General features: G+C 44.5%; 71 protein-coding genes (1 of these 71 only partly in view). 32 read left to right on the plus strand and 39 right to left on the minus strand.

Features of this window, described 5'->3' with window-relative positions; translation table 11 throughout:
• Positions 1-258: 258 nt before the first annotated feature.
• On the minus strand, positions 259-1,428 hold the full coding sequence (locus PHE37_RS08235) for a diguanylate cyclase (protein ID WP_299996758.1): 1,170 nt from the start codon (positions 1,426-1,428) through the stop codon (positions 259-261).
• A gap of 148 nt (positions 1,429-1,576) precedes the next feature.
• Here PHE37_RS08235 and PHE37_RS08240 point away from each other — a divergent pair, with 148 nt between their 5' ends.
• The 3 genes from PHE37_RS08240 to PHE37_RS08250 are packed head-to-tail and all read left to right on the plus strand — an operon-like array spanning position 1,577 to position 4,321.
• Positions 1,577-2,401, plus strand: coding sequence for a thiamine-phosphate kinase (locus tag PHE37_RS08240; RefSeq protein WP_299996755.1), 825 nt, complete (start codon positions 1,577-1,579; stop codon positions 2,399-2,401).
• Positions 2,402-2,408: 7 nt separating this feature from the next.
• On the plus strand, positions 2,409-3,500 hold the full coding sequence (truD, locus tag PHE37_RS08245; RefSeq protein ID WP_299996752.1) for a tRNA pseudouridine(13) synthase TruD: 1,092 nt from the start codon (positions 2,409-2,411) through the stop codon (positions 3,498-3,500).
• A 2-nt stretch (positions 3,501-3,502) separates the two neighbouring features.
• Entirely contained in the window at positions 3,503-4,321 is an 819-nt protein-coding gene (locus PHE37_RS08250; RefSeq protein WP_299996749.1) for a phosphatidylserine decarboxylase, read from the plus strand.
• Here PHE37_RS08250 and PHE37_RS08255 read toward each other — a convergent pair.
• Both PHE37_RS08255 and ychF read right to left on the minus strand, forming a co-directional pair.
• A complete protein-coding gene (locus PHE37_RS08255; RefSeq protein WP_299996746.1) occupies positions 4,311-4,913 on the minus strand; it encodes a hypothetical protein in 603 nt (200 codons plus the stop codon). The genes PHE37_RS08250 and PHE37_RS08255 overlap by 11 nt on opposite strands.
• A gap of 55 nt (positions 4,914-4,968) precedes the next feature.
• Positions 4,969-6,069 carry a redox-regulated ATPase YchF gene (gene ychF / locus PHE37_RS08260; protein WP_299996743.1) on the minus strand — a complete coding sequence of 367 codons (1,101 nt, stop codon included), beginning with the start codon at positions 6,067-6,069 and terminating at the stop codon, positions 4,969-4,971.
• A 189-nt stretch (positions 6,070-6,258) separates the two neighbouring features.
• On the opposite strand from ychF, the gene PHE37_RS08265 reads away from it, so the two are divergent.
• Positions 6,259-6,483 (plus strand): hypothetical protein, encoded by a 225-nt coding sequence (locus PHE37_RS08265; RefSeq protein WP_299996740.1) that lies wholly within the window; start codon positions 6,259-6,261, stop codon positions 6,481-6,483.
• Positions 6,470-6,733, plus strand: a complete 264-nt coding sequence (locus PHE37_RS08270) for a type II toxin-antitoxin system RelE/ParE family toxin (protein ID WP_299996737.1) — start codon at positions 6,470-6,472, stop codon at positions 6,731-6,733. The genes PHE37_RS08265 and PHE37_RS08270 overlap by 14 nt, the downstream gene beginning before the upstream one ends.
• 33 nt (positions 6,734-6,766) lie before the next feature.
• Here the strand turns inward: PHE37_RS08270 and PHE37_RS08275 are convergent, their stop codons facing one another.
• From PHE37_RS08275 to folD, 9 genes are read right to left on the minus strand one after another with little or no spacing between them, the layout of a single operon-like run.
• Positions 6,767-8,203 carry a leucyl aminopeptidase gene (locus PHE37_RS08275; RefSeq protein ID WP_299996734.1) on the minus strand — a complete coding sequence of 479 codons (1,437 nt, stop codon included), beginning with the start codon at positions 8,201-8,203 and terminating at the stop codon, positions 6,767-6,769.
• The gene (locus PHE37_RS08280; RefSeq protein WP_299996731.1) at positions 8,184-8,777 is read right to left on the minus strand and encodes a DedA family protein; all 594 of its coding nucleotides are present in this window, start codon (positions 8,775-8,777) and stop codon (positions 8,184-8,186) included. Before PHE37_RS08280 ends, PHE37_RS08275 begins: the two co-directional genes overlap by 20 nt.
• A gap of 8 nt (positions 8,778-8,785) precedes the next feature.
• A complete protein-coding gene (gene trpB, locus PHE37_RS08285; protein WP_300008422.1) occupies positions 8,786-9,985 on the minus strand; it encodes a tryptophan synthase subunit beta in 1,200 nt (399 codons plus the stop codon).
• The gene (locus tag PHE37_RS08290; protein ID WP_299996977.1) at positions 9,985-10,533 is read right to left on the minus strand and encodes an adenine phosphoribosyltransferase; all 549 of its coding nucleotides are present in this window, start codon (positions 10,531-10,533) and stop codon (positions 9,985-9,987) included. Before PHE37_RS08290 ends, trpB begins: the two co-directional genes overlap by 1 nt.
• Before the next feature lie 52 nt (positions 10,534-10,585).
• Positions 10,586-10,918, minus strand: coding sequence for a hypothetical protein (locus PHE37_RS08295; RefSeq protein WP_299932763.1), 333 nt, complete (start codon positions 10,916-10,918; stop codon positions 10,586-10,588).
• Between the two features lie 3 nt (positions 10,919-10,921).
• Entirely contained in the window at positions 10,922-11,359 is a 438-nt protein-coding gene (gene rpiB / locus PHE37_RS08300; protein ID WP_299925141.1) for a ribose 5-phosphate isomerase B, read from the minus strand.
• Positions 11,360-11,367: 8 nt separating this feature from the next.
• Positions 11,368-12,045: a site-2 protease family protein gene (locus PHE37_RS08305; protein WP_299996981.1), complete on the minus strand. Its 678-nt coding sequence runs from the start codon at positions 12,043-12,045 to the stop codon at positions 11,368-11,370.
• Complete coding sequence (gene lepB / locus PHE37_RS08310; protein ID WP_299996984.1) at positions 12,032-12,868, minus strand: signal peptidase I; 837 nt, start codon at positions 12,866-12,868, stop codon at positions 12,032-12,034. Before lepB ends, PHE37_RS08305 begins: the two co-directional genes overlap by 14 nt.
• An 8-nt stretch (positions 12,869-12,876) precedes the next feature.
• Positions 12,877-13,737 carry a bifunctional methylenetetrahydrofolate dehydrogenase/methenyltetrahydrofolate cyclohydrolase FolD gene (folD, locus tag PHE37_RS08315; protein ID WP_299996986.1) on the minus strand — a complete coding sequence of 287 codons (861 nt, stop codon included), beginning with the start codon at positions 13,735-13,737 and terminating at the stop codon, positions 12,877-12,879.
• Positions 13,738-13,805: 68 nt separating this feature from the next.
• Here folD and PHE37_RS08320 point away from each other — a divergent pair, with 68 nt between their 5' ends.
• Both PHE37_RS08320 and PHE37_RS08325 read left to right on the plus strand, forming a co-directional pair.
• Entirely contained in the window at positions 13,806-14,168 is a 363-nt protein-coding gene (locus PHE37_RS08320; protein ID WP_299996989.1) for a cytochrome c, read from the plus strand.
• Positions 14,137-15,069, plus strand: a complete 933-nt coding sequence (locus PHE37_RS08325) for an aldolase/citrate lyase family protein (RefSeq protein WP_299996992.1) — start codon at positions 14,137-14,139, stop codon at positions 15,067-15,069. Before PHE37_RS08320 ends, PHE37_RS08325 begins: the two co-directional genes overlap by 32 nt.
• A 1-nt stretch (position 15,070) precedes the next feature.
• On the opposite strand, the gene PHE37_RS08330 is transcribed toward PHE37_RS08325, so the two are convergent.
• The 7 genes from PHE37_RS08330 to PHE37_RS08360 all read right to left on the minus strand — a co-directional run bounded on the left by PHE37_RS08330 (position 15,071) and on the right by PHE37_RS08360 (position 18,686).
• Positions 15,071-15,763 carry a hypothetical protein gene (locus PHE37_RS08330; protein ID WP_299996995.1) on the minus strand — a complete coding sequence of 231 codons (693 nt, stop codon included), beginning with the start codon at positions 15,761-15,763 and terminating at the stop codon, positions 15,071-15,073.
• Between the two features lie 39 nt (positions 15,764-15,802).
• Entirely contained in the window at positions 15,803-16,663 is an 861-nt protein-coding gene (locus PHE37_RS08335) for a hypothetical protein (RefSeq protein ID WP_299996997.1), read from the minus strand.
• A gap of 83 nt (positions 16,664-16,746) precedes the next feature.
• Positions 16,747-16,977: a hypothetical protein gene (locus PHE37_RS08340; protein WP_299997000.1), complete on the minus strand. Its 231-nt coding sequence runs from the start codon at positions 16,975-16,977 to the stop codon at positions 16,747-16,749.
• Positions 16,974-17,459, minus strand: a complete 486-nt coding sequence (locus PHE37_RS08345) for a hypothetical protein (RefSeq protein ID WP_299997003.1) — start codon at positions 17,457-17,459, stop codon at positions 16,974-16,976. The genes PHE37_RS08340 and PHE37_RS08345 overlap by 4 nt, the downstream gene beginning before the upstream one ends.
• A gap of 15 nt (positions 17,460-17,474) precedes the next feature.
• Positions 17,475-18,074, minus strand: coding sequence for a hypothetical protein (locus tag PHE37_RS08350; protein ID WP_299997005.1), 600 nt, complete (start codon positions 18,072-18,074; stop codon positions 17,475-17,477).
• Positions 18,071-18,298 carry a hypothetical protein gene (locus PHE37_RS08355; protein ID WP_299997008.1) on the minus strand — a complete coding sequence of 76 codons (228 nt, stop codon included), beginning with the start codon at positions 18,296-18,298 and terminating at the stop codon, positions 18,071-18,073. Before PHE37_RS08355 ends, PHE37_RS08350 begins: the two co-directional genes overlap by 4 nt.
• A complete protein-coding gene (locus tag PHE37_RS08360) occupies positions 18,291-18,686 on the minus strand; it encodes a NifB/NifX family molybdenum-iron cluster-binding protein (RefSeq protein WP_299997010.1) in 396 nt (131 codons plus the stop codon). Before PHE37_RS08360 ends, PHE37_RS08355 begins: the two co-directional genes overlap by 8 nt.
• Before the next feature lie 66 nt (positions 18,687-18,752).
• Between PHE37_RS08360 and PHE37_RS08365 the strand changes: the two genes are divergently transcribed.
• The 6 genes from PHE37_RS08365 to PHE37_RS08390 all read left to right on the plus strand — a co-directional run bounded on the left by PHE37_RS08365 (position 18,753) and on the right by PHE37_RS08390 (position 21,822).
• Positions 18,753-19,772: a NifU family protein gene (locus tag PHE37_RS08365; RefSeq protein WP_300008424.1), complete on the plus strand. Its 1,020-nt coding sequence runs from the start codon at positions 18,753-18,755 to the stop codon at positions 19,770-19,772.
• 9 nt (positions 19,773-19,781) lie between these two features.
• Positions 19,782-20,234, plus strand: coding sequence for a TOBE domain-containing protein (locus PHE37_RS08370; RefSeq protein WP_299995045.1), 453 nt, complete (start codon positions 19,782-19,784; stop codon positions 20,232-20,234).
• A gap of 3 nt (positions 20,235-20,237) precedes the next feature.
• Entirely contained in the window at positions 20,238-20,612 is a 375-nt protein-coding gene (locus tag PHE37_RS08375) for a 4Fe-4S dicluster domain-containing protein (RefSeq protein ID WP_299995044.1), read from the plus strand.
• Positions 20,613-20,622: 10 nt separating this feature from the next.
• Positions 20,623-21,006 (plus strand): NifB/NifX family molybdenum-iron cluster-binding protein, encoded by a 384-nt coding sequence (locus PHE37_RS08380; protein ID WP_299925098.1) that lies wholly within the window; start codon positions 20,623-20,625, stop codon positions 21,004-21,006.
• Between the two features lie 76 nt (positions 21,007-21,082).
• A complete protein-coding gene (locus PHE37_RS08385; protein WP_299995042.1) occupies positions 21,083-21,478 on the plus strand; it encodes a 4Fe-4S dicluster domain-containing protein in 396 nt (131 codons plus the stop codon).
• A 2-nt stretch (positions 21,479-21,480) separates the two neighbouring features.
• Positions 21,481-21,822, plus strand: a complete 342-nt coding sequence (locus PHE37_RS08390; RefSeq protein ID WP_299995041.1) for a hypothetical protein — start codon at positions 21,481-21,483, stop codon at positions 21,820-21,822.
• A 7-nt stretch (positions 21,823-21,829) separates the two neighbouring features.
• On the opposite strand, the gene PHE37_RS08395 is transcribed toward PHE37_RS08390, so the two are convergent.
• The 6 genes from PHE37_RS08395 to PHE37_RS08420 all read right to left on the minus strand — a co-directional run bounded on the left by PHE37_RS08395 (position 21,830) and on the right by PHE37_RS08420 (position 27,337).
• Positions 21,830-22,138, minus strand: coding sequence for a hypothetical protein (locus tag PHE37_RS08395; RefSeq protein ID WP_299995039.1), 309 nt, complete (start codon positions 22,136-22,138; stop codon positions 21,830-21,832).
• A 76-nt stretch (positions 22,139-22,214) separates the two neighbouring features.
• Positions 22,215-23,117, minus strand: a complete 903-nt coding sequence (locus PHE37_RS08400; RefSeq protein ID WP_299995037.1) for an HlyD family secretion protein — start codon at positions 23,115-23,117, stop codon at positions 22,215-22,217.
• Positions 23,118-23,126: 9 nt separating this feature from the next.
• Complete coding sequence (locus PHE37_RS08405; RefSeq protein ID WP_299995035.1) at positions 23,127-23,327, minus strand: DUF1656 domain-containing protein; 201 nt, start codon at positions 23,325-23,327, stop codon at positions 23,127-23,129.
• Positions 23,318-25,480: an FUSC family protein gene (locus tag PHE37_RS08410; protein ID WP_299995033.1), complete on the minus strand. Its 2,163-nt coding sequence runs from the start codon at positions 25,478-25,480 to the stop codon at positions 23,318-23,320. The genes PHE37_RS08405 and PHE37_RS08410 overlap by 10 nt, the downstream gene beginning before the upstream one ends.
• Positions 25,467-26,903: an efflux transporter outer membrane subunit gene (locus PHE37_RS08415; protein WP_299995031.1), complete on the minus strand. Its 1,437-nt coding sequence runs from the start codon at positions 26,901-26,903 to the stop codon at positions 25,467-25,469. Before PHE37_RS08415 ends, PHE37_RS08410 begins: the two co-directional genes overlap by 14 nt.
• Positions 26,900-27,337, minus strand: coding sequence for a MarR family transcriptional regulator (locus PHE37_RS08420; protein WP_299995029.1), 438 nt, complete (start codon positions 27,335-27,337; stop codon positions 26,900-26,902). Before PHE37_RS08420 ends, PHE37_RS08415 begins: the two co-directional genes overlap by 4 nt.
• 201 nt (positions 27,338-27,538) lie before the next feature.
• Between PHE37_RS08420 and PHE37_RS08425 the strand changes: the two genes are divergently transcribed.
• Positions 27,539-27,841: a hypothetical protein gene (locus PHE37_RS08425; protein ID WP_299995027.1), complete on the plus strand. Its 303-nt coding sequence runs from the start codon at positions 27,539-27,541 to the stop codon at positions 27,839-27,841.
• A 4-nt stretch (positions 27,842-27,845) separates the two neighbouring features.
• On the opposite strand, the gene PHE37_RS08430 is transcribed toward PHE37_RS08425, so the two are convergent.
• Positions 27,846-28,727: a DMT family transporter gene (locus PHE37_RS08430; protein ID WP_299995026.1), complete on the minus strand. Its 882-nt coding sequence runs from the start codon at positions 28,725-28,727 to the stop codon at positions 27,846-27,848.
• Between the two features lie 79 nt (positions 28,728-28,806).
• Here PHE37_RS08430 and PHE37_RS08435 point away from each other — a divergent pair, with 79 nt between their 5' ends.
• On the plus strand, positions 28,807-31,005 hold the full coding sequence (locus PHE37_RS08435; RefSeq protein WP_299995024.1) for a SulP family inorganic anion transporter: 2,199 nt from the start codon (positions 28,807-28,809) through the stop codon (positions 31,003-31,005).
• A 12-nt stretch (positions 31,006-31,017) separates the two neighbouring features.
• Here PHE37_RS08435 and PHE37_RS08440 read toward each other — a convergent pair whose 3' ends face one another.
• Positions 31,018-31,560, minus strand: coding sequence for a YbhB/YbcL family Raf kinase inhibitor-like protein (locus PHE37_RS08440; RefSeq protein ID WP_299995022.1), 543 nt, complete (start codon positions 31,558-31,560; stop codon positions 31,018-31,020).
• A gap of 167 nt (positions 31,561-31,727) precedes the next feature.
• Here PHE37_RS08440 and PHE37_RS08445 point away from each other — a divergent pair, with 167 nt between their 5' ends.
• Positions 31,728-32,444 carry a pirin family protein gene (locus PHE37_RS08445; RefSeq protein WP_299995020.1) on the plus strand — a complete coding sequence of 239 codons (717 nt, stop codon included), beginning with the start codon at positions 31,728-31,730 and terminating at the stop codon, positions 32,442-32,444.
• A gap of 14 nt (positions 32,445-32,458) precedes the next feature.
• Here PHE37_RS08445 and PHE37_RS08450 read toward each other — a convergent pair whose 3' ends face one another.
• On the minus strand, positions 32,459-33,409 hold the full coding sequence (locus tag PHE37_RS08450) for a 5'-nucleotidase (RefSeq protein WP_300008427.1): 951 nt from the start codon (positions 33,407-33,409) through the stop codon (positions 32,459-32,461).
• A gap of 148 nt (positions 33,410-33,557) precedes the next feature.
• On the opposite strand from PHE37_RS08450, the gene PHE37_RS08455 reads away from it, so the two are divergent.
• Positions 33,558-34,475 (plus strand): DUF2167 domain-containing protein, encoded by a 918-nt coding sequence (locus tag PHE37_RS08455; protein WP_299995017.1) that lies wholly within the window; start codon positions 33,558-33,560, stop codon positions 34,473-34,475.
• 3 nt (positions 34,476-34,478) lie between these two features.
• Positions 34,479-35,192 carry a site-2 protease family protein gene (locus PHE37_RS08460; protein WP_299995015.1) on the plus strand — a complete coding sequence of 238 codons (714 nt, stop codon included), beginning with the start codon at positions 34,479-34,481 and terminating at the stop codon, positions 35,190-35,192.
• A 14-nt stretch (positions 35,193-35,206) separates the two neighbouring features.
• On the opposite strand, the gene PHE37_RS08465 is transcribed toward PHE37_RS08460, so the two are convergent.
• From PHE37_RS08465 to PHE37_RS08475, 3 genes are read right to left on the minus strand one after another with little or no spacing between them, the layout of a single operon-like run.
• A complete protein-coding gene (locus PHE37_RS08465; protein WP_299995014.1) occupies positions 35,207-35,728 on the minus strand; it encodes a GNAT family N-acetyltransferase in 522 nt (173 codons plus the stop codon).
• Positions 35,729-35,761: 33 nt separating this feature from the next.
• A complete protein-coding gene (locus PHE37_RS08470) occupies positions 35,762-36,226 on the minus strand; it encodes a hypothetical protein (RefSeq protein WP_299995013.1) in 465 nt (154 codons plus the stop codon).
• A 40-nt stretch (positions 36,227-36,266) separates the two neighbouring features.
• On the minus strand, positions 36,267-36,806 hold the full coding sequence (locus PHE37_RS08475) for a hypothetical protein (RefSeq protein ID WP_299995011.1): 540 nt from the start codon (positions 36,804-36,806) through the stop codon (positions 36,267-36,269).
• 196 nt (positions 36,807-37,002) lie between these two features.
• On the opposite strand from PHE37_RS08475, the gene PHE37_RS08480 reads away from it, so the two are divergent.
• Genes PHE37_RS08480 through ybaK form a run of 3 tightly spaced genes read left to right on the plus strand, consistent with a single transcriptional unit; the run spans position 37,003 to position 38,941 of the window.
• Complete coding sequence (locus tag PHE37_RS08480; protein ID WP_299995010.1) at positions 37,003-37,578, plus strand: TetR/AcrR family transcriptional regulator; 576 nt, start codon at positions 37,003-37,005, stop codon at positions 37,576-37,578.
• Positions 37,571-38,467 (plus strand): DMT family transporter, encoded by an 897-nt coding sequence (locus PHE37_RS08485; protein ID WP_299995008.1) that lies wholly within the window; start codon positions 37,571-37,573, stop codon positions 38,465-38,467. Before PHE37_RS08480 ends, PHE37_RS08485 begins: the two co-directional genes overlap by 8 nt.
• Positions 38,468-38,473: 6 nt before the next feature.
• A complete protein-coding gene (gene ybaK / locus PHE37_RS08490) occupies positions 38,474-38,941 on the plus strand; it encodes a Cys-tRNA(Pro) deacylase (RefSeq protein WP_299995007.1) in 468 nt (155 codons plus the stop codon).
• 5 nt (positions 38,942-38,946) lie between these two features.
• Here ybaK and PHE37_RS08495 read toward each other — a convergent pair whose 3' ends face one another.
• The 5 genes from PHE37_RS08495 to PHE37_RS08515 form a co-directional block, all read right to left on the minus strand.
• Positions 38,947-40,137, minus strand: coding sequence for a HAMP domain-containing sensor histidine kinase (locus PHE37_RS08495; RefSeq protein WP_299995005.1), 1,191 nt, complete (start codon positions 40,135-40,137; stop codon positions 38,947-38,949).
• Entirely contained in the window at positions 40,124-40,786 is a 663-nt protein-coding gene (locus tag PHE37_RS08500) for a response regulator transcription factor (protein WP_299995004.1), read from the minus strand. Before PHE37_RS08500 ends, PHE37_RS08495 begins: the two co-directional genes overlap by 14 nt.
• Complete coding sequence (locus PHE37_RS08505) at positions 40,783-41,874, minus strand: cache domain-containing protein (RefSeq protein ID WP_299995002.1); 1,092 nt, start codon at positions 41,872-41,874, stop codon at positions 40,783-40,785. Before PHE37_RS08505 ends, PHE37_RS08500 begins: the two co-directional genes overlap by 4 nt.
• A gap of 62 nt (positions 41,875-41,936) precedes the next feature.
• On the minus strand, positions 41,937-42,431 hold the full coding sequence (locus PHE37_RS08510) for a DsrE family protein (RefSeq protein WP_299995000.1): 495 nt from the start codon (positions 42,429-42,431) through the stop codon (positions 41,937-41,939).
• Between the two features lie 13 nt (positions 42,432-42,444).
• On the minus strand, positions 42,445-43,812 hold the full coding sequence (locus tag PHE37_RS08515; RefSeq protein ID WP_300008429.1) for a hypothetical protein: 1,368 nt from the start codon (positions 43,810-43,812) through the stop codon (positions 42,445-42,447).
• Positions 43,813-43,981: 169 nt separating this feature from the next.
• Here PHE37_RS08515 and PHE37_RS08520 point away from each other — a divergent pair, with 169 nt between their 5' ends.
• From PHE37_RS08520 to PHE37_RS08545, 6 genes are all read left to right on the plus strand, one after another.
• Positions 43,982-44,245, plus strand: coding sequence for a YciI family protein (locus PHE37_RS08520; protein WP_299994994.1), 264 nt, complete (start codon positions 43,982-43,984; stop codon positions 44,243-44,245).
• Positions 44,246-44,262: 17 nt separating this feature from the next.
• Entirely contained in the window at positions 44,263-45,015 is a 753-nt protein-coding gene (locus PHE37_RS08525) for an arylamine N-acetyltransferase (protein ID WP_300008431.1), read from the plus strand.
• A gap of 9 nt (positions 45,016-45,024) precedes the next feature.
• Entirely contained in the window at positions 45,025-45,744 is a 720-nt protein-coding gene (locus PHE37_RS08530) for a penicillin-binding transpeptidase domain-containing protein (protein ID WP_299996094.1), read from the plus strand.
• A gap of 11 nt (positions 45,745-45,755) precedes the next feature.
• Positions 45,756-46,373, plus strand: a complete 618-nt coding sequence (locus PHE37_RS08535) for a hypothetical protein (RefSeq protein ID WP_299996096.1) — start codon at positions 45,756-45,758, stop codon at positions 46,371-46,373.
• 172 nt (positions 46,374-46,545) lie between these two features.
• Positions 46,546-48,216 (plus strand): sensor domain-containing diguanylate cyclase, encoded by a 1,671-nt coding sequence (locus tag PHE37_RS08540; protein ID WP_299996098.1) that lies wholly within the window; start codon positions 46,546-46,548, stop codon positions 48,214-48,216.
• A gap of 133 nt (positions 48,217-48,349) precedes the next feature.
• Positions 48,350-48,859 carry a cytochrome P460 family protein gene (locus PHE37_RS08545; protein WP_299996100.1) on the plus strand — a complete coding sequence of 170 codons (510 nt, stop codon included), beginning with the start codon at positions 48,350-48,352 and terminating at the stop codon, positions 48,857-48,859.
• A 6-nt stretch (positions 48,860-48,865) separates the two neighbouring features.
• Here PHE37_RS08545 and PHE37_RS08550 read toward each other — a convergent pair whose 3' ends face one another.
• Positions 48,866-49,552, minus strand: a complete 687-nt coding sequence (locus tag PHE37_RS08550) for a MerR family transcriptional regulator (protein WP_299996102.1) — start codon at positions 49,550-49,552, stop codon at positions 48,866-48,868.
• A gap of 102 nt (positions 49,553-49,654) precedes the next feature.
• On the opposite strand from PHE37_RS08550, the gene PHE37_RS08555 reads away from it, so the two are divergent.
• On the plus strand, positions 49,655-50,461 hold the full coding sequence (locus PHE37_RS08555; RefSeq protein ID WP_299996103.1) for a peptide deformylase: 807 nt from the start codon (positions 49,655-49,657) through the stop codon (positions 50,459-50,461).
• A 35-nt stretch (positions 50,462-50,496) separates the two neighbouring features.
• Positions 50,497-51,027, plus strand: coding sequence for a carboxymuconolactone decarboxylase family protein (locus PHE37_RS08560; protein ID WP_299996105.1), 531 nt, complete (start codon positions 50,497-50,499; stop codon positions 51,025-51,027).
• Between the two features lie 8 nt (positions 51,028-51,035).
• Here the strand turns inward: PHE37_RS08560 and PHE37_RS08565 are convergent, their stop codons facing one another.
• Positions 51,036-51,500, minus strand: a complete 465-nt coding sequence (locus PHE37_RS08565; protein WP_299996107.1) for a methylated-DNA--[protein]-cysteine S-methyltransferase — start codon at positions 51,498-51,500, stop codon at positions 51,036-51,038.
• Positions 51,501-51,615: 115 nt separating this feature from the next.
• On the opposite strand from PHE37_RS08565, the gene PHE37_RS08570 reads away from it, so the two are divergent.
• From PHE37_RS08570 to PHE37_RS08580, 3 genes are read left to right on the plus strand one after another with little or no spacing between them, the layout of a single operon-like run.
• Positions 51,616-52,185 (plus strand): DNA-3-methyladenine glycosylase I, encoded by a 570-nt coding sequence (locus PHE37_RS08570; RefSeq protein WP_299996108.1) that lies wholly within the window; start codon positions 51,616-51,618, stop codon positions 52,183-52,185.
• Positions 52,186-52,191: 6 nt separating this feature from the next.
• Entirely contained in the window at positions 52,192-52,989 is a 798-nt protein-coding gene (locus tag PHE37_RS08575) for an ATP-binding cassette domain-containing protein (protein WP_299996109.1), read from the plus strand.
• 11 nt (positions 52,990-53,000) lie between these two features.
• Positions 53,001-53,300 carry a helix-hairpin-helix domain-containing protein gene (locus PHE37_RS08580; protein ID WP_299996111.1) on the plus strand — a complete coding sequence of 100 codons (300 nt, stop codon included), beginning with the start codon at positions 53,001-53,003 and terminating at the stop codon, positions 53,298-53,300.
• On the opposite strand, the gene PHE37_RS08585 is transcribed toward PHE37_RS08580, so the two are convergent.
• A protein-coding gene (locus PHE37_RS08585; protein ID WP_299996112.1) for an iron-containing alcohol dehydrogenase crosses the window boundary here: on the minus strand, positions 53,301-54,135 show its 3' portion. It continues 311 nt past the right edge of the window; 835 of the gene's 1,146 nt are visible here — the last part of the coding sequence; the start codon falls outside the window, past its right edge — the gene reads right to left on this strand; it ends in the stop codon at positions 53,301-53,303.

Here is a 54,135-nt window from a genome sequence, read left to right on the forward strand (position 1 = left end):
CATCCGGCTAAACCAGCTCCGACAATCACCGCATCATAAGTATAAATGGGAATACTCATACGCCTTCCTTGTTGATAAAATCTGTGGATGATTATAGCGCGCCACTCCTTGTCCAAGATTAAAAAGGGTTATAGAACTCTCTTAGGACGTAAAGTGTGATTTGTTGTCCAAAATAGTAACAATATTGGGATTGATTCCACCCACAATGGGTGAAAAAGTTACATTTTAGGGAATGAAGAATCGTACTGTTTTGGAAGGTTATCGTAGTTGAGCGACGCGATTTCCTCCGCCTTCTTTGGCTTTTTCGATCAATTTACTTGCATCTTCTATGGTTTCTTCGATGGATTTTGCAGGAGTTTTAAGAATGAAACCGGCACTTAACGTAATTTTGATCGGTCCAAGCTGAGCGTTAAAACTGGATTCTTCGACAGATTGGACGATGGTTTCACACTCTTGTAATGCAGTTTGCTTACTGCTTCGTGACATGATGAATACAAGACGGTCATCTTCCAAATGGCCGATCAGATCCAACGGCTGTTCATAGAGGGAAATAATTTCTCCTAATTTTATGAAAAGATTTCCAATATCTTCTTTGGATAAGGTGCTGTTAATCAATTCGTATTGATCAATTTCAAAGAGTGCGAGAAATACGGTATTTCCGGATTTACCCGTTTTTTTAGTATTAAAAAGACTGGAAAGTCCTTTTAGATTATTAAGCCCACTTAATGGATGTATAAGTGTTGGATTGAGCATATTTTGGGGTGATTGGCGTAAGATCTTTTTTAGTATGAAATCAACCTCTTTTGTACTTGCTTCTTTTTTGCTTCCGTCAATGTCTATTGAAGATATTTTATTAAGATCATGATAAATTTGATTTAAACGATAGCGATAGAAAATAAGTAGAAACACACAGGTGAAAAATAATAGTATTGCAGTTATTCTAGCGGTTATGATGGATTGGTTAATAATATGAATCTGATAGTCTATCATTCGGTCAATGTCGGCTAAAAAAGCTGAACGTGCAGTCATCATCCTGCTATTTTGGGAAGAACGTGACATGGCGAGAGATTCACTCCAGATTAAAGCGCTGTCACTAAACGCTTCTGAAGAGAGTTCTAAAGAACGGAGCAAAGAAGCCTGTTCTTCATTGGACGAGACAAATATATCTAATAATGCTTCCTGACCGGAGAGTTTGACCGAAAGAGCAATCTCAGATACGGCACCGTTGATTAAGATGGAAGCCATTTTTGGATCGCTCAAATCAGTATTGATGATTTTTTCAATCAGTAGATGCTGATTTTTTAAAGCACTTAAGCGTTCACCGTATTGCGATATATGAAAGAGTTGCACACTTAATACGGTTATCCCAATACCGAGAAGAAGTAAGGCCATTTTTAGGTTGAAAAAGACTTTTCGAATTGAAATCATGATGATAGGTACTCCCGTTAAATTGGGTTTTTATAAATGAATTGAATATATTCTATCATAGAAATAACTATAAAATTCAATATTAACGGTTTCATAATCTAATTTTGTTTATAATAAGATCATTTTATTTAACAGACGGATACTTGGCGTGAATGTTGAAAACTATTTTATCTCCACTTTCCGTTCTTCTCAAAAGTATATTGGTGATGATGGTGCATGCATCGGAAAATGGGTCTATAGCAAGGATCTTTTTTTTGAAAATGTCCATTTTAAACGGAAGTGGCTGACCCCGTATCAGATCGGGTATAAGGCGATGATCATCAATATATCCGATGCAGTTGCTATGAATGCAACTCCAAAATACGCATTACTTGGTGTTGCGATGCCAAAATCCATGAGTCTTCATGAGATGGATGAACTCTCGCGAGGAATGCAAGAGGCTACTTCACAATACGGTGTTGAGATTATCGGCGGAGATACGATCGGTAACAGCAAACTCGATTTATCGATTACGATTGTCTCGCATGCAAGCCATCCTCTTTTGCGCCGAGGGATAAAAAAGGGGGATGTGATCGCATACACCGGGACGATAGGACAATCGGCAAAAGAGCTGAATTATCTGCTCTCCGGAGGAAAAACGCATTCGAAAAGCCGTTTTGTTGCACCTCGTCTGCGTCAAGGGTTCGTCCGTCGATCTCGCCGTTATTTACGTGCCGGAATGGATATTTCCGATGGACTTTTCAGTGATGTCGAGAAGTTGTGCAGTGTAAACCGGATGAGAATCCGTTTTGAGAAAAAAATTGCCAAAAAAATTGGATGCAGCGGAGAAGAGTATGAGATGCTGATTGCATTTTCTCCTAAGCGTCTATCAACAATTCGGCGTATAGCCGCAGTATCTCGAACACCTGTTACCGTTGTCGGCAAAGTGCAACGGGGAAGATTCACCAATCGCTGTAAGCGTCATCATTTTTAGGAGTTTCATGGAACGTCAATATTATTTACCGCATAGCCCTATCGAATTTCATTTTCGTCAATCTGCCCGGGATTTTGTGGTAGATGAGATCCCTTTATATCCTTTTAGCGGGGATGGAGAGCACTTGGTACTGCATGTCCGCAAAAAAAATCTTTCAACATGGCAAATGATTGATATTTTCAGCAATCATTTGGGAATCAAAGGGCGTGATATCGGTTACGCAGGTCTAAAAGATAAAAATGCTCAGACCAAACAGTATATCTCTCTTCCGCGAAAGTTTGAATCGGTATTGGAAAACTTCGAACATGAGGGGATCAAAATCCTCGAAAAAACGTACCATAACAATAAAATAAGAGTCGGACATCTCAAAGGGAACCGATTTTTTATCCGTTTGAAAAAAGTCAATCCGACAGCGGCGAAGAAAATTCAAGAAGCCCTTAAAATGATCAAGCAAAACGGGATGCCGAATTATTTTGGATTCCAGCGATTCGGATTGGACGGTGAGAACTATAAAAAAGGGCAGGCCATTTTAGCCGGTACGTTAAAAGAACGTAACAAAAAATTAGCTCAATTTTATGTGAACTCGTATCAGAGCTATCTGTTTAACGATTGGTTAAGTCGTCGAATCCAGATATCCAAGTTGGTTGAAGGATTCGGTATTGACGAATTGTGCAGTGTTTTGCCTTTGCCAAAAGACGAACTAGAAGCGATGAAAGCCCAAAAACATCCGTTTAAATTAATACACGGGGATGTGATGATGCATTATCCGTACGGAAAACTGTTTCATTACGAGAGCAGTGAAGAAGTTGAGCGGTTTAACAAACGGGATATCTCAGTCAGCGGGCTTCTCAGCGGTAAACGTGCGACTCGTGCCGTCGGATTGGCGGAGAGCGTTGAAAAAGAGTACGATACCATTACCAGCGGGATTGACGGGGCACGTCGATACGGATGGATTTTCCCTGAAGAGATCGAAGGGGAATACAAAGAGAATGATGCATGGTTTGAACTTCATTTTACCCTTCCAAAAGGGTGTTATGCCACCGTTTTGATCGAAGAGATCGCTAAACGCCCAATTCAAACCGACGAAACTCAGGAGTAAGTATGAAGCAACATTTTACCTCGGCATTGTCCCAAACTTTTGGACGTTTTGCGTCTAAAGAGCATGGGAGAACTTTTCAAAATATGATTAATCGCACCTACGTACGGGCGATGGGATTGGATATGTCTGATTTTGAATCACCCGAATCGTATCCGAGTCTTAATGCTCTCTTTACCCGAAAGTTTCGTCATAAACGATCATTTTCTAACGATCCTCTTGATATGATCAGCCCGTGCGATTCATTGATTACGGAATGCGGAGCGATCAAAGAAGATTTGGCATTACAGATCAAAGGGATGAGCTACAGTGTCGACGGTGTGTTGGGTGAGGGAATTTCAAGTGATTCGAAAAAAAGCATCCGTAACGGAACATTTGTTAATTTTTATCTCTCTCCGCGCGATTACCACCGTTACCATGCCCCGATCGATATGCAGGTACTTCATGCAGTGCATATTCCCGGAAAACTGTATCCCGTTAATATCCCTTCACTCAAAAAACAGGTGAATCTTTTTATCGAAAACGAACGGGTTGTTTTGGAATGTTTAAGTGCTCAGGGAAAACGCTTTTTTTTGATCCTTGTAGGTGCGCTTAATGTCGGTGAAATGGAAGTGAGTTTTGAGCCGCGTATACAAACAAATACCGTATCAACACCGAGTCAATACAGCTATAGAGACCTTTACCTGAGTAAAGGCGATGATTTCGGGTGTTTTCGAATGGGCTCGACTATTGTTATGCTGTGCGAAAAAGAGATGCTGGAACTCGGAGTCTCGACTGGGCACAATGTCCGTTTTGCTCAGACGATTGCACGGATTAACGCTTAGCAATAATATCCAAACGTAATTGCAGATGTCCATCTTCTTCATGGATATCGATGCTGCTGTCGATCGGTGGATGCAGTTTGTTTAGTGCACCTTGGACAGAATGAAAAACGTGCATAAATTTTTGGAACATCGGAGCCTTGATATAATCAATGTGTCCTTGTTTGATTTCATTCGCTATGACATTGATTCCGGCATAGTAGACTGCTTTATTGACGGAGCGGCTGATTTGATAATTACGCATTAACTCAATATTACGTATCAGGACATCACGTTCTTCATCTCCCAAAACTTTGTTCTCATGTGCACGTTTTAATTCATTCGCTATCTCATTTTCTGCAATTTTACGGCGTTCTTCGATCTGATCAACAAGGGTTGCATCTTTGCTTTTGATAAGATTGAAGATGATATCGGCATTCAGCGGCTCGGCTTTTGCAAGATAGGTATACCGTTCATTGGCCTGATAGTTGTGATCGAGTGCTTGAATCAGCTCTGCAACGATACTGATATAAGCGAATTTGTCTTCTTTATTTAGATCAAATGTAATTCCGTGAGCTGAGATTAGAGGTTTTGGTCCGGCGTACTGAAGAGGCATGTAAATCACTCCTTGACAATGTATGCCCCACTATCTGAGGCAATAATTTTAATTATTATACATTAAATCTAAAGTGCATGATATCACCGTCTTGCACAATATACTCTTTACCTTCTAAACGCATTTTCCCAGCTTCTTTCGATTTGGCTTCGCCGCCGCAGGCAACGAAGTCTTCATATCCGATTACTTCGGCGCGGATAAATCCTTTTTCAAAGTCGTTATGGATAACGGCCGCCGCTTTTGGTGCAGTCGTATTTTTGTGAATAGTCCAAGCACGCACCTCTTTGACTCCGGCGGTGAAGTAGCTCATGAGACCGAGTTTATCGAATCCTTTGCGGATGATTTGCTCTAGTCCTGATTCTTCGACACCCATGTCACGTAGGAACTCATCACGCTCGTCATCTTCCATACCGACGAGTTCTTCTTCGATTTTTGCGCAGAGTTTGATCACTTCACAGCCGTGTTTAGCAGCGTGTTCGCGAAGACGTACAACATATTCATTATCTTCGGTGAGACCGTCTTCATCAACGTTGGCACCGTACATGATCTCTTTAGCACTCAAAAGTCGAGTTTCACTCATCAGTTTTTCATACATTTCCGAATCGGCTTTCGGGAAATTGCGCGCAAGGTTCCCTTCCGCCAAAAACTCTGCCAACTCTTCGGCAAACGCCATCATCGCTGCGGCATCTTTTTCGTTTTTCGCCTGTTTTTTGAGACGCTCGATACGGTTGGTCAACACTTCGATATCGGCGAAAATCAGCTCGTTTTCGATGATCTCAACGTCAAGCAACGGATCGATACGCCCTTCGGTATGGACGATATTGTCATCTTCGAAACAACGGACGATTTGCAGGATTACTTCGGTTTCACGGATGTTTGAGAGAAATTTGTTCCCCAAACCTTCACCTTTGCTCGCACCCTTAACGAGTCCTGCGATATCGACGAAATCAAGAGTCGAGTATTGGATACGTTCAGGGTTGACGATTTTGGCAAGTTCATTCAAACGGACATCTGGTACCGGAACGGTCGCTTTGTTCGGCTCGATCGTACAGAACGGATAGTTCGCCGCTTCGGCGTTTTGTGCTTTGGTAAGTGCGTTAAAGGTGGTCGATTTTCCGACGTTTGGTAATCCTACGAGTCCGATTGATAAGCCCATTTAGTGTGTCCTTGATAGTGTTTCGATATGTCAATAATTGGCGCAATTATAATACAGTGTTGTTGATAAGGGACTGAGGGGGAAAATGAGAAAGGGATTTCCCGATCGAGTCGGGAATGACGAAAAAAATAAATGATGCAATATCATCATGATGCAATTATGCTATAATGCTAATAAAAAGGAGATGCTATGAGTGTACGTACCACCATTACCCTCGATGAGGATATCCTCAAACTCCTCAAACTAAAAGCGTTGGAGACCTCCGAATCGCTTTCCTCACTCGTCAATAATATCGTTATCGACGCATTTCGAGAAGACGCAAGCGACTTAAAGGTATTTGATGAACGTAAAAATGAAGAGACGTTATCGTTCGAGTCATTTTTAAAACAGCTGGAAGCAAATGGTAAGCTATAAAATCGAGATCAAAAAATCGGCGGCGAAAGAGATAGAAAATCTCCCCTCAGTTGTTTTGAAAAGGGTTGTTTCTCATATCCAAGAACTCGCTAATGAACCAAGACCGCTCGGGTGTAAAAAACTGAGCGGTGATGAAAAATATCGGCTTAGAGTAGGGGATTATCGGATTTTATACGAGATCGAAGATGAAATCGTGACGGTATATGTCGTTAAAGTGGCGCACCGAAAAGAAGTTTATCGGATGTTATAGAGCCGAATTCCCGCTGGTGCGGGAAGAAAAAAGTTATTTGCAGTGCTCCATGAGCCAGTTGAGCGTCATACGGACACCTGCACCCGTACCGCCGTAGGTATGGACATCCCATGCGCTTTCGGTATAGGCAGAACCCGCGATATCGAAATGAACCCATTTCTCTTTCATATCCTCATCGATGAAGTTATCGAGGAACAGCGCGGCCGTGATCGCTCCGCCGTAAGGTTTGCTAGAGACGTTGCACACATCGGCAAGGTCGCTTTTGATCAGTTTTTTGAGGTGGCGGTTGAACGGCAGCATACCGCAGTATTCGCCTGCAGAAGCACCCGCTTCGATAAACGAATGTTTAAGCGCTTCGTTATGCCCCATAACTCCTGTCGTGTACGGCCCAAGAGCAACCATACAAGCACCTGTGAGGGTCGCGAAATCGAAGAGATAGTCCGCTTTAACATTTTCCTGCGCATAGCCGAGAACGTCTGCTAGGACAAGGCGGCCTTCTGCATCGGTATTGCGTACTTCGATCGTTTTTCCGTTTTTGGCACGGAGGACGTCATCGGGTTTGTAGGCGTTACCGCTGATCATGTTTTCAACGGCACCGACAAACGCGTGTACTTCGATATCGAGTTCCAGCTCACTGATCGCTTTGATCATCCCCATGACGGCACAGCCGCCGGCTTTGTCCATTTTCATCGTGACCATCGAGGTCGCAGCTTTGAGGCTGAGCCCGCCGCTGTCGTATGTGAGACCTTTACCGACGAGGGTAATGACCTTTTTTGGGTTCTCAGGTTTGTAGGCGAGATGAATCAGGCGGGGAGGGTGGGCAGAACCTCGTCCGACAGAGAGCATCGCAAACATTTTTTCGTCTTCAAGTCCGTTGACATCTAAAATGGTACATTCGAGGTTGTTGCTTGTCGCGAGAGCATCCGCCGTTACGGCCATCTGCTGAGGCGTCATATCATCGGGAGTTTGGTTGACCAGATTACGGACAAAATTGGTCGCTTTGGAAATGATGAGAGTTCGGTTTAAAACGGCTTCCAATGCGTCGAAATCGTTCGATGATCCGTCATTGTTTTCATGCGAAAAGATGACTTCGGAAAGTTGTGAAGGTTTCGGCTCGGATTTATAGCTTTCAAATTTGTAACTGCCCAGCACTACCCCTTCGATCAACGCACAGAAGCGTTCAGCGGAATATTGGGCACATTTGAGTGATGTGTAAGCGTAGTTCATGGCGGCTTTGACGGCGACTGCCATTGCGGAGCGATAGAGCTCGTCGCTTTCTTCTTTGTCTATACCGCAGATGAGAAGACGGTGTTCATGCAGGGCACAGAGTTGTTCCTGTTCCGCTTTGAATCCTGCCTGCGATAATAGTGCATGGTGGGGATGAAATTCGAGTGTTTTGGAACTTACAAATTCCAGTGTAAGTTCGGCCCCGATTTGTTCAAGTGGTTGATTATACAGTTTGACGTTCACGGCGTTTCTCCAAAAGATTTTTTTCAAGTCGATTCATACTGCTAACGATTCCCCAAACCGCTAAAGCGATCAGAGGAATGGCAAAAAACCAGTGTCCTTTTATCCATTTGAGGATATTTAGAATAGCATCACCGTAGTAATAGGCAGGGATGATCGTGATACTTGCCCAAAATATAGCACTAATAAAGTTAATAAAAGCAAACTGCCGGCTGGAATATTGGGTCAGGCCGATCGCCATAGGGATGACGGTACGCATTCCGTACATATAACGTTGGACAAAGATGACCGGCCAGCCGTATTTTTTGAGTAATAGGTGGGCAATGGCAAATTTGCGGCGCTGTGAACGGAGTTTGTTGTGGATGTAGCGTTTGTTAAATCGACCGATATAGAAATAAATCTGATCTCCGATAAATCCGCCGAATCCGCCGACTGCAATCGAGACAGGCAGAGACATGTCCCCCATATGGGAAAAGATACCGGCCATAATAAGACCCATTTCCCCTTCTAAGATACTCCAAAAAAAGAGGACGATGTAGCCGTATTCTCTAAGCCACCCAATTAACAGATCTTCCACGGATAGCCTTAATTATCGAAATTTAAAATTTGTTTTGCCTGCATCATATCTTTGTCACCTCGACCTGAGAGGTTGACAATGATGAGTTTGTCTTTGATATCACCCATTTTTTTCAGGTATGCAACGGCATGAGCCGTTTCAAATGCCGGGATGATTCCCTCGGCCCGACTAAGCCATACAAAGGCATCGAGCGCTTCTTGGTCGGTGATGTTGTCATAAGTGACATTATCATTGTCTTTGTGGAACGCATGTTCCGGCCCGATACCCGGATAATCGAGTCCGGCAGAAATGGAGTGGGCTTCAAGAATCTGACCGTCTTCGTCTTGGAGAAGGTAACTCATTTGTCCGTGCAATACACCGGGACGCCCTTTGAGAAGAGAACAGCCGTGTTTGTCGGTATCGACTCCCAATCCTCCCGCTTCGATCCCGATACAGCGAACCTCTTTGTCTTCGAGGAAATGTTGGAACGTCCCAATGGCATTGGAGCCTCCGCCGATACAGGCGATGACGTAATCGGGAAGACGTTTCTCTTTTTCAAGGATCTGGGCGCGTGCTTCGCATCCGATGATTGCCTGAAAGTCACGTACCATCATCGGATACGGGTGTGGGCCGGCAACGGTACCGATAATGTAGAATGTATCGCGCGCATGGGTGACCCAGTGGCGGATCGCATCGTTCATGGCATCTTTGAGTGTTTTACTTCCGCTTTCAACGGCGTGGACTTTCGCTCCGAGGAGTTTCATCCGAAAGACATTGAGTTCTTGTCGGGCTACGTCTTTCGCTCCCATGAAAATTTCACATTCCAATCCGAGCAAGGCAGCAATGGTCGCAGTAGCGACACCGTGTTGTCCGGCACCCGTTTCAGCTATGACTTTCTTTTTGCCTAAACGTTTAGCCATAAGCCCTTGTGCAATAACGTTGTTGACTTTGTGCGCACCGGTATGGTTTAGATCTTCACGTTTGAGATAGATTTTAGCACCGAGTTCCTCTGAAAGGTTGGTCGCGTAGTACAAGGGGCTCGGACGGCCGACGTAATCGGTGAGATATCCGTCTACCTCGCTCCAAAATGTTTCGTCAAAACGGATCTCTTTGTAAGCCTCTTCGAGCTCCAACAGAGCCGGCATCAATGTTTCCGGAACATAGCGTCCGCCGAAAATTCCGAAATGCCCGTCAACAGGGTCGAATTTAGAGGGTTTAGGGATGTACATTAATCAACTCCAATAACAGTATAGACTTCAACTAGATCACGCAGTTTGGATTGTCCGCTCAAGAAATCGAGTCCCATGACAAAACACGCTTCGATACACTCCGCACCTACTTTGTTGATAAGGTTGGCTGCGGCATACGCTGTTCCGCCGGTAGCAATCAAATCATCGATGAGGAGGACACGCGGTTTTTCAACTCCTGAAAAGGCATCGATATGGATTTCGACTTCATCCACACCGTATTCGAGAGCGTATTTTTCTGAAACAGTCGTGTAGGGAAGTTTCCCTTTTTTTCGAATAGGGACAAAGCCGACACCCAACATCTGTGCCAAAGCCGCACCGAAGATAAAACCGCGTGCATCGATTCCGGCAACGTGGGTGAGGTCATAGGACGCATAACGGTCGTGCAGATGCTGCATTAAAACACCGAATGCTTTACCGTCTGAGAGGAGGGTTGTGATGTCTTTAAAAATAATGCCCGGTTTTGGAAAATCGGGAATATCGCGAATTGCGTTGATCAAAATAGCTTTGTCACTGATGCTGAGACTCATGGGCCATTCCTTGTTCTAAAATTTTCTGCCTCGAATGAGACAAATGTTTATATTAAATGAGTGCGTCAATACGCCCTTCGAGCTCTTTGATTTTACTTTGGAGTCGGTCGGTTTCGGAACGGTGTTTAGAGTTGCGCTGTTTAAGCGATTTAAGCTCATTACGCAGATTATTGAGTTCTTCACTCAGAATATCAACATTACCAAGTGCTCTTTGGAGCTGAATTTGATATTTCCGGATCAATACTTCAGCCTCTTTGAGGGTCAATTTCATCATTTCACTGGTACGCTGTTCTTTAACGGTAATGCTCCGAAAATAGAACATTTTGACTAAAAAGAAAAGAGCCCCTAATGTGACAACCGTGAGCAATGACCACTCTAAAAACATGCGTTATCCTTGTATAGCTTCGATTTTATCCACTCGGCCGCAGTGACGGCCTCCTTCAAATTTCCCGGCAATCCATGCATCAAGGATGGATTCGGCAACACCTTGCCCTACAATCCGTTCACCATAGCACAGTACATTAGCATCGTTGTGCCCTCGTGCAACAGTTGCGGTATAGGCATCATGACACAGTGCTGCACGGATACCGTGGAAGCGATTAGCTGCCATGCTCATCCCGATTCCTGAACCGCAGATCAAAATCCCTTGCGCAGTTGGATCGGCAAGGACGCTTTCACATACTTTTACCGCGTAATCGGGATAATCGACTCTCTCTTTTGAAAAAGGTCCTAAATCAATGACTTCGTGACCTTTCTGGCGCAGTAGTTCTACACTAAAATCTTTCAGATCAATTCCGGCATGGTCGGTAGCGATATAAAATTTCATACAATTCCTTAGTTTAATAATAAATGTAACAGTGCCTCAATAGGCCACATAACCAGTGGTATTTTGAGCGGAGTAACCAATATGATGATGATAACAATCATTCCATAAGGTTCGGCTTTGGCGAAAAATTCGGCAACGGCACGTATGTTATATTTTAGCGCCAGATAGCTGATGAAATGGGCGCCGTCAAAACTTGGTATCGGGAGGAGATTGAACACTGCCAATATGACGTTAATCAGCATCAGTTTCATAACCAACAGATAGAAGAAAAGGTATCCGATTCCATCGGCTTCCGTCGGCTGTGCAAGTGAAAGCAGGACAATTGACATGAGGGTAGCTAAAAAAAGATTGTATACGATTCCTGCCAGACTCACCTGCATAGCCGCGTTATATCCGCCGTTTCGGATGACGGTCAGAAGATTGACCGGAACAGGCTTCGCCCACCCGAATAAAAAACCGCTTGAAGCACCTAAAAGTAATGGGATGAAATACGTCATTAAAGGAACAAGGATAGATCCGAAAGGGTCAATATGGATGAGGGGGTTGATACTGAGACGTCCGCTGTTTTTTGCAGTCGTGTCTCCGTATTTGTAAGCGACCCAGCCGTGCATGATCTCATGGCCGATGATGGCAATGAGCAATGCGATAATAGCGGCGGGAATTTCGAGCAGATTAATAGAGTTCATGATCGTTGGCGTCTTCGCGTATCCGCTCTGCTATTGCGCGGCTTAACGGTCCTTTTTGCTCCAAATCAGCAGGTGTTTTACCGATTCGGTCCCAACGTACTTTATAATCGGCATCAAGACTGAAATAAACAAACCAAGGTGTTCCTTCGATCAAACCGTACGGAACGGCTCCCCAGAATCGGCTGTCATTAGAGTGATCACGGTTGTCACCCATCATGAAATATTGTTTGTCGGGTACAATCGTAGGGGGAAAATCAAAGATGTAGTCCCCGTTTTGGATAAAGGCGATATTCGGGTCGTCTTTGGTAATACGCTCATCATGATGAATCCCCGGATGTTCTTTGGTATAGGGATCTTTAACCCACAGTTTCCCGTCTTGTTCGATCAATTCATAATTCGGGAATGCTTTTTTTGCATATCCGTCCCCTTCACGAGGGTGAAGGTAGAGAACTTTGTCTTTTAAAAAGAGTTCATCGCCTGCGAGCGCGACACAACGTTTGACGTAATGGAGCTGTTGGTTGTTCGGATAGCGAAAAATGACGATATCTCCGCGTTTAGGTTCATCACCGTTTAAAATATGTCCGTCTGTTCCCGGAATCAGGGGAATTTCCAAAAACGGGAGATGGGGAGTCGATATCCCATAAGCAAATTTTTTAGCGAAAAGGTGATCGCCGACAAGGAGGGAGTCTTTCATTGATCCGCTGGGAATACGAAACGCCTGTGCAACGAAGAAAATAACGAATAGGACAATAATGACCGTTCCTGTCCAGGTATTGGAAAAACGGTAGGCGCGATGAGCGGCATGGAATATTTTTTTCTTCATAAGGGGGGTTATTTACTCTCTTCTTTGGCATGAATTTGGGCGGCTTTGAGGGTATTGCTGAGCAACATAGCGATTGTCATCGGTCCGACACCGCCCGGAACCGGGGTGATGTAAGATGTTTTAGGGGCAACGGCATCGTAATCGACATCCCCGACGAGTCGTCCGTCTGGTGCTCGGTTGATACCGATATCGATAATGATGGCATTTTCTCGCACCATGTCCTCTTTGATCAAGTTGATCACCCCTGCACCGACGAGGATAATGTCGGCGGCAAGAGTGTGTTTTTTGAGATCATCTGTAAAAATATGGCAGATTTCGACGGTAGCATTCGCGTTGAGTAAAAGTGCGGCCATCGGTTTTCCGACGATGTTCGAAGCACCGATGACACAGCAGTTTTTTCCTTTCGGATCGATATTATATTCGGCCAAAAGCTCCATAACACCCAGCGGAGTGCACGGAACAAACCCGTCTAACCCCGTAGCAAGACGACCGACGTTATAGGGATGGAATCCATCGACATCTTTCGTAGGGGCTACGACTTCGAGGATTTTTGTGGTGTCAATATGTGCAGGGAGAGGCAATTGGATCAAAATACCGTCGATATTAGGGTTTAGGTTCATCATTTCGATGGTTTTTATGATGGCTTCCTGGGAAATATCTTCGGGCATTTCGTGAGTAACTGAGTAAAATCCGGCACGGTCACATGCCTTTTTTTTCATTCCGACATACGCTTGACTTGCTGGATCGTGTCCGACCAAAACCACTGCTAAACCGGGAACTCTCCCTGTGAGGGATTTGAGTTCTTTGGCTCCTTCGGAGACTTTTCCTTCGATTTTTTGTCCGAGCGCTTTACCGTCAAGTATTTGCATTTAATCACCGTCAAATTGTTTTTGGGTATGATACCGAGTAAAGACTAATAATTGGTTAAAGGGATCAAGTGCGCGGGGTTTTTGTTCTGTTTTTAGCCTTCATGATATCGCATGCCGATTCGTTTATTACGAAAGAGGAATATGCGAGCGGGTTGTACCATAATCCCCGTGGAGTGGGATGTCATTTATGTCATGGCGAAGCGGGAGAAGGGAAACTGATCGCCCGCTATAAGGAGGAGGGAGAGGTGAAAGTTTTTGCGGGTAAACCGATCAATAAACTTTCATTCAAAGAGTTTGACGAAAAAGTTAACAGTCGGATTGTAGGGATGCCTCGCTACTATTTGACCGACAGCGAGATACAAATTCTCTATTATTATCTTCATCGTGAGGAATTTCAACGTGCTGCTCAAAAACATCCAAAAACTCACTGATCTCTTAGAATCCGGCAATTTGCAAGGACTAAAGGAACTGGTCGTTCCTCAATTTCGGCAGATAAACCGCTCGCAGTCATTTCGCTCTGCAATGATGCTCTCCACTCATAACCTCAAACATCTCTCCAAAATCCCCTCGCTCAGCAGCGAATGTTTAATGCTCAATCTCGAAGACGGAGTAAGTCCTGAGCAAAAGCCGTATGCGTTGGTTTTGTGCGCGATGGTTTTAGCCTCTAATCCGGTATCCGAAAAAAAACTGGTAGTGCGGGTCAATCCGCTCGATGAGGGGGGAGTCGAAGAGATTCTATATCTCAATCCCTTTATGCCTGATGCGATCCGTGTACCAAAAATCCGTTCGCTAGAGGATGTACATCGCATCCTTACTTTAGTGGATGACGGGATTGAAATTCATCTCTCTATCGAAACAAAAGAGGCGTGGCTGGCCCTCTCGAAACTATCCTTTGATCCGAGAATCAAGGCATTCTATTTGGGAATACTTGATCTATTTGCCGATCTAGGGTTTTCGCAAACACTTTTGCTCCCTGAAAATCCGACGGTCCAATATCTCCTCTCCCATTTTTTAATCACGACGCGCGCATGCGGTGTGAAAGCGGTCTCGTTTGTCTATCAGGATTATAAAAATAGTGAAGGGCTGCGTAACTGGCTGGAATTGGAAAAAATGATGGGATTTGATGCCAAAGGGTGTATCGCACCGGCTCAAGTAGAACTGATACATGAAGTCTTTGGGTATAGCGAACACGAGATTGCCCGTTGTCATGAGATCGTAATGTTATTTGAAGAACACGCTGCACGCGGTATTACCGGATTTACGGATGTGCAGTACGGATTTATCGATGAACCGATTTATAAGGGTGCGTTGGCAGTTTTGGCATCACGATAGTTTATTTCGTGAGTATCCATACCCGTATGCGAATCAATGTCGTCTGTTTCGGTCGCGGATATTGTGTGTGTGCCAATTCGATCGTCTCCAGCGTTAACTCATCCAATAACGATCCTTCTCTCTCTTTGGAGAGTGTCAAATCTGATATGGAACCGTCAGGATGGAGATAAAATTCGACGATATTGTTCTCTTTTGTATCGATTTCTTCATCGGATTTACTCTGCAACAATCGATTTCCAACTATATCATTGATTCGACGGATTTTTTGGAGATTATCGAGCAGGTAATGCTGTTCAGGTGCCGATAACTCAAAAAAATCATTTCCGTAATGGTGGAGAATTGACTTTGGCAACAGATTAATATCATTTCGGGTTAATTTGCGATTGTCATTGTCGGGCGGCACCGTTACTGAGGTATTGGCTTCGTCCTTTTTTTCAGAAAATAAAAAAGATTTAGTTTGTTTGTCGGGTATAGGCACCACCTGCGGTTTTCGAGGATGTAACAATGTGGTGATCGCCGGTTGTGAAAGATGTGGGTGAGACAATGTAAGAGCCATCCGTTTTTCATAGATCGGATGTATAGGTTTACTCGGCGGAGTCTGCCGAAATGCAAAGAAAAACACTATGAGCAAAAGGATATGAATGGCTATAGCAAGAATAAAAGAAGGGAATAAAAAAGGTTTAGACGATTTCATACTCAATTATATCGACAAACGAAATAATAGTGGAGAATTTTAATATCCGAGGTTATACCAAACACGATATCGGATCAGTGTTTTTTGCTGCGGGCGAGGGTATTTAGCGTAAGCTAACTCGATCACCTCTTTGGTTGTATCGTCCAAAATAGAGAGTTGGCTGTTTTTCAAGAACCGAAGATCGGAGATACTTCCGTCAGGATGGAGGTAAAACTCGATCATATTGGTGTCATTTGTACGAATATTGTCAGGAATGCGAGAATGGCCGTAACGATCAAGTACTTCTTGTGTAATACGCCGCATTACCTCTTGATTATCGATAATGTATTTTTGTTCTCCAGCAGAGAGATCGTTGAACTTGTCTCCATAAAGGCGTTGGATACTGTCCGAAATTTTGGTGGTACTCTGAGTTGGTCTCTCCTGCGCTGAGGGATCAGGTTTAGAGAGAATATCATAGAGTCCCTGACTTTTCTTGATTGGAGTTCTGTCGATGGTTGCAACAGTTTTTGCAACGTGCTGTTCAAATGCTTTTCTTGGTTCCGGAGGTACGGGGACCGGTTCGCTGACCGGTTGTTTCACCGGCGGTTTGGGTTGCGCAACAGGTAGAGCTTTTGGCAACGGAGGGATGTTTTTAGGCGGTTTAATGATTTGTTCACCGCGCGGAATCGGGAGTTTGGTAGGAGGTTTCGGGATATCATTTTTGATGATTGCCTCTTTTTTAATACTCGGTTGATTTTTAAGCGAGAGTTTGAATCGTTCTTCTTGCGGTGGGGGAGGATTAACCGGCGGGCGAAGTTTCGGTTTGATCTGATTCAATAAAATAAGCAATAAAATAACGATAATATGAACCAATAAAGCGATTATTAATGCGTAAAGAGAAAAAGATTGGGTTCGCTTCATGGTCTCAAAAAGTATTTAGATAAGGCACATCTGTGCGCAATGAGGGGAATTGTACCTTGAAATTACTAATGGAGGATATGGTTTTACGAAAAATGGTCGGTATAGTCGCAAGAGGAGTCGATTTCGATCATCTCCTGTGCGACACGTTTCAAATCTTCCGCATAATCTTTTAATAATGCGGCATCACAACCGCATGAAGCGGCAATGTCACAAATTTCATCGTGAGTGATCTGTGGATCGCGCAGACGTTTAAACTGATCTGCGGTGATATCAATATGTACGGTATCCGCCAGTGACCGGAGAGTGAGGATCATCCTTCCATACTCTCTAATGCTTCGTTGATTTGTACCAATGCCAATGATTTTGCATTTTCGATCTCTTTGTTGTCCCACCAATATTCGATAATGGCATGTTCAATTTGTTCGATCTGTTCCATTCGGAGATTGGCAAAAACTTCATAGGAACTGACTTCTTCTTTTGAAACACTTTTTGCAGCGGCTACTTTATTCAGAGTCTCGATGATACTCTCTTCAAGCGGTTTAGGGTTGATCTCTAGGCGGGCATGATCGATCCATGCACTGATCTCATCTTCGAGGTAATCGTGCCCCCACACTTGATAGCACAAAATGCGATTTGGGCTGTAAACGATTTTTTCATCTTCGCTTAAAACGTCGCTTGTTTTAACCGCACCGTCATATAGATAGACTTCAATCCGTTCGTTATCGTGTAAGGTACATGCCCGTTCAAAAGCGTTTCGTGCATGTTTTAAGATTTCACTTCGTAGATTTTCATTCATTTCTGACTCCTAGGTTTAATTCATATACGGTATATCAAGATTCGAATCACGATCACTCGCTTCGTAATCATAGGTGAGCACTTCCTGTATCGAAGCGATTTTTTTCTCCAACACAATACGTTGCAGCGGATGGAGAAGCGATTGATTAATTACTTGTTTAATCATACTTCGATAATGCATCGTAATGATCGGATGCCATCGATGTTGATTCTCATTGATCTGATCAATAAATGTTTGTAGCGCATCGCGATCATCACTCTCGATCCGAGGGAGTTTTCGCATGACATTACGGACAAATTGTCGTGTGAAATAGGGCTCGCCCATCTCCAAAAGTTCGGATGCCGCGTCAATATTTGCGCTGTTTTCACTGTAACTGTAAGCATAGCGAAAATGTTCACAGACCGCTTCGATGTATTTGGGATAATGGCGAAGAACCATTACTAGATGGGTTAAATCTTGATCGATCAAAACCTGAAACAGGGTGATCGTATTTTTTCCCATACTCGCCCAATGGGGTTCACCGCTCTTTACGTTGTCTTTGTCTAAAATCCGCCGATATTGGTCGATTTCACCGATATCGGTAAGCAGACGTCCATCGGATGAAAAGGTGCTCATGACGCTCTTGATCGGCCGTTATGATAATCCCATAAACGTTTATAATGGCTATCGAGTTCGCTCAATGTCGAATCCACTGTGATAAGCTCATTGGTTCGGGCAAAACGTTTACTGTGTGCTTCATACCATTGCGCCATTTCGGTTTTAAGAGCATTGCGTTTTGCAACGGTTTCGGCGATAAGACGACGGATTTCCTCCATCTCGGATGTAATAATCTCAGTCATGAGTACACCCGCATTCGCACGCGCCGGCAGCGGTGCCCGGATCAAGATAGAGAGCGGCATTTTCCGTCGTAACATGTACTAACGACTCAGACAGTGCGGTTTCAATGGCTTTGTCCAAAGGCATAGTCTCTTTACCGAGCCAGTAAACATTTATTCCGCCCCGAACCATAACATGAAACGGTCCGTCTCCTAAAAAACCGTATAAAGCAGAAGAAGCACCTTGTTCTAACAAATAGTTAGCCGTTTGGATACCGTTACCGCACCCTTCGTTAGCAATTATGGTGTATTCCTTGCTCTTTGGTTCAACCATAGCAAAAAATTTAGCGTTACCGAAGAGTTTGGTACTCATAGGGGTACCGTTATCGGATTCCACAGGGATGGCGATCATTGCTGTTCCTTTGTGTGTATTTTGAAACGGTTATGCATTTTTTATTCATAGCATTTAGAACGGCAATTGCAAGGTGAAATTAAATTAGAGATAAAAATTCTGCCTCGTTATGAGGCAAGCTTTAGTGCCATAGCGGCTAGCGTAGCAAATCGGGGCTTTGCTCCGATTGTGTTCAAATCAATAAAAGAGTTAGCAATGGAAGAGCTTCGTACCCATTATCACTATTTCAGTAATGAAGAGGGGGACGGTTATGAGATTTATAGCTGTGATTATCCGGATATAAAAGGGTATGGCGATACTTATGAAGAAGCAATGTCGGATTTACGTAAAAATTTAAAACGAAACGAGGAGAAAATAATGGAAGCACAATCATTGATGGAGGAAGCGATAGCCGCCTATGATCGTAAAGATTATATGGTTGCAAAATCGATTTGGGAAGGATTGGTCCATACCAATGCGGATGCAATGGTCAATCTCGGAACCATGTATGTCAAAGGATTAGGTGTTGCTAAAAGTATCACTACCGCATTCACTCTGTTTGAACGTGCGGCATCTATGGGGCATGAAGTGGCATCGTTTTATCTTGGCGGGATGTATGAAAACGGGATCGGCGTTGCTGCGGATAAAGATCAGTCGATCTGTTATTATACGGTTGCGGCAGAAGCGAATATGCCTACTGCACAGCTGAAACTCGGAATTTTGTTACGTAACGACGATATATTGAATTCTATGAAATGGATGATCAGAGCGGCTCATGCCGGAGAAGCTCAAGCACACTCTCTCCTCACCTATGTCAGTAATCAAAATGATGCGTCCGACATAAATGTCGCATTTCGAATGATGGATGAATCCTCTCAACGAGCCAAAGTCGAAATGGTCGTTGCCGAAAATCTCGCTCCGATCCTCGCAAGTGACGGCGGCGGGGTAGAACTTGTGAATTATGTCAGCGGAGATACTCCTGAAATCTGGCTCCGTTATTTGGGTGCGTGTTCGGGATGCCATTTGGGGCCAACCTCGACAGCAGGGATGATTTTAGAGCAATTTGAAAATGTCATTGATAAAAGAATAGTAATCTATCTTTGGTAGGAGAGTATTATGAATGCAATGGTTGCACGGGTGGAAGATATTAAAAGCGATGAGTTTTTCAGTTGCATTACCGTACGGGTCAATAATACGGACTTGAAACTGCTTAAAACTGAAGCCCCGAAATGGCTTCGTGTCGGTGATGAAGTCGAATGCCGTATCCAAGAAGCGGCCATTGCACTTTGTACCGGGAGCAAAGAGGGAAGCGTATCGATCGAAAATCATTTAAGTGGAGAATTGCAACATTTTCGTAAGGGTGTAGTCCTCAGTGAGGTAAGTGTCAATACTCCGTGCGGACAACTTAATTCTCTTATCACAACGGATGCGTTTGAACGGATGGAACTTTGCGAGGGGTGTTCGGTCACTTTGCTGCTTAAAGCCGTCGATATCAAACTTCTTCCGGTATTGGATTCAACCTCGTATGAAAATTGCAAAGATAAATTATATCTAGCCACCAAGGAGTAAATTATGGCTGTATTAATAACTGATTTATGTATCAACTGCGACGCTTGTGTCGAAGTATGTCCTGTAGGAGCAATCGCAAGTGAAGGTGATTCACCGCGTGATGACTGGGAATATACTTATGTAAAACCGGAAAAATGTATCGAGTGTGTCGGTCATGCTGAAACACCTGCTTGTGCTGCTGAGTGTCCTACTGAGGGTTGTATCGTATGGGATATGCCGTATACGGCAGATTACAACGACTACTATGTCAACAGTTCTGAATATGTGATCGGTTCGAGTAAAAAACGGGGTGTTCTTACTCCGGAAGTTTCTCCTCAACCGTTCCGTGATGATATCTCTATCGCAATGCGTGAAGCGCGTGAAGCGGTAGCGGTCTAAAGGATAAGTCATGCTTATCGCGTTTGCTTCATCGGATGGGATCACTGTCAATCAGCATTTTGGATGGTCGAAGAGTTTTGAGCTTTACCGTATCACCGAAGATAGTGCCGAATTTGTCAAAACATTGGACAGTTCCCAAGATGCGATTGAAGACGAACACGAAAAACTGGCTTATAAAATAAGTACGGTCAAAGAAGCAGACATCATGTACTGCTCTCAAATCGGGCCAACCGCTTCCAAAATGGTGTTGGCATCAAAAATATATCCGATGCGCTCTGGAGAAAACGATCGAATCGATGAGACGATCGTAAAACTCCAAGAGCTGTTACTGGGCAATCCGCCGCCGTGGTTACAGCGTATTGTTCACACGTCCAAAGATAATAATGCTATCTGAATACATCCAGATAGCTACGCTTGCCGCTAAGGCACTAAAGCTTGCCCCTATGGGGCAGATTTGCTAAGGAGATAAAATGTCTGTAATTATTGATGATACCTGCATCACATGTGATGCGTGTTTGCAACAATGTCCGGTCAATGCGATCGTGGATGATTTGAACAACCCTACCGGGAATAAACGTTATTACGTCCAACCGGAGAAGTGTATCGAGTGTGTCGGTGTGTATGATGACCCGCAATGTGCGGCGATTTGTCCAAGTATCGGATGTATTACATGGGATATGCCGTTTACTAAAGAGTTTGATGCTCATTTCTTGAATGCAGAAATGTATAAACTCGGAGAGAAAAACGGTGTTCCTAAATCTCCGGCATTCCGAGAGAAAAAATATCGTAAAGATATTCCGAATGAGATGCGCGGTGTCGGACATCTTGTTCAAGAAGAACCTGAGAATCTCGAAGAAGTAGGGTGAGTGTGAAGCCGATCGAGAAGGTAGCTTCTGATCTGGATATCTTTGCACGGGACTGTGCCGTAACGGTCGCTTTAAAGATTACCGATGACTCATGTAAAATGGATGATGAGCAACGAGCCGTATTTATGGCGCTTTACGATGCTCTTGATCCGTATGAGAGTCAAATATTCGATGAAAGTATTCATACTCTGATCCGTGAAGCTCGGAGTACCCCTACGGCCGCTCTGTATGCACAGATCAAAAAAGAGCGTGAAATGGCTATGGCCATCATCACTCAAGAGAAAATGAAATCTTTCAAATCGTTTGTCCGTGCTTCATTACTCATAGCAGAGCTTTCTGCCTGAATTTTTTTCAGGGAGCGTCATAGCTTAGGGCCATATTACTGCATCCCAATGCTTCTCCGCCTCTACAAGCCTGTGCATACAATGTCCCGGCTTCATATTTGTTTTGTGCTACCCCTGTACCGTTTTCATACATTTTCCCTAATTCATAACACCCTTTGAAATTATTTTCACTGCACGCTTTTGTAAATGCTTCGACTGACTTTGAATACATTTTTGCATCGAGAGCTTTTTTCCCGTCTGCATAACTATCGGCATAACACGAGGAAATCACTCCTACTGCCATTAACAATGCAACTATTTTTTGTGCCTTTTTCATGATTCTCTTCCTTTTTATCTGTTGTGTTCTCTGCCTCGAAAGAGGCGACTAAGTGCCATTGCGGTTAGTGTTATTATTACTGTGCAGCACCCCTTTGGTCGGATTTATTCGGGAGGATACTGACCGAACAGGTCATCCCTGCAGAGAGTGTCAAACCCTTTGGAACTTCATCGATATGAATACGCACGGGAATACGTTGAGCAAGACGAATCCAGGTAAAGATCGGATTGACATTTGCCAAGAGTCTTCCGTCCGTCGTATTGTCACGGTCGGATATCCCTCTTGCAATACTTTCAACATGCCCTTTAACCGTGAATTTTGTCCCTAACATATTCATTTTGGCTTTGTCTCCGATATGAATCATCGAGAGTTTATGCTCTTCAAAATATCCGTATACCCAGAAGGATCCGGCGGTAATGATCGCCATATGTTTTTCTCCGGCATTGAGATAATCTCCTCTGCGTAAGAGAAGGTTTGATACCCATCCGTCTGTCGAAGCGCGTACGCTGGAACGTTCCAAATCCAGCTTCGCCGTTTCGACCTGAGCGAGCGCTTCTTGGTATTTGGCATAGGCCATCTGGGCATCAAATGAGGTATCGTCACGGTTCTCTGCTGAGACGACGTCGTCATCGGCGGCGTTACGGCGTGCGGCTTGGTGTTTTTTCATGTCGTATTCGGCTTTGCGTGTGTGCGCAACAGCTTCGGCTGCACGGAGTGCATGGAGGAACCGCTCTTTATCGATCTGAAAGAGGATATCCCCTTTGTGAACGAATTGGTTGTCCACAACGTTTACTTGTGAGACCAACCCGCTGACATCGGGGGCGATCATGACGACATCGGCGCGGACACGGCCGTCACGTGTCCACGGACTGTTCATGTAGTTATGCCAGAGCATAAGACCGAGAAATACGGCCAAAGAGACGACGGAAAACGTAATGACGTAGCGGATAAGCTTCGTATATCGGTTATTTTTATTCATAATATTTCCTTAACGGTAGATCAGTAAACATGGAATGGTGAACAAACAGACGAAAATTCCCGTCCGAAACAGCCCCGGATGCCATACATGCTGATACACGCCGGCATCCGACATCAGTCGATCCAATAAAATCTGCAATATCGCCGTAATGACGAAGATGGGAAGCAACGTCGGCATTTGGATGCCGAACAAAGTGATATCTAACGGCATGAATCCTCCGTTGCGATCGGTAAAGAGAGATCGTTTTGCAAAACGGTATGGATGAGTGCCAGTTCGGTGATCAGATGTTTCATCCGTTTCATTTGTATATTCTCCGTAGGTATGTTCTCTTCTCGGAGCATCCGGATTGTTTCCGAAAGACTCTGCAACAGCGTTTTTCGGAGCTCCAAAGACGGCGCATCGAAAAAGTTTTTGATGCACAGCAGCGATGATTCGATCTTCGGATGGCGGTAATGGCTGTAAAGGCGTTGCTGGCTTCGACGTATGGCCAAAATAGCCCGTCCGATCTCCAGTGTCGAGAGGAGCCATTCGTACACGAGACGACTCGAACGCATATTTAACCGCCCCTGGGTAGAGAACTGTTGAACCAGATCTCGGCCGGTGCTCTCCAGGGCACTCCGTTCCACAGCGATCGATCCGTCGCACAGGTTGACGATCTGGCGGCGCAGAATCTTGGCGACACGCTGTTGCGTCAAAGAACACGACCAGAAGTTGACCAGAAGATAAGCCAAGCCGCCGAACATGATTCCGATGAGCGATGCCAATGACGCTTCCATAAATTTGGTCGGTTCGATCTTATAATACGGATCGAGGGCGCATTGGCTCATAAACATGAAGACAAAACCGAATGCAAAAATCCCCAGTTTCGGTTTGGTCGTCATCCACCCTACGAAAGCTAAAACCGGAGCGATCAAGAGGCTGAGGGTCAGCATGTCCGATGTGTACTGCGGGATCAGATAAAAATCGTACAAAGCCGCCAGCATCAGGGCGAGTACCGCCCCTTTGAAAAAGTTGACGACTCCGTCCAATGGACTCGGCAACGTCCCCAGAAGCAATCCGATAACGACCGCCAGCGTGATGGTCAGCGTCGCGAACGGCCATGCCGTCCATATCCAGAACATCATGGTCACCAGCAATACTCCGCTTCCACGCAATGCAGCCAGAGCGACGAGGACATTATCGGTATGGGTCGAAAACCGCACGGCACGGCTCAGTTCCAAGGATGATTTTCCCGACAAACGGTGTTTGAGAAGCGAGAGATAGGTAACACAATGGCTGTGAAGCTCATCAAGCAAACGGATCATCAGATACCCTGCCGAAGTAAACTGATCTTCCCACTCTTCATCCATCGTTTCACGGATTGCGGCGTATTTGGTCTCAAAATCTTCCTGAATCGTGTTTTTGACTTCCAAAAGCTTTTGAATGACACCTTCGAGTTCCTCAGGCGTCATCGGTGAAGAGGGTAGGGTTTTCAGCGCCGCGGAGATCGGAGCATATAACGCTTCCAAGGTTGATAACGCCTCTTTTCCCCCGCGTATTTTTATCGCCGTCAGAATGCTTTTGAGCGAGTGAAACGTTGTTGAGAGATTCATGTACTGATGATTCAGATGCTGATAATGCTGACGCTCTTTTTGATCGCTTCCGCTCTCAAAACTGCTGTTGATGCGGACGGCATTCAGCCCGACCACCCCGCTTGAGAATCGGGCGACTCCGCCGTTTGCTTCACTGATCGGGGCAAATACCTCTTTGGGATCCGCCAAAGTCGTGAGGACATTGAGAAAACGTTCGCGTTCGCTGGCGATCAATGAATCGAGCAATCGGCGGGGAAAGATGATATCGCTGATCAGCGTTGCACAGATAATACCAACAAGAACTTCCGAAAATCGTGACGTCGCGATATCGAAAATGTCCAATGGTGTTTCGATAACGGGGAGGGCGACGATGCACAGGGTGTATCCTGCCAAAACGAATCCGTACGATTGAAAATTGCGGTATTTGAATCCCGCCGCAGTGGCGATACCGATCCACAGAGCGAAAAACGAGATAAACCATACCGGGTCCTGTGCAAACATCCCCATCAGGATCAGCGACATTCCCACACCCGCAACCGTTCCCAAAACACGGTAATAGCTTTTGGAGAAAACCAAACCGCTTTGGGGCTGCATAACGATAAATACGGTGAAAATCGCCGTTCGCGGATCGGGAAGATTCAGCGTCATCGAAATCCATAATGCCAAAAGTCCCGCAAGCGTTGCTTTTGCCATATAGATGAGTGTCGGAGCGTCATTGGTCCGCCATTCATACAACCCCCGTTGCCATGGAAAACTTTTGATGTTTGTGAGGAGTGCGCTATTTGGTTGCATTGTTCTCCCCTTTATCGGAATACCCGCCACCGAGCGCTTTGATCAGGAAGATTTGAAGCTGCGATTTGGTTTCATCCAGTGTCAATGCCTCCATCTCGCTCTCATATGCCGTTTTATCCGCAGTCAAAAGCGGAAGCTTATTACTCAGTCCCAATGAATACTGTTTGCGGCGGATAGAGACATTGGCGTATTTGGCATTCAAATCATCATGATGGAGGTCGATTTGAGACTCGATCAGTTTGGTTTGTTTGATCAGTACGACGACTTCGTTTGCCGCTTTGATCACCACTTGGTTGTAATCGTACACAGAACTGTTGTAGTCGCCTACATTGCTTTGGAGGTTCGCATTTCTTTCACCCCAATCCAATAACGGCAACGAAAGAGCGACACCTGCCGATGGAGTATATGAGGAGTGATCCAACAGCCTCGCCCAGCTGAACGAGGTAAACCCGATAAGCCCTGAGAGGCTGATATTCGGATAAAACTTGGCTTTGGCATTTTCTATCATATGACTTTTACTCAGCGCCATGTATTTAGCGATAGCAACGTCTGAACGGTGTGCGAGGAGATTGAGCACAATCTCTTTCGGCAAAGGGACATTGAACGTATTACTGATATGAGGGCGCTTCATGGTATCGATATACGATGGCAGAAACCCTCCCAAAACGCAAATACTCTCCTTTTTCCCTTCGATCACACGATGAAGCTCCGCACTGCGTTGAGCTATTTGAGACAGTTCAGCCTTTTTCGTGTTGATTTCCGTAGCGTCGATCAGTCCAAGACGATACTGCTTTGTGATGATGGAAAGTTCTTCCATGGTCGTTTTTTCCAACGTACTCAAAAGAACCAGTTTCTGTTCATCAAAATTCCATGAGAGATACGTTTCGCAAATGGCACTTGATAAAGCGATTTTGGATGCTTCAATCGTTGCTTTTTGGGCGTAAGCACTGTTTGTAGCCGCAAGAATGCGGGAGCTGCGTTCGTTCCAAAAGTCAAAATCATAATCGAGCGTCAAAGAGGGCTGATACTGATTGTTCGTACTTCCTCCCAAAGGTGCCGGAAAGATATGATTTTCGCTGAAGCGTTCTCTGATAAGACTTGCATTTGCAGCGATATGCGGCATGTTACGTGACTCAACGGATTTGATAATGCTGTTGGCCTGAGAGTATCGAGCTTCAACGCTTTTGAGCGACGGGGCGTTGGAGAGTGCCTTATCAATAATGGTATTGAGCTGCGGGTCATTGTAGTCTTTCCACCAATCGGATACGAGTCGTACATCGGCGGTCTCATAGTCGTTGATATTTTTTTCGATATCGCAAGTAATGGTATCTTCCGAAAGCGGTACGGCCTTATCGATTTTTGGTACGCATCCTGTCAGTAACAGAATCGGTAGAAGTGTAAGCAGTTGCCTTTTGTATCTCATTGTTTTGTACTTTTTAGATTCTCATGTACGGATTGCAACAGTTTTGCAAGTTCTTTTTTTTGTGTATCATCGACTCCGCGTAACGCTTTTTCCATTACATTCTCACCCATTTGGACCAATGCATCTTTCAGCTTTTTCCCTTTGGGGGTAATTGTGACGAGATACGCTCTTCGGTCACTCTCTTTTTGAACCCGTTCCACCAGCCCTTTGTGTTCCAACTTATTGAGCATCAGAGTAAGGTTTGACTGCTCGAAATAGGTGTCCTCCGCCAAATCTTTTTGGGTTAAACCGTCTTTTTCGCATAATCGAATGAGAATAATACGGTGAGCATAGGAAAGCGAATAGGGTTTGAGCTCTTTTTCGAATTCATTTTTGAGGACGTTCCGTGCTTTTGCAATGAGAAAGCCTATTGACTTGTCGGATTCGAAACTCATAACAATCCTTGTTAAAATTTTCGGGATTGTAGAATAGGGGAGCTTAAATACTTATTATAATAACTATTATGTATGTAATTATATTATTTCTAAAAGGGACGATAATAGGTGTACAGTTTCTGTTGTGTTTTTTTTGTTTAAAAATATTGGATAAAATACGCCTATCTTTGTTAGATAAGTGTTGCGATAAAAGGAGTTTGGATGCAGCGATTTAAGTATTTACTCATTTTTGCGATTGTGTTGCTGCTGTTTAAAGCATTTTTTTTAGATGAGTATTTGGAAAAGAGAGCAATGGAGAATAATACGTCATCTGAAACATCAGAAGTGGTGGAAGAAGAACCCAATCAATCCATAGTGCTAGTAGAACCTAATCAATCAAATGTGCAAGATATGAATATAACGGGAATGAGCGCAGAAAAAAAATCGATACCGCAAATACCTGAAGATAAAAAAATGCCTTTGGATCAGTTAGGGGATTCATTGACAAAACATATAAAATTATAATATTCTATTTTTGTCTTGAAAGAATCACTCCGCTAAGTACGATTAATAACCCTCCCGCAATGACCATCGGCGTCGGGAGGACATCACCCAACATCATTCCGAACAATGTTGCAAACAGTATGACCGAATAGCTTACCGTACTGACGATTCCCGCTTTTGCATAGAAATAGGCGCGTGTCATATAAATTTGTCCATATGCCGCCGCAACCCCCATCAGTATGATCCAGATCCACTCTACACCATGAGGAACAATAAAGTTCGAGAGGGCAAAGGCAAAGAGCTCGGAAGTCGTATATTCCGAAAGAATCATTAAAAATGCCGGAATCAGTACACCTGAGAGCATAAAAGAGAGGACGACGGTCCGCTCGTCATAATAGGCTTTAAGACTTCGGACACTCGTGTACGCCAATGCAGAGAGCAAACCCGTCAAAATTCCCATAACATGAAGATACCCCATACTCATACCGCTTAGCATCGCGACGCCTGCAAATCCGATGAATACGGAAAAAACGGCAGGTAGTTTTAATTTTTCACCGAGCAAAAAAAAGGCGAGCAACGAGGTAAAGATAGGTTCTGTTTTAGCATAAACGATGGCATTGGAGAGGGTAGAGGTACTGATGGTGTAAAAAAATGTCAAAAGTGCTACGGTTCCTATGACTCCGCGAAAGATGAGGGTAAAGGGTTTGCCACCGACATTTTGGATTGGTTTTCGCAGTACAAACATCCCTATCGCGATCAAACCGATGGCATTACGCCAAAACGTGACCTCTACCGACCCCATCGAGCTTGAAAGGAGTTTTGCAAACAGCATTGTAAGGGCAAACAAAAAAGAGGCAACAAGCATATAGGTTATGCCTCTGCGGGTATCGGTGCGGTCTGTTTTCATGGATGGGATTGTACCATGATATCGGTTTTTGGGTACAATAGATTTCTTTTATAATTTTAGAAATTTTGGGATTGCTTTGATGTTTAAAACAGCTAACTTTGCAGGTGATTTTTGGGGCGGAACAGCGGCTATGTTGGTGGCGATGCCCTCAGCAATCGCTTTTGGGGTGACCATTTATGCGACGATGGGTGAAAGCTACGGAGCTTACGGTGCGATTGCCGGAATTTTAGGAGTTGCGGTCATCGGTATTACGGCATCGCTGGCCGGGGGGACACACCGTTTGATCTCGGCTCCGAGTGCACCGGCAGCAGCGGTTTTATCCGCGTTTGCCCTCAATTACGCTAATCTTGATTTTGGTCCTGATTTGATCATCGTGATGTTGATGGTCGTTGCACTTCTTGCCGGCATTTTTCAGGTACTTTTCGGGGCTATCGGATTGGGACGCTTGATTAAATACATGCCTTTTCCTGTCGTCAGCGGCTATCTTAGCGGAGTCGGTTTATACATCGTTGCATCACAGACGCCCAAATTTTTGGGGATTCCTCAGGGAGGGCATTTTTGGAAGTCTCTCCAATACCCGGCCCTATGGCAATGGCAAAGTATTACGGTAGGGCTTATCACGATAGGTACGATGCTGTATGCGGATCGTTTGTTCCGGGTTATACCTGCGGTAATTATTGCGTTGTGTGTCGGGGTAGTTGCTTATTTCGGTATAGGGATGATTGATCCGGCTTTGCTTCAGCCTAACAACCCGTTTGTTATCGGAGCGCTTGGAAGCAATGCCGGAAGCGGTGATTTTATCCACTCCCTGTTGGTCCATTTTCAAGAGATGGTGCATCTGTCATGGCATGATATCTATCTTCTCTTTTTCCCGGCATTGACCCTTGCAGCCTTGCTATCGATTGATACACTGAAAACCTGTATCGTTTTAGACTCAATGACCCACTCTTTTCACAACTCTAATCGAGAACTTATAGCGCAAGGATCGAGTAATATCCTTACATCATTAGTGGGAGGAATGCCGGGATCGGGGATGATGGGGGCAACGATGGTAAATCTGACCAGCGGTGCGACGACCCGTCTTTCAGGGTTGATCGAGGGGATAACGGCCATTATCGCATTTGCACTGTTAGGCTCGTTCGTGGCGTGGATTCCGGTGGCCGCATTGGCGGGAATTTTGATCGTTGTCGGATTCCGGATGATAGACCGTCATAGTTTCAAACTGCTTCGAACACGTCAAACGGCTTTGGACTTTTTTATTATCGTCGCGGTTGCAATCAGTGCTCTTACCATCAGTCTTATCGCTGCAGCCGGAGTCGGGTTGTTGCTGGCTATTCTTTTGTATATCATCCAGCAGATAGGGGCTTCGGTTGTCTATCGCCATCAAGACGGTACGGATGCTCGAAGCAAAATCGTCCGTAGCAAGGACGAGGAAGCTATATTACGTGAAAAAGGGGATGAGTTTTCGATCTATGAGTTGCACGGAAGCCTCTTTTTCGGAACGGCCAATCAGCTCTATACGATGCTGCGTGAGGATTTACAAAACAAAAAATACATTATTATCGATATGAAAAGGGTTCAGACCGTTGATTTGACGGCAGCCCATATTCTATTACAGATTAAAGACATCCTTCACGATAAAGAGGGGTACCTTCTCTTATGCCGACTGCCTCACAAGTTACCGACTGGGGAAGATGTAGAGAGTTATTTCAATCATGTCGGACTTTTAAAACACTTGAGCCCGATCAAAGTATTTGATGACCTTGACGATGCCATCGAATGGACGGAAGACAAAATTATCCGTGAAACGATAGCTGAAGATACTACCGAAACACCGCTGGAGTTGGAGGAGTTTGACCTTTTCAAAGGGCGTAAAGCAGATACGATTGAGGAAATTCGCAGTTTGGTCGAGTGCCGATCGTACAAAAAAGGGGAAATCATTTACAACCAAGGTGAAGGAAACGGAGAAATATTCCTAATCCGACGCGGATTGGTTCGGATTATGCTCCCGTATCCAGAACGAAAGAGCGTTCACCTCAGTACAGTAGGCAAAAACAATTTTTTTGGAGAGTTTTCATTTTTAGAAGGGGTGCCGCATTACACTAACAGCATTGCCGGAGCGGATACTGATGTCTATTGTATAAAACGTGAAGCGTTTGATCTGTTTTCCGAACATCATAAAAAAGCGTCATTTCATTTTATGTTGTCGCTTTCTGCCGTATTGGCAGAGCGGCTTAGATTGACACGCTCTGAACTCGGCGAAGAGTACGATGTATAAATACCATAGGACTTATCGTCCGTAGTACGATACCATCGTCGCTTTTTCGATCGAATGGGCATTGATCATATACCCTGCCAACGCAGGAGAAACTTTCGAATCCAGATCGAGATGATCGACATTGAGGGCATGGACGGTAAACATATATCGATGAGGTCGGTCGCCTTTAGGCGGGCAGGCTCCTCCGAATCCTGCTTTACCGTAATCGGTGAGTGTCTGAAGAGCCGGTATTTTTTGAGTTTTTGCACTATTGCCAAAATCAGCCGGAAGAGATGTTACCGAAGCGGGGATATTGACAACAACCCAATGCCACCATCCACTCCCTGTCGGCGCATCAGGATCATAGACCGTTACCGCAAAACTTTTTGTCCCCTTCGGGGCATCACTCCAATGGAGTTCGGGAGAGATATTTCGTCCGTCACATCCAAATCCGGAGAACTCCTGAGTCTTGGTCAATTGGCCTGAGAGGTCATTACTGTGGAGGGTAAATTCTCCTGCCATAAGGGAAGTTGTACCCGCGAATAGGATACTTGTAACCAGGGATAAAAGACGCATTCGAAACTCCTATGAAAAAAGTATGCTTATTGTAACATCTTGAAATAAACAGTTTCTTTATATTAAATTATGCAAGGAATAATTTATATAAGTATGTTAAAATCAACAATAAAAGCGACATCTAAATCGGAGTAGGGTGTATAAACTCTTTTCTAAAAGGGGTAGATATGAAAACAGTTCTTCATAAAGCCGATGAACGGGGTTCTGCTGAGCACGGCTGGCTTCACAGTAGATTTAGTTTTAGTTTTGCCGATTACCATAACCGAGATCGGATGGGATTCGGTGCTTTGCGCGTTATCAATGATGACATTATCGAACCGGAGGGCGGCTTTAGAATGCACCCTCATCAAGATATGGAGATCATTACGATTGTGTTGAGAGGCGCTCTCGAACATGAAGATACTGTGGGCAATCGAGGTATCATTTCAGCCGGCCAAATACAGTATATGTCGGCGGGAAGCGGTATTCAGCATTCAGAATTCAACCCGTCTTTTACCGAAAGGGTCGAACTTTTCCAAATATGGATCCATCCGAATGAAAAGGGTCTGATCCCCCGCTACACACAGCGCGATTGCAATGACTTGGACAGTATGAACCGATGGTCACTTATTGCGAGCGGCGACGGACGAAAAAAGTCGATGCAGATTTCACAGGATGTCACGATTAAAACATCACGTCTTTATCCCGGGCATACATTGGTTTCCGATCCAATCAAACCGGGACACGGCAGGCTTCTCTTTGTCGTCGACGGAGAGGTAAACGCCTGCGGACATACTCTAAAACGTCGGGATGAACTTCAGGTGATCGGGGATGATACATTTGAAATCACGGCAGAAAAAGATGCCCATTTGATTTTATTTGACGTTCCCTTGGACAGACCGTAGAAGCATAAAGAATTTTATTTATTAAGCGGTGAATCACTGTGATAGGGTACTTTGCCTGAGGGGACATCGTCTGATGCGCTGTCGAGATGAACATCCTGATCGTCGAAAAAGATATGAGGTTTAAACGCTTTTAACACACGGCTCTTTTCCACCCCGCCGAGAAAAAATGCTTCATCAACGTACACGCCCCATTCACGCAATGTTTTGATCACCCGCATCTCTGCCGGAGAGTTGCGTGCCGTGACGATCGCAATGCGGATAGGGGAATACTCGACACGGATCGGGAGGCGGTCTTGCAGGCGGGAGAGCTTTTTGAGCAGGGTCGCATACGGTCCTTCTCCGAGCGGTGTATTCTGTGCCGCATCTTCGGCGGCATGAAACGCTTCGATGCCGTGTTGTTTGTAGAGGAGCTCGCTGCTCTCATCGAACAGCACCGCATCCCCGTCAAAGGCGATCCGAACCTGTCCCTCTGGGATCGAGTCCATTTGCTTGGGCGGAGCTTTGACGACGGCGGCCGCACAGGTACGGCTGTCGATCACCTGTTGTGCATCGGCTACATCGGTCGTGAGAAAAAGATCGACATCGAACGCGTCCAGATAATCGACGACGGTTTCTCCCGCGGTAAATGCCGAGCGTGAGATCGGCAGGTTCATCTGCCGTACCGTATGGAGTACCCGCAGTCCTGTTTCGGGGCTGTTTCGCGACATAATTACCACTTCGACGAGCGGAGTATCTCCCGATTTTTGATAACGGTTGAGTTCGAGGAGCGCTTTGACGAGCGGAAATCCCGTCCCTGCGTTTAGAGGCTCGTTTTCCCGTTCCGACATGTACTGACGGTAGACTTCGATTGCGGTGTCGGGGTCATTGCGGTACTGTTCTTTAAAGACACGATCTTCTTCCGAGAGATCGAACAATGCCGTTGCGGTGATGCCGACGACGAGAGTATCGGAGAGATCGAGTGCCATAGAAAGTTCCTCTAAGTGTTTGAAGAGATTGTATCCAATCTTATGCTCAAAATGAATTTTAGAATAAATTTATTTTAAAATCGATATAGTAATTCAAAATATTAAAAAAAGTTAATCATTGGTTTTGATTGGCAAAAAAAGTGAAATAATGAAGTGGCATGTTGGAAAAATAGTAACGATTTTTTTGTTATTACTATTACCTTTGTTTGGTGATGAAGCGTATGAACAGGAGATAAAAACGGCATTTGCAGCAGCGGAAAAGGTGATGGAAAAAGGACCGCAACAAATCAAAGTGTTCGACCAAGCTACACTTGACTTACCAGAAAAGTTCATCTTCATACCGAACCCTGAAGCCACTAATATTATGCGTGCCATGGGAAATCCCGTATCCGAGGGGTTCGCAGGAATGATTCTGCCTGAAAAAATGGATACATGGTGGTTTATTACAGTCAATTACGATAATGCGGGTTATATCAAAGATGATGATGCAAAAAACTGGAAGAGCGATGAGATGCTTCAGCAAATGAAAGAGAATGCCGTTCAAATCAATGAAGAACGGGTAAAAAGACACATGCCGGAAGTCGATGTGGCAGGATGGGTGCAGACTCCGATGTATTATGGAGATAATCATGAGGTTATTTGGTCGGTAGCTACTAAGGCAAAAGGGGTTGAAGACGATCAGGCTCAGGGTGTCAATTACAATACGTTGGTGTTAGGACGCCAAGGATATATAGGACTCAATCTGATTACGTCTCTTGCATCGGTCGAGTCGTTGAAACCGACGAGTAAAATGTTGATCGATCAACTCCATTTTGTCGATGGAAAACGATACAGTGATGTCAATTTTGATACGGATAAAATCGCCGAATACGGTTTGGCGGCATTGATTACGGGAGCCGCGGCAAAGAAACTGGGATTGATAGCGCTTGCTGCCGCATTCTTAGCGAAATTTGCGAAGGTAATTGCATTGACGCTTTTCGGAGGGACTCTTTGGTATAAAAAATGGGCGGCTAAAAAGAAGCAAAAGGAGACTGCTTCCACAATCGATACAACGAATAAATTCTAATCTATGAAGACGCTATTGGCTCTTCTTGCCGCCGGAAAACTTGGGAAAGTTGCATTAACCGGCGGCAGTATGCTTATTTCGATTGTCGCATATTCGTTTATTTTCGGGTGGTGGTATGCAATCGGATTCGTGCTGCTGATTTTTGTCCATGAGATGGGACATTTTATTGCGGCAAGACAACGTGGACTGGATGTCGGTGCTCCAACGTTTATCCCTTTTGTCGGAGCATGGATCGCATTAAAAGAACAACCTCTTGATGTCGAGAACGAAGCCTATATCGGTTTTGCAGGTCCGTTTGCCGGAACACTGGCGGCGTTGGTCGTCTATTATCTGTCGAGAACGTATGATAGTAATCTTTTGCTTGCACTGGCGTATTCAGGATTCTTTATCAATCTGTTTAATCTAATTCCCGTCTCTCCGCTTGACGGTGGCCGGATCAGTGCCGTTTTAACTCCGAGGATTTGGTTCTTAGGTGTACCGATGCTTTTAGGTTTCTTTTTCTATTTTCCTAGCCCGATGTTACTTGTTTTGGCAATATTGGCATTTCCGCAATTAAAGCTTGCATGGAATTATGACCCGGAAGATGAGAACAACAAAGGCTATTATGCAATCAGTGCCGAAGACAGACTGACCTATAGCCTGTATTACATCGGTCTTGTTGTTTTCTTATCGGTAATGACCTATAACATTCATCAGGTATTGGGTAGAGGATACTAAAAGATATGCTTTTTTTAAGTGTTTGCAACTAACTTTTTGCTCAGAACCGCCAATTCCAGAGCATCGATCTGTCTATCCCATAAATTCGATTCGGGAAACGGGATCATCTCACCCGTCCTGACATAGCCTCTGCGTTCATAATACTCGATCAGCTCACTGCGGTGGGTGATGACTTCCATGATTGCGGTATTAATTCCCCATCGTTTATGCGCTTCGGATTCTGCGTAGGCTAAAAGAGCTTTTCCGATCCCATGTGCTTGCATAGTCGGCTCGACGGCAAACAGTCCGAAATGGACGGTATCCGCTTCACGGTGGGCATGGATGGTGGCGAGGATTGTTTCGTTTGAACGGGCGATCAGGATGAGGGAATCAGGATCATTGAGCAGTTGGGTAAGCCCTGCCTCATCGATCCGTTTACCGCTGAGTAGATCGGCTTCAGTCGTCCATCCCGCGCGGGAACTATCCCCGCGATAGGAGCGGTTTAGGAGGGAGGTGAGGGCAGGGATGTCGTTTGGTTCAGCGTGAGTGAATTTCATGATGAGATTGTAGCAAAGTTTGTATATAGTGTATTAAAATATCCGTAAATACGGTCTGCTGACCAACGGTGAAAACTCCCACGGAATTGCGGCAAGTATGAGCAAAAGGGCGATACTAAACCAAATAGCGATGGTTTTAAACTTTTCTCTGTCGATAGATTTTCGTTTTGCGAGTGCCGAACCTATGGTGATGAGGAGAATCGCGATCAGCATGGTGGAACTGTGCTCGATCCCGAAGAAGCGAATCTCCCGAACATGGACGGCATCTGCGAAATGGTGGAAAAAAAACGTCGTGATAGGGCTGATGAGGTAGAGCCATATACCGGCGATGAGCTGGATATGGGCTATCGTCGTGGTGTTGTGGCGCACGCGATCCTCAAAAATGCCAAATTCACTTCCCTTTAACCACCCTTTATAGGCACGATAGAGGGCATAGATCAGACTGATGAGTACCAACCATCGAAGCCATGAGTGGAGCGTTAACAGTATCAGTTCCACAGGAACTCATTGCAGACTTTATTGGATGATACAGCCATAGTTAGAGAATATTATTATTTTCGATTTTGAATGTATTAAAGATGATATCGGTCGCGAGCATCCGCGTCGCATGGTTGACCGCATCGAAAATATCTCCATCACTCCATCCCATCTCACGCAGAGTATCGAGATCGTCCGCATTAACCGAGTGTGCGATTCGGATCGCTTTGATCGCCAGTAAGAGCATCGCTATCTCACGTTCAGGGAGATTCGCTGATTTCGGATCTTTTCGCATGGCTGTGACCTGATCAAACGTCCACCCCGCCATATTTATCAACATCCCCGTATTGTAATCGATACAGAATTGACACTCTTCACCGCTGGAGACCATGATGCGGATAGCGGCGAGTAGCGGCATCGAGAGGGTTGGATGGTTCATATAATATTTGATGAAATCCATCTGCTGACGCAGTAACTCGGGACTGATGCTAAAAAGCTGTGCGTTGTTGCCGACACTTCCGCGCATTGTTTCGATAACCTTGTAGATTTTCGCTAACTCGCCCGTCGCATTTTCGGGTGCTATGGTCTGAATGAGTGGCATGAGGAATCCTTTTTGGATGATGTTGACTGTTTGGTCAAGTGGCATTATAAAACGATTTGACCAATTAGTCAAGAGGTGTGATACAATTGCGTTTATATATCTTCCGCATCAATGCGGAAAGCTTTAGGGGGATGTAAGGGACATGATTGTCCCTGCCACCTAAGCGGGCTTTGCTCGTTTAGGTGATAGCAATAAAATGAAAGAAAATACTAGACAGAGATTAATCGACGCCACGTATGAAGAAGTATATTCACACGGCTATCAAGGTGCTGCACTTGCGGATATCCTCGCCAATGCCGGAGTACATAAAGGCTCGATGTACCACTTTTTCCCGAACAAAAAAGAGATGGCATTAATGGCGATCAAAGAAAAAATAGCAGAGCGGTTCGGAACACGTTATTTGGCAATAGCCAAAGGTGACGGTGATTATTTAGCGCAATTTTTTGATGGTTTGCGAGATCTCAACCAACGAGATTTCCGTCGTGGATGTCCGGTTGCGAATATCGTGCAGGAGATGTCAAATATCGATGAAGATTTTAATATAGCGATGAAAGAAATATACGCAAAATTTCGTCAAAGTGTCAAAATCATTTTTGATAAAGCGGTTAGCGTCGGTGAACTGCGTCCCTGTGATACAGATAAACTTGCCCTTTTTACGACATCGACATTAGAGGGGGCAATCCTCTCAGCGAAAGCATCGGGCAATTCTCAAGACTATTTGGATTGCGTTGAATGTTTGATTACTTACATCGAGAGTTACAAACATGGATAACACGAAAAATACGAACAAATATATTATTTTGATGATTATCGCGATGCTCTTTTGGGGGTTTGCTTGGACGGCGGGCAAGGTTGCGGCGGAACACTCCAATGCTCAGGTCGCCGCTTTTTGGCGCTATGCGATCTCATTTATTACGATACTTCCGGTGATCTGGTATCTCAAAACGCCGCTGAAAACAGATCGGGTCGGTTATATGTACATGGTTGCGGCGGGTGTGTTGACATCTTTGTTTAACTATCTTTTTTTTGCCGGACTTTCACACGGTCAGGCGGGATACGGTGGTACAATGGTCACGTCGCTCGCTCCGATCATTACCTATATCCTTTCTATCTTGTTTTTAGGGATAACCGTTTCGTTTCGACAGTTAGGGGCTCTGTTCATCGGGATTTTGGGAGCGCTGATTTTATTGCGTGTCCCTCTGGACGGATTTGCATTTTTAAATGTCGAGAGCTCGTATTTCCTCGGATGTGCCATAGTGTGGGCATTGGTCACGGTGATCGCCCAAAAAGCGTCTAAACGGGCTCATCTGATGTTTCATACGGTGGTCGTATTCGGTATTACCGCATTTATCAATATGCTTTTTGCCCTGCCGCACCATCCGTTCGATTTTGAGGCCTATGATGAGACGTTCTGGATCACGATTTTCTTGATAGGGCTGATCCCCGGGACGTTCAGTACTGCCCTTTATTTTGTCTCAGCGGGTAAAGTCGGAGCCCATCGGACGGGCGTGTACATGTTTATCGTCCCAGTTGGGGCAATCGTTTCGAGCTGGGTTGTGTATGGCGAGGCATTAGAGCTTTCGACGCTCATCGGGTGTTTGTTGGCGTTTGCGGCAGTCATTTTGTTTAATATGAAGAATTCCTCAAAAGCTTTGGAATAAGAGAAAATGACCCCGGCTATAAATATCGCAAAAAAAGCGGGTATCGCTTATCAAATCCACTCCTATACCCATGATCCCTTATGTGAGTCCTACGGTACGGAAGCCTCGGAAAAATTGGGGATTCCCGCTGAGCGGGTCTTTAAAACTCTGGTCGTTCTCATCGATTCCAAAGTGATGGCGGTTGCAGTGATCCCCGTTTCATCCATGCTCTCGATGAAGCAGATCGCCAAAGCTGCTGGGGGTAAAAAAGCGGAAATGGCTGCGGGAGCCGATGTCGAACGCTCTACGGGCTATATTTTAGGCGGAGTCAGCCCGTTGGGGCAAAAAAAGCGGCTCAAAACGTTTATCGATGCGTCGGCGGAAAATTTTGCGAGTATCTATGTCAGTGCAGGGCGCAGAGGGTTAGAAATCGATCTAAACCCGAATGACCTTCGGACTCTGAGCAACGGAATGTTCGCGTCATTATGCGGGTAGGATAATCAGTGTTTTTGTTCCGTTGAATTGACAACCAATGAGCGATTGAACGTGTAGGTAAAGGTTGACCCTTTTAAATAGGTGGATTGGATATCCAGGGTAATGTCGCTTTTGTCGATGATGGATTTGACGATATTCATGCCGATACCGAATCCCGTTTTATGTTCATGCTCGCGGTAATAGGGATTGGTGATTTTCTCGGGATGTTTAATCCCTTGCCCGTAGTCTTGGACGACAAGGCTGATTCCGCCGTTTTCATTTTTGTGGATGTAGACGTCGATCTTGCCGTTTTTATGCGAAAACTTGATCGCGTTGGAGAGGGTATTGTCGACGATCCGCTGAAGTTTCGTCGGGTTAAAGCGGATGTGTGTCCGTGTATCGGCATGCAGGGATAATGTGATGTTGTTGAGCTGGCAGATCAGTTCAAAATACTCAACACGCTCTTTGACGAACGCTTCAAAATCGATCAACTCGTCTTTATACTCAATACGGTTTTGTTTGATGAGGTAATCCATATCATTGTAGATGGTTGCCAGTGATTTGGTTGCGGATTTGATGCGGCTGAGGTATTTGTTGGACTCGTAGATGCTATTAAAGAGGTCCACGTTGACATTGATGATGCTCAGCGGCGTATTCATCTCATGCATCGATTCTTTGATGAACTCATCGAGTTTCTCATTGACACGTTTGAACGGTACGGAGAAGCTGTTTAAAAAATAAAACGATAGCAGGAGGATCAATACGAGGATGCCGAATGCGATGATGCTGGCTTCAAGAAAAATATCGGTGTAGGAGATCGTCGTTTCGGTAATGAGATAGTCGGCAAAAAAATATTTTTGGGGCGGGAGAGCCGTGATGAGAAACCGGCTCAGCCCTTCGCTGTGATACCCCGGCATAAAAGAGGGCAAAGGTTCTTTGATTTGGGAGTAGATCGTGGAAAATGTATTGGAGTAGAGGCCGGATTGATAGGAATTGAATTTCGGAAACTCGAACGTACCGTCGGGATTATTGCCGAAAGAATCCATAGCATTGATGATATGCGATTGGATCGATTTGAGCTCGACTTCGGTGCGTACTTCCTGCATATTGATTTTATGCTTGACATAAAAATACAAGGGTGCCAGCAATATGACAGAGACGATACACGTATAGATCAAGCTATAACGGCGAACGAATTTTTTTTCATCGACAATCAAGACGATATCCTAACCCATAGATATTTTTAATCAGATTTTTCGGGAGTTTTCTCCGCAGATTATTGATTTGAACCCGCGCATTTGCCGCATCGACATTGTTTTCCCAGATTTTTTCATAAAGCATTTCCAAGGTGAGAACCCGATTTCGATTCATGAGGAAAAGATTTAGAATTTCGCTTTCGGTTTTACTGAGCGAAACCGGTACGCCATTGCACGTAAGCTCATAGGTCGTGACGTTGTAGCGGTAATCATCGGGAAGTATGAGAAACTCTTCTTGGGTTTTAAAGCAGTTGGATTTGAGAGCATGCCGTACCCGAAGCATGAGTTCGGTCAGATCGAACGGCTTTTTGATGTAATCGCAGCATCCGTGTGCGTATCCCTGGATGAGAGCGTCGGCACTGGACATCGACGTGACGAAAATCGTCGGGATGTTTTTGTTCTCGTCCGCCAATGCTTTTCGCAGCGAAAAACCGTTGAATTCGCCGGGAATGTTAACATCCAGCAGCAGAAGATCGTAATCAACGGAAAAAATAGCATCGTATGCGTCTTCACTGTTTTCAAAACTGTCGACGTTATAGTTCTGTGCACTCAAAAATTCCTCGATGCTGTCTTTTAAAATAACATCATCTTCGAGTAAAAGCAATCTCATTTTATGTGTCCTCTGGATTTCTGGTTGGAGTTCGTATCGAGTAGAAGTGAGATGAGTTCATCTTTGCTGTAGTGCCCAAGATCGGTTCGCAGTCTCTCTTCAAGAGCGGTTTTGTCCTCGGGATGGACACACTTTTTAAGAGAAAGGAGCTCTGCAGCCGTATAGTTGTTCCATAGGTTTGCAGAAGGATCGTGATTGATAACCGAGAGGTATAAATCTTTTCTCGAATAGGTCAAAAAGGTGTCCAGTTCCTCTTCAAAAGCATTGAAAAGTTTCATCTTTTTCTTGGAGAGAACCAGTACGAACGAACCGATATTTTGACCGTCGGCATTGAGAATTGATCGTGAAAAGTAAACATAATTATCTCCCTCATGTACGCCGTTTGTCAGTAAATCGGTTAAACCGGCGCGTTTGAGATAGGAGATGTGGTGAATGTTCGCATCGTCGTTTGCGACGATCATGTTTTCAATACGGGGGTTGTTTTTGAGTAAAACGGCCTGATCTTTGTATTTGTCATCCATCAAGACCAAAAGATCGATATCGTAGTTGGCAAAATAGTTTTTCATCGCATCGAGCTTTTGGATCACTTCGATGAACCCGATGAGATGTTTTTCTTTGATTACCGGGATCGATGCGATCAATACAAGACGTCTCGCGGCTTCGAAGGAGAGGTGGGGCTTATGCGTCAAAACAATATCCTCCAAATCCGGGCGATACGCTTTAATACTCAGGCCGGTACTGGTATTTTCCCAGTTTCGTGCGAGGATAATAAAATCTTTGGTAACGATTTGGGCGTGGACTTTGGAACCGCTGAAGACCTCCAGTGTGGAGGTATATTGTTTGAGGATTTCGGTCGCTTTCTTGGAATTATTGGTTTCGATAGCCGTTTGCAGCGTCTCGTTTTGAGCCAATGCGAACGCGAAAGCAAAACTTTCCGCTTTCTCCTGTTCGATCTGTTTGTCCAGAAGGTTCATCAGAACGATATCGATCCTGTTGACAAACTCCTGTTTCTTCTGCACATAAAAATAGACAATCATAGTGAGTAATATCAACAGTAATAATGTTAAATACTTTTGATAGAGTCGCATGCTAACCTTTGTCCATTATTATAATTTTTAAAAATAAAATAACGGACTGTTTCCTTGATTTTTTATCGTATTTTTATATAGGCATAGCCGCTGCGCTGCAAATCGATGATTTTAACGATTCCGGCAGGTGTGGTTGTCGCAAAATCCTCGATCTGATTATCGGCTACATGGTTTTTATCCATCGTATTTTTACACGCATAAATTTTAATCTTGTCGCCGCCATCAAGCTGAAGAGCTTTTAGACGTGAGCGTGTTCCGGCACCTGTAGGTCCACCCTGTGTGATGTAGGGCTTTTCTTCAAAGCCGGTATTGTTAAAGTCTTTCATGACATATTGTAGACACGGCCCGAGTGCTACGAGATCGATCTCATACTGTATGAAGTTTTTATTGTAATACTCAACCGCATTATTGATCGTGTTGAGCATCAGATGGATACGGTCCGCTTCGAGGAAATCGCATTGATAGACCACTTTGACGACATCATCATCCTTTTCACTTGCGGCGAGAGGAAAAGCTGTCACGCTCAGTACGATAAAGAGAAAGTTTATTAGTTTCATGGTTTGATCCTTTTTAAAAAGCATAGGTTACTTGGATTTCGGCACGGTTACCCATGTTGTCCAAAACAGTTTGTGCACTTGCATTGCCCGGCGCTTTGGCATCTCTGATAAGATAGTTGAAATCGATCCGGGTAGGACCGTTAAATCGGTACGATGCACCGAGTGTCGTCGTCGTAAAGTCGCGCTCGCCTTTGACATCATTGGTCAGACGGTTCAGGAAATCGTAACGGCCGAAGACTTCGAATTTTTGCGGTATAAGTTCATATTGGAGATTGACATACCCGCCGTTGGCTTTATTTTCGTTTCCTGATGCAAATTGAAGCTCCCAATCCTGTACCAGCGGGTTGGCGTCGACATCTTTGGCACCGACGTAGATCATCCCCTGCGCCATCATGTATTCGGCTTCAAATCTGAGCCCGTGGTTGTAGTAGGTCATCCCCAATCCATAACGTTTACGGTCGGCATCGATCAGTGTCGTAGCATTGGAAACAAACTTACGTTTTCCGTTTTGTCCCCATACATAAAATTTCATGGCATTGGTGTAAAACCCTTTACCGCCTCCGAAATTATTTTCGAGTGCCAAATACCCGTAATGGGTACCTTGAGTATCCGTATTCGAGTTTGAAATTCCGGTTCCATTCCCGTACATATAAGCGTAACTAAAGGTCCATGAATTGACAAGCGGTATGGTGTCAAAAACCTCTGCACCTGTATCTCTGAATGCTCCGACCGGATTGTCGACGGAAGTGGTCGTATAATGGAGGGTAGAAGCACCGCCGGCCGCTGCACCGGTTTGTGCCGCTGTAGCATTGGTTATACGTCGTTCAAGCAGTTGCTGATCGCTCATCGTTGTAAAATCGATATAAGGAGAGAAGTATACGGCTTCCATCCCTTCTTCACTTCCCGGATATTTGAATCTACCGACGCGAATTTTCGCATCCGGAATGTATTTGAGCGTTACCGAAGCATCGGTGAGATAGGTTGGGGTACTGTGGTTTGCCAGATTGTTAATACCGTTGTTCCCAAAATCAGTCATAACAAAATAGTTGACCATGTTGTCATCATCCGCGATGCCCCGCACTGCCAGACGGGCTCTTGCGATATTAAATCCGGATTGATCTTCGAGGTTAGGCGTTAAAAGTGAAAAAGGGGTGGTTGTCTTCCCGCCGGATGAGGCAACCGTGCCGTAATCTTTGGCATAGTTAATCTGTGCAAAACCCCAGAGTTTAGGCGTTTTATTTCGATTAGGGACGATGACCCCCTGTGGAGCTACAGTCTCAGGTTCCGCACCTTGGAGCATCAACCAATCTGCCGCATTCAGCTCAACACAAGAGCTGAACAATATCACACTTAACAGCGCTGATCTAGAAACACTTTTCATATGTTTTCCTTATATTAGATGGGAAAATTGTAAGGAAAGAACGAAAAGAAAATGAAAAGAGATTATAGACGAAAGAAATACTTAGGAGAATGTTTGCAATCTATAGAAAAAAAGGAGACAATATTATTTCAAACAGGAGTTAATATGTTTATTATCTCACTTACCTACATTGAAACCTCTAGAAGCGGTTGATGCTCTGCTCGATGAGCACGTTGCGTATCTCAAAGAGCAGTATGCTTTAGGAAATTTTCTCGCATCGAGGTGCAAAGTTCCCCGAACCGGAGGGGTGATTTTGGTTCACGGAGCATCTAGCAAAGTGATTGAAGACATTCTTTCTCCTGATCCGTTCTATAGTCACGGTATGGTGGAGTATGAGATCACCGAGTTCTGTCCAACGATGACGAGTCATGAATTGTCATTTTTAAAAGAATAAATATCAAAAGGAAAGTTATGACAGCATCCAATTTTAGCCTCTCCGATTATCTCTTCCGTATCGGTTATGAGGGGGCTGTAAGTGCCGACGTCGCGACACTGACCCGATTGATGCAGCAACAGCTGCGAAGTATCCCGTTTGAAAATACCGAGGTTCAGGCAGGACGAATCCCGTCTATGGTTCCCGAAGATATCGTCGAAAAAGTGATCAATCGTCGGCGCGGCGGATACTGCTATGAAGTCAACGGCGTATTTTCGATGGCGCTCAGCGCTATCGGGTTCGAGTGGTATTTCGCGGGAGCACGTTCGATGCTCTATCCGACACGCCGTCCCAAAACGCACATGGTGCTCATCGTTCGCCTCAATGGACGCAATTATCTGTGCGACTGCGGATTCGGTGGGTACGCATTGCGCTCTCCGATGGAAATCCGAGAGGGTGAAGCGGTTCAGGACAGTGATAGCTATCGACTGGAACTGATCGATGGAGAATACGTTCTCGGTGCAATGGTGCAGGGGGAATGGCAGCGTTTATACGGTTTTGCCCTCCAGAATCAGGAATGGATCGAATTTACTCTGGCGAACTATTTTAATGCCACAAGTCCCGATACGGTATTTACCCAAAAGAAGTTGGCGATCATGCAGACACCGAAAGGACGTAAAATCTTAGTAGACAACGAGCTGAAGCTGATCGAAAATGGGAAAATGGAAAAACTCGAGGTCGAGTATGAGAGTGCTTTAAAAGAGTATTTTAGTCTAACCCCATTTATGTAAAGAATAAGTATGAGATTGTTGTTTTGGCTTTTGATGACATTGCCTTTATTGGCTGCTGAACCTGACTTCGGCAAGTTTGACGGTACTGCAGTCATCATAGATTTGAATACTTCAGCAAAAACGATCTATGGAAAACATGCTGATGAGAGGGTCAACCCCTGCTCGACGTTTAAAATACTCAATTCCATGATCGCTCTCGATAGCGGTGTGGTGCGGGATGAAAACGAGACAATCAAATGGGATGGAGTTGTGCGGGGATATCCTGCGTGGAATCAAGATCATTCGATGAGATCGGCAATTTCGGTCTCGGTAGTATGGTTTTATCAAGAAATGGCTCGGCGTGTGGGAGCGGAGCGGATGGCTCGGATGGTTGCTCAGGCACATTATGGAAATGAGGATACGTCTCGTACACTTACTGATTTTTGGTTGGGTGGAGGGAGCCTTTTGATCTCTCCGGTTGAAGAAGCAATGTTTGTAAAAGCACTCGTGGAAGAAAAACTCCCCTTTTCCAAACGCTCTATGAAAACGGCGAAAGAGATCATTACTTTGCAAAAAGACGAACAGTCTATTTTGGCGGGTAAAACGGGAAGCTGCAACGCAATAGGGTGGTTCGTCGGATTTATCGAAAAAGACGATGAGTCACAGGTTTTCGCATTTCAGATCAGAGGCGAGGGTGCCAACGGTGCGGAAGCAAAAAAAATCGCGCTTGAGTATCTCAAAAATCAATGAGAGGATGATCCATGAATTTGCAAAAACTCAAAGAAGCCGAGGTCGATTTTTTCGCCTTTTATCCCAAAGGGTTTGAGGACGAGGGGCTGTTGCCGATCATCAAACGGCACAATACCGAGGGGATCGGCAAGAGCATGCGAGAACTATTTGCTCCGGAGCGTTTTTCGCGTACCGAAGAGATTTGTGAAAGTTTCGCCAAGATCGTCTCTAAATCCTCTTTGATCTCGCTTTTTGAAAAACCGAAAGTCAGAGATATGGTAAAACAGATGAGTATGGAACAGCAGGATATGCTGGCTATAGGGCTGTATGAACTTTTACATGCCAACCAAGAAAAAGGGTTTGGCATCCTCGTCGATATACTCAGCATCTACAAGCTCGCAAAATGGTCGATTGTGACATTAATCCCGTATTACTATGCGAGAGATAAAGCGTTTTTTATCAAACCGACTACGACGAAAGATATCATCAAATTTTTCGATCTTGAGGGATTGGTGTACAAACCCCGTCCGACGTACGAGTTTTATACAAAATATACAAAGATGCTCGAAGAGATGAAATCGCACGTATCACCTTTGATCGGTGAGGACAATGCCGGATTTACCGGATTTTTGATGATGACGATGAAATAAAAAGATTTATTGTCAAATTGTAACTCAGTGTTACAATAATTAAATATATATTTACATATTTACACATAGATTTTATTTTTTTTGATAGAATATTTTATATTAATACCTTTTGTTTTGTATTATTACTTATTATGTGCTATTCATTGAGAAAGAGTAGTGAAGGAGTTGCGGGATGGGAAAAGACAAACAAACTCTCCAAAACGATCCTATTCACACTTTTACTATTCAGAGCACAACGAATCCTAATTTACTTCAAGCTATTTTAGAAAGTTCTCCAAATGTAATAATTTTCGCACTGGATACGGCATATGAGTATTTAGCTTTTAATCACGAACACAAAAAAGCAATGCAGGCGATTTGGGGGAAAGAGATTGAACCCGGTCTGAATATGCTTGAGATCATAAGTCGAAAAGATGATTATCAAAAAGCCAAAACTCTTTTTGACAGAGCACTCGGCGGAGAATTTTTTGTCGATGAAAGCGAATACGGTGATGAAGTATTGTCACGAAAGTTCTGGCAAACCTATTATTCGCCGATCTATGACGATACAGAACAAAAGATAATCGGTTTAACCTGCTTTAATCTAGATATTTCGGAACGACGTAACATTGAGAATCAGTTCCAATTAGCGGACTTGGCGTTAAATATGATCACCGATGCCGTCTATCTATTCAACGATAAACGAGAAATTATCTATGTGAATCATGCCGCTTGCGATTCACTGGGGTACTCAAAAGAGGAACTGATCGGTAAAACACCTTTCGATATTGATCCGGTGATCACAGTGGAAGCGTTGCAAAACATAAGAGAAACGATCAGGCTCAAAAAAGTAAAGCATTTCGAAAGCAAACATAAGCGAAAAGACGGTTCTGTTTTTGATGTGGAAATCACTACCTATCCGTATAATGAAGGTCAGTACGGGTTGCATATTGTCACAAATATCACGGAGCGAAAAAAAACCGAAGAGAAATTAAAACTTTTGGCAAGCGTTTTTACGAGTGCAAAAGAGGGTATCGTTATCACCGATACAAAAGGGGTAATAGTCGAAGCCAATGAAGCGTATAGCCTTATTACCGGATATTCAAATGATGAGGTCGTAGGGCAAAATGCGGGATTTTTAAAATCGGATAAGCATGACAAAGCATTTTATAAAAATATGTGGAATGAATTAATCCGAAACAAGTATTGGATTGGCGAGATTTGGAACCGGCGGAAAAGCGGAGAGATTTTTGTCGAGAGATTGACCATCTCAGCGATCAGTGATTCGGAAGGGAAAATTTTAAGCTATGTCGGATTGTTGACGGATATAACGACGGGTAAAGATTATGAATCGACGTTGGAGCGAATGGCGTTTTATGACTCTTTGACGGGGTTGCCGAATCGTTTGTTATTTGCTGAGAGAATTAATCAAGCTATGATGATTTCAAAACGTTTACATTCTATTTTGGCTGTGTGTTATCTGGATTTAGATGAATTTAAACCTGTAAACGACAGTTTCGGACATAATGTCGGCGATAAGTTATTGCTTGAAATTTCGAATCGGATGAAAAACCATGTAAGGGAAAGCGATACGATAGCAAGAATCGGCGGTGACGAGTTCGCTATCTTGCTTGTCAATATCAAAAGTATTGAAGAGTGTGAAACGATCATAACCAAAATCTTGGACAGTATTAATGAACCCTACATTCTCCCAAATAATGAAGAAGTCAATGTAACTGCAAGTATCGGCATAACTCTGTATCCGCATGACAATGTTCCATCGGATATATTGCTTCGACATGCTGATCAGGCGATGTATTTAGCAAAAGAAAGCGGTAAAAACCAATATATTTTTCACAATTAAAATAGTTATAAAAATAGCCTAGATAAAAGTATTGGTGTTTAATATGTGTGGAAGCTGTATAAAGAAAGAAAACAAATTGTGGTGTCATTTATGAAAGAGGAGTAAGATTGTACCTATTATTTTAGGAGTCCACATGTTACAACGTATTCTCGTATTTTCTACGGCTTTTCTTTTTGTCTCCTCACTTTCAGCTGCACCGCTTCCGGATATGAAAATGCCGGATAACGGATTGCCATTTAAAATGATCGATGGGTATCAGGATTATAAAATTGTTGCGACTCACTGGCGTATCGATAAGCATGAATTACGCTATGTGCTAGCAAATCCGATTGCCTATGATGCCATCAAAGCAAAAAAACTCCCGATGCCTGAGGGGAGTAAAATGGTTAAAATCGGCTGGAGCGTCAAACCTATGGCAGCTTATCCGGATGCACTGGAAGCGGATACACTCCAGCGGATCGAATTTATGGTCAAAGACTCGAAACATTTTGATCAAAACGGTGATCACTGGGGCTATGCACGATTTGTTAAAAAGGGAGACGGTTATGTGCCGTATGCGAAAGGTTCGGAGGAATGTGTCGCCTGCCATGCTTCAGTCTCTCAAAATGATTACCTGTTTTCATCTTTCCAAGAGACGTTTTGAGGAGTATCAGTCTTTTTTCCCTCGGATTTCTTCTTGCAGGACTTCCACTAGCCCTTTGTGGGTATAGCGGCTGAAAAGATACGACTTTGCATTAAAAAGCGTTTCGAACATAATCTTCCATAGGGTCGAAAAATTTTCATCGGTTCGTCTTTTGCAGAGTTGTTTTTGCAATTGACACTCTAAGTCAGCCATTACTTTTGCTTGGTCGACATATGTTTTGAGCAGCGTGTAATCCAAACCTATTTCAATGTAGTCTTCAATCAGGCGAATAATGGACGCCTCTTTATCCGTGAAATCATCTTTGTTTGTCGGAACCAGAATATCGTCTTCCAGCAGTTGTTCCAACAAGTCAGGTTCGACATCGAAATAATCGATAAATTCGTCTTTTGTGTAATGTTTTGCGGTGGAGGGGATACCGCTTAGTGTCTCCATGAGCGGTGCCAGCATCGAAAAAGAACTTGCCATTGATTGATTTTTATTTTGCAAAATCCCTTTGATCTGCTCGATGGAACTTCCCATCTCCTGCTGCATGTATTTGATGTATTTGATCAGTTCGACATGCTCTTCGCTGTAGCGGTGTACATTGGATTTGAGCTTTTGAGCTTCGGGAAGCAGCCCCTCTTTGATGTAATATAAAATTGTGGACTTCGGAACATGGGTGAGTTCGACGAGTTCTGAAATTTTATAATCCATGATTTTCCTTGATTAATACGAATGTAAGAATTATACCCTATAATTCAAAACGTTAAGTGTTGCTTTACGCTTTTTGTTATCTGTAACTATCGAGGTTCTTATATGGTTCAACCGCTGCTCAAATATCCGGATTCGCGAATCCGTCTGATTTCGGCAAACGTCCGTTTTTTTAATGATGAATTACTTCAATGGATCACCGACATGGTCGATACGATGAAGGCAAACGATCTGGATGCGCTCAGTGCGATTATGATCGGAGTCCAATACAACATTATCGTTATTAAAAAGGGGGATGAATACCTTCCGTACATTAATGCACGTCTGATCAAATGTAGCGGAAAATCGACCCAAACCGAGCGGAGTACCTATTATGAGGCGATTAGTGTCGATGTGGAACGTTTTGATAACGTAACGGTCATTTATGAAGATGAAAAAGGGGAGCCTCATCATCAGGATCTCTCCGGTGATCCGGCTCACATTTTCCAGCAGCAACTCGATTACAGCTTCGGAAGTACCTTCGTCGATCGGGTTGATCGGGAGATGAAACAGCGGATCAACGACCATCTCGAATTCGGTCTGGTTGCCAACGGAAGTACATGTCCGATGGTATTCGTCCGCGATTATTTCAAACGGGGAGCGAAATATGTAATGCTGCTTATCGCTCTGAGTTTCATTATCCCGTTTTTCGCTTCGGAGGAAGTGCGTGCGTTGATCTATCGGATCGATATTTATCTGCTCCTCGCCGTACCGGTATTGATGATCGCCTACTTTTTCTATGCCCTTTATGAATCCAGACTCTATAAACAGTGCACGAGCTGTCAGATAGGCAACATCATAGGAACGACGGCAATTATGGCAACGCAGCTGCTGATCGTCGCATTCGGTGTCTTTTTCTGGGTTGCACCGTAATCTACCAGACTTTCAATCACATACAAAGGAAAACCATGGCACATATAGCATTACCCGAATTTGAAGAGATGTCTCCCGCGATTCAGGAAAAAGCACGACCGATTTTGGAAAAAACGGGAAAACTCGGGGAGATTTTTAAACTGTTGGCATTGGATGAAAAGATCTATTTTGCGACGGACGGGATGATTCAGCGCTTTTTGCTGGATGAGACGACGCTCTCGTATGATATAAAAGAGTCTATCGCTCTGTTGATCTCAAAAGAGAACGGCTGCAAGATGTGCGTCGATGTCCACAAAGGGATCGCAAAGATGTTGGGACTCTCCGAGCAGCGGATCGAAGAGGTTTTGGAGGGGGTAGATTCTATTTCGACGAGTGACGCCGAAAAAGCGCTTTTGAACTTTTGTATCAAAGCCTCCAAAAAAGAGAACTATAAAATCCTCAAAGAAGAGATCGACGAACTCAAAACATTGGGATATACCGATGTGCAAATCGTTGAAGCGGTCGCGATTACCGGATATTTTAACTATATCAATACCCTCTCAAACGTATTCGCTCTGGGGCAATAGCCTTAGAATCAGAAATCATCTTTCTCTAACGACAGTAAAAACTCTTTTCTCCAGAGCCCTCCGCTGTATCCTCCGAGACCTCCGCCTGTCGCGATAACACGGTGGCAGGGGATTAAAATAGCGATGGGATTGCGTCCGTTGGCATTGGCGACTGCACGGGTCGCTTTAGGGTTTCCGAATCGTTCGGCTTCCGAGGCATAGGAGATCGTTTTTCCGTAGGGGATAGTGAGTAGAGTCTCCCATACCTCTTTTTGAAACGACGTTCCGTTTGGATTGAGAGGGAGTGTAAAAACGGTTCTATTTCCGGCAAAATACTCCTCCAATTCGTTTGAGAGCTGAAGGAGCAGGGGATGATCGGAAGGCTCAATCTTAGGTGCATCGTCAGCAAAGTCGAGAATTCTGATGGCTTCACCGTCCGTTACGGCGATCAACGTACCGATTGGGGTCTCTATCAAACGTTCATAGTGTTTCATACTAAAATTATAGTGTGTTTAAAGATACAGATGAGATTTATTTCATAGTGTCATACAAATACAGGGTTGAATGAGTTGTGCTATGATAGTTCCAATTAAAAAAGTGGAGAACGTAATGTCTGTTTCACGCTGCGGATGGGTCAAATTGAGTGATCCGGTGTATGTCGCTTATCATGACGAAGAGTGGGGACGGGCGTTGCACGATGAGCGTGCCCTTTTTGAACTTTTTTCTTTGGAAACGCAATCAGCCGGACTCAGCTGGCTGACCATCCTCAAAAAACGTGAAGGGTATCGCGAAGCATTTGAGGGCTTTGATCTGAACAAGGTGGCACATTATGGCGAGGCAGATATCGATCGTATCCTCAACAGCGGACTGGTGGTAAAAAGCCGTCCCAAAATCGAAGCGATTATCGCGAATGCACGAGGATTTTTAGAGATTCAAGATGAGTATGGTTCCTTGGATGCGTATTTTTGGGGAAAAGTGGATGGAAAAGCGATCATTAACGATGTTACTGATTACAAAGAGGCGGCATGTACCTCAGATATTTCCGATACCATTACAAAAGAGCTCAAAAAACAGGGATTTAAATTTATCGGAACGACCACCGTATATGCATTTATGCAGGCGTGCGGGATGGTAGACGATCATGAAAACAGCTGTATGTGCAAACAAAGAAGGAAATAATTTTAAATGAATTCGATCGTATTATTCGACAATGTCCAACTCACCTACACCGAAAAGCCGGTTCTGAAAAACATTTCGCTTCGGATCGAGGAAGGGGAACACTGCGTCATCCTCGGAGCCAACGGTTCGGGGAAATCGAGTCTTATCAAACTGATTAATTGCGAACTTTATCCATCGTATATTAATGAGCCGTTTCGACGGGAAATACTGGGTAACGAGCGATGGGTCGTCACTGAACTGCGCAAACATTTAGGGGTTGTGACCAACGATCTGCATACACGTTTTGCATTTGAGAGCGGCTATCTCAGCGGGTTTGAAACGGTACTGAGCGGTTTTTTCGGAACGATCGGATTGTTTGATCATTTGGAAGTGACAGCTGAGCAGATCGAAGCGGCTGGCCGTGCATTTGAGCGGTTGGGGATCGAACACCTGAGAGAAAAGCGTTTGAGCGAGATGTCGACGGGCGAATTGCGTAAATGTATCGTAGCCCGTGCGTTGGTACATCCGGTCAATGCGATTTTACTGGATGAGCCTACGGTCGGATTGGATATCAAAGCACAGCTCGATTTTATAGAAATGATGCGCACTCTTGCTCGCAGCGGTACGACCGTCATTTTGGTGACCCACCATATCGAAGAGGTTTTTGAAGAGATACAAAAAGTAGTGTTGATTAAAGAGGGGAGACTCTATGCGCAAGGGAATAAGGATGAGGTGTTGAACAGTGACAACCTGTCGGAAGTTTTTAACATACCTCTGGAAGTACACATAGAACAGGGACGCTATTCAATACGTCCGAAGATCTAAGGAGTCCGCTCATGAATCCGGCAAAAGTTATCCGTGAAAAGGTCGAAAAACTGACCGATCTTCCCAATGTCGGCAAAACGGTTGCCGCCGACTTTGCCCAAATCGGGATCACTCGTCCCGAACAGCTTCGCGGAGAGGATCCGTATGATCTGTATGTCCGATTTTGTAAAGCATTTGGCGAACGGCAAGACCCGTGTATGCTCGACGTGCTGATGTCGATCACCGATTTTATGGATGGCGGGGAGCCGCGAGTCTGGTGGGATTATACGCCTGAGCGCAAGATGCGCTACGGAGAAAAAATCAGAGTTTAACTAAGCGTTTTGGAGTATGGTGGCGATTGTCTGAGAAGAGTATTCTTCCCCCATTCCCCATAATACTGCTAGCCCATGTGCATTTTCGGCAATGTCGCCGATGCGTTCACGTGAAATATTGGCAGCGGCTAAGGAAACCGGTGCACCGATAGAGTGAAACCAGCTTTCCAATGCCGCGATTCCCTCATCCGCATTATTAAGTCCGAAAACTTCTTTGGCAAAGCGTTCAAATTGAGCCGGATTTTGCCCTTTGTACCATTTCATCCATGCCGGAATAACAATGGCCAATCCTGCACCGTGGGCAATGTTAAAGAGTGCGGATAGGGCATGTTCGATCATGTGGTTCGGGAAACTCCCACCGCCTGTTCCTGAACTTGTCAAGCCGTTGAGTGCCTGGGTGGAAGCCCATGCAAACTCGGCACGCGCGTCGTAATTCAACGGATCTTTGAGGAGGATTTCGGTTGTTTCGATAACCGTTTTGATGATGGATTCGACAAGCCGGGACTGAAAATGGGGATGATCATCGGCGGTAAAATAGACTTCGATCGTATGGGCGATGATGTCGGCTGCTGAATAGGCGAGATACTCAGGGGTGACTGTCATCATCAGTTCGGGATTGATGATCGAGATTTTAGGATTGACCAGCACGGATGAAATGGAGTATTTTTGTTTGGTTGTGTCGTTCATCACTACCGAGTTTCCGTTCATCTCACTGGCGGTTGCTGCGAGGGTCATGACGGCATAGACGGGGAGGGCTGCGGTGATAGAAGCTTTCTGGATGAAAAAATCCCATACATCCCCCTCATAAAGAGCCCCTGCGGCGATCGCTTTGGCC

Origin of the sequence: Sulfuricurvum sp., assembly GCF_028681615.1 — a bacterium.
GTDB lineage: Bacteria > Campylobacterota > Campylobacteria > Campylobacterales > Sulfurimonadaceae > Sulfuricurvum.

Coding starts and splice junctions, on each gene's coding strand:
- PHE37_RS08385 (WP_299995042.1), top strand. CDS start 21,083: ATGTCTGTAATTATTGATGATACCTGCATCACATGTGATGCGTGTTTG.
- PHE37_RS08570 (WP_299996108.1), top strand. CDS start 51,616: ATGTCTGTTTCACGCTGCGGATGGGTCAAATTGAGTGATCCGGTGTAT.
- PHE37_RS08560 (WP_299996105.1), top strand. CDS start 50,497: ATGGCACATATAGCATTACCCGAATTTGAAGAGATGTCTCCCGCGATT.
- ybaK (WP_299995007.1), top strand. CDS start 38,474: ATGACCCCGGCTATAAATATCGCAAAAAAAGCGGGTATCGCTTATCAA.
- PHE37_RS08375 (WP_299995044.1), top strand. CDS start 20,238: ATGGCTGTATTAATAACTGATTTATGTATCAACTGCGACGCTTGTGTC.
- PHE37_RS08575 (WP_299996109.1), top strand. CDS start 52,192: ATGAATTCGATCGTATTATTCGACAATGTCCAACTCACCTACACCGAA.
- PHE37_RS08355 (WP_299997008.1), bottom strand. CDS start 18,298: ATGACTGAGATTATTACATCCGAGATGGAGGAAATCCGTCGTCTTATC.
- PHE37_RS08460 (WP_299995015.1), top strand. CDS start 34,479: ATGAAGACGCTATTGGCTCTTCTTGCCGCCGGAAAACTTGGGAAAGTT.
- PHE37_RS08475 (WP_299995011.1), bottom strand. CDS start 36,806: ATGCCACTCATTCAGACCATAGCACCCGAAAATGCGACGGGCGAGTTA.
- PHE37_RS08370 (WP_299995045.1), top strand. CDS start 19,782: ATGAATGCAATGGTTGCACGGGTGGAAGATATTAAAAGCGATGAGTTT.
- PHE37_RS08445 (WP_299995020.1), top strand. CDS start 31,728: ATGAAAACAGTTCTTCATAAAGCCGATGAACGGGGTTCTGCTGAGCAC.
- PHE37_RS08290 (WP_299996977.1), bottom strand. CDS start 10,533: ATGAGTCTCAGCATCAGTGACAAAGCTATTTTGATCAACGCAATTCGC.
- PHE37_RS08440 (WP_299995022.1), bottom strand. CDS start 31,560: ATGCGTCTTTTATCCCTGGTTACAAGTATCCTATTCGCGGGTACAACT.
- PHE37_RS08420 (WP_299995029.1), bottom strand. CDS start 27,337: ATGAGTTTCGAATCCGACAAGTCAATAGGCTTTCTCATTGCAAAAGCA.
- rpiB (WP_299925141.1), bottom strand. CDS start 11,359: ATGAAATTTTATATCGCTACCGACCATGCCGGAATTGATCTGAAAGAT.
- truD (WP_299996752.1), top strand. CDS start 2,409: ATGGAACGTCAATATTATTTACCGCATAGCCCTATCGAATTTCATTTT.
- PHE37_RS08295 (WP_299932763.1), bottom strand. CDS start 10,918: ATGTTTTTAGAGTGGTCATTGCTCACGGTTGTCACATTAGGGGCTCTT.
- PHE37_RS08480 (WP_299995010.1), top strand. CDS start 37,003: ATGAAAGAAAATACTAGACAGAGATTAATCGACGCCACGTATGAAGAA.
- PHE37_RS08330 (WP_299996995.1), bottom strand. CDS start 15,763: ATGAAATCGTCTAAACCTTTTTTATTCCCTTCTTTTATTCTTGCTATA.
- PHE37_RS08425 (WP_299995027.1), top strand. CDS start 27,539: ATGCAGCGATTTAAGTATTTACTCATTTTTGCGATTGTGTTGCTGCTG.
- PHE37_RS08405 (WP_299995035.1), bottom strand. CDS start 23,327: ATGCCGTTAGATATCACTTTGTTCGGCATCCAAATGCCGACGTTGCTT.
- PHE37_RS08350 (WP_299997005.1), bottom strand. CDS start 18,074: ATGAGCACCTTTTCATCCGATGGACGTCTGCTTACCGATATCGGTGAA.
- PHE37_RS08335 (WP_299996997.1), bottom strand. CDS start 16,663: ATGAAGCGAACCCAATCTTTTTCTCTTTACGCATTAATAATCGCTTTA.
- PHE37_RS08415 (WP_299995031.1), bottom strand. CDS start 26,903: ATGAGATACAAAAGGCAACTGCTTACACTTCTACCGATTCTGTTACTG.
- PHE37_RS08305 (WP_299996981.1), bottom strand. CDS start 12,045: ATGAACTCTATTAATCTGCTCGAAATTCCCGCCGCTATTATCGCATTG.
- PHE37_RS08435 (WP_299995024.1), top strand. CDS start 28,807: ATGTTTAAAACAGCTAACTTTGCAGGTGATTTTTGGGGCGGAACAGCG.
- PHE37_RS08545 (WP_299996100.1), top strand. CDS start 48,350: ATGTTACAACGTATTCTCGTATTTTCTACGGCTTTTCTTTTTGTCTCC.
- PHE37_RS08265 (WP_299996740.1), top strand. CDS start 6,259: ATGAGTGTACGTACCACCATTACCCTCGATGAGGATATCCTCAAACTC.
- PHE37_RS08345 (WP_299997003.1), bottom strand. CDS start 17,459: ATGAATGAAAATCTACGAAGTGAAATCTTAAAACATGCACGAAACGCT.
- PHE37_RS08400 (WP_299995037.1), bottom strand. CDS start 23,117: ATGAATAAAAATAACCGATATACGAAGCTTATCCGCTACGTCATTACG.
- PHE37_RS08340 (WP_299997000.1), bottom strand. CDS start 16,977: ATGATCCTCACTCTCCGGTCACTGGCGGATACCGTACATATTGATATC.
- PHE37_RS08485 (WP_299995008.1), top strand. CDS start 37,571: ATGGATAACACGAAAAATACGAACAAATATATTATTTTGATGATTATC.
- PHE37_RS08555 (WP_299996103.1), top strand. CDS start 49,655: ATGGTTCAACCGCTGCTCAAATATCCGGATTCGCGAATCCGTCTGATT.
- PHE37_RS08565 (WP_299996107.1), bottom strand. CDS start 51,500: ATGAAACACTATGAACGTTTGATAGAGACCCCAATCGGTACGTTGATC.
- PHE37_RS08530 (WP_299996094.1), top strand. CDS start 45,025: ATGAGATTGTTGTTTTGGCTTTTGATGACATTGCCTTTATTGGCTGCT.
- lepB (WP_299996984.1), bottom strand. CDS start 12,868: ATGAAGAAAAAAATATTCCATGCCGCTCATCGCGCCTACCGTTTTTCC.
- PHE37_RS08455 (WP_299995017.1), top strand. CDS start 33,558: ATGAAGTGGCATGTTGGAAAAATAGTAACGATTTTTTTGTTATTACTA.
- PHE37_RS08255 (WP_299996746.1), bottom strand. CDS start 4,913: ATGCCTCTTCAGTACGCCGGACCAAAACCTCTAATCTCAGCTCACGGA.
- PHE37_RS08540 (WP_299996098.1), top strand. CDS start 46,546: ATGGGAAAAGACAAACAAACTCTCCAAAACGATCCTATTCACACTTTT.
- trpB (WP_300008422.1), bottom strand. CDS start 9,985: ATGTACATCCCTAAACCCTCTAAATTCGACCCTGTTGACGGGCATTTC.
- PHE37_RS08580 (WP_299996111.1), top strand. CDS start 53,001: ATGAATCCGGCAAAAGTTATCCGTGAAAAGGTCGAAAAACTGACCGAT.
- PHE37_RS08500 (WP_299995004.1), bottom strand. CDS start 40,786: ATGAGATTGCTTTTACTCGAAGATGATGTTATTTTAAAAGACAGCATC.
- ychF (WP_299996743.1), bottom strand. CDS start 6,069: ATGGGCTTATCAATCGGACTCGTAGGATTACCAAACGTCGGAAAATCG.
- PHE37_RS08550 (WP_299996102.1), bottom strand. CDS start 49,552: ATGGATTATAAAATTTCAGAACTCGTCGAACTCACCCATGTTCCGAAG.
- PHE37_RS08430 (WP_299995026.1), bottom strand. CDS start 28,727: ATGAAAACAGACCGCACCGATACCCGCAGAGGCATAACCTATATGCTT.
- PHE37_RS08450 (WP_300008427.1), bottom strand. CDS start 33,409: ATGGCACTCGATCTCTCCGATACTCTCGTCGTCGGCATCACCGCAACG.
- PHE37_RS08410 (WP_299995033.1), bottom strand. CDS start 25,480: ATGCAACCAAATAGCGCACTCCTCACAAACATCAAAAGTTTTCCATGG.
- folD (WP_299996986.1), bottom strand. CDS start 13,737: ATGCAAATACTTGACGGTAAAGCGCTCGGACAAAAAATCGAAGGAAAA.
- PHE37_RS08465 (WP_299995014.1), bottom strand. CDS start 35,728: ATGAAATTCACTCACGCTGAACCAAACGACATCCCTGCCCTCACCTCC.
- PHE37_RS08535 (WP_299996096.1), top strand. CDS start 45,756: ATGAATTTGCAAAAACTCAAAGAAGCCGAGGTCGATTTTTTCGCCTTT.
- PHE37_RS08270 (WP_299996737.1), top strand. CDS start 6,470: ATGGTAAGCTATAAAATCGAGATCAAAAAATCGGCGGCGAAAGAGATA.
- PHE37_RS08510 (WP_299995000.1), bottom strand. CDS start 42,431: ATGAAACTAATAAACTTTCTCTTTATCGTACTGAGCGTGACAGCTTTT.
- PHE37_RS08395 (WP_299995039.1), bottom strand. CDS start 22,138: ATGAAAAAGGCACAAAAAATAGTTGCATTGTTAATGGCAGTAGGAGTG.
- PHE37_RS08235 (WP_299996758.1), bottom strand. CDS start 1,428: ATGATTTCAATTCGAAAAGTCTTTTTCAACCTAAAAATGGCCTTACTT.
- PHE37_RS08515 (WP_300008429.1), bottom strand. CDS start 43,812: ATGAAAAGTGTTTCTAGATCAGCGCTGTTAAGTGTGATATTGTTCAGC.
- PHE37_RS08505 (WP_299995002.1), bottom strand. CDS start 41,874: ATGCGACTCTATCAAAAGTATTTAACATTATTACTGTTGATATTACTC.
- PHE37_RS08525 (WP_300008431.1), top strand. CDS start 44,263: ATGACAGCATCCAATTTTAGCCTCTCCGATTATCTCTTCCGTATCGGT.
- PHE37_RS08360 (WP_299997010.1), bottom strand. CDS start 18,686: ATGATCGCCATCCCTGTGGAATCCGATAACGGTACCCCTATGAGTACC.
- PHE37_RS08250 (WP_299996749.1), top strand. CDS start 3,503: ATGAAGCAACATTTTACCTCGGCATTGTCCCAAACTTTTGGACGTTTT.
- PHE37_RS08380 (WP_299925098.1), top strand. CDS start 20,623: ATGCTTATCGCGTTTGCTTCATCGGATGGGATCACTGTCAATCAGCAT.